This window comes from Flavobacterium sp. B330r, assembly GCF_056824325.1.
The window spans coordinates 2,364,531-2,422,201 of sequence record NZ_CP124860.1 but is presented as its reverse complement, the minus strand read 5'-3'; the positions used below and the strand labels follow the sequence as shown (position 1 = coordinate 2,422,201).

43 protein-coding genes and 2 riboswitches (2 of these 45 cut by a window edge) are annotated in these 57,671 nt (G+C 34.0%); of the genes, 7 read left to right on the top strand and 36 right to left on the bottom strand.

The genetic code is table 11. The features are described 5' to 3' along the window. From QLQ95_RS10955 to QLQ95_RS10875, 17 genes are all read right to left on the bottom strand, one after another. Positions 1 to 2,183, bottom strand: partial view of a TonB-dependent receptor gene (locus QLQ95_RS10955; protein WP_482503794.1) — the 5' portion only. 181 nt of this gene lie to the left of the window's left edge; 2,183 of the gene's 2,364 nt are visible here — the first part of the coding sequence; the start codon lies at positions 2,181 to 2,183; its stop codon lies off the left edge, out of view. 286 nt (positions 2,184 to 2,469) lie between these two features. Next, complete coding sequence (locus QLQ95_RS10950) at positions 2,470 to 3,870, bottom strand: pyridoxal phosphate-dependent decarboxylase family protein (RefSeq protein WP_482503793.1); 1,401 nt, start codon at positions 3,868 to 3,870, stop codon at positions 2,470 to 2,472. A 112-nt stretch (positions 3,871 to 3,982) separates the two neighbouring features. Beyond that, positions 3,983 to 5,206, bottom strand: a complete 1,224-nt coding sequence (locus QLQ95_RS10945; RefSeq protein ID WP_428237140.1) for a dicarboxylate/amino acid:cation symporter — start codon at positions 5,204 to 5,206, stop codon at positions 3,983 to 3,985. Between the two features lie 149 nt (positions 5,207 to 5,355). Then, positions 5,356 to 6,009 (bottom strand): class I SAM-dependent methyltransferase, encoded by a 654-nt coding sequence (locus QLQ95_RS10940; protein ID WP_428237139.1) that lies wholly within the window; start codon positions 6,007 to 6,009, stop codon positions 5,356 to 5,358. A gap of 199 nt (positions 6,010 to 6,208) precedes the next feature. Further along, a complete protein-coding gene (gene metF, locus QLQ95_RS10935) occupies positions 6,209 to 7,165 on the bottom strand; it encodes a methylenetetrahydrofolate reductase [NAD(P)H] (RefSeq protein ID WP_320493398.1) in 957 nt (318 codons plus the stop codon). A gap of 91 nt (positions 7,166 to 7,256) precedes the next feature. Beyond that, positions 7,257 to 9,932 carry a methionine synthase gene (metH, locus tag QLQ95_RS10930; protein WP_482503790.1) on the bottom strand — a complete coding sequence of 892 codons (2,676 nt, stop codon included), beginning with the start codon at positions 9,930 to 9,932 and terminating at the stop codon, positions 7,257 to 7,259. Between the two features lie 227 nt (positions 9,933 to 10,159). After that, the gene (locus QLQ95_RS10925) at positions 10,160 to 10,648 is read right to left on the bottom strand and encodes a hypothetical protein (protein WP_320493400.1); all 489 of its coding nucleotides are present in this window, start codon (positions 10,646 to 10,648) and stop codon (positions 10,160 to 10,162) included. Positions 10,649 to 10,685: 37 nt separating this feature from the next. Further along, the gene (locus QLQ95_RS10920) at positions 10,686 to 11,213 is read right to left on the bottom strand and encodes a hypothetical protein (protein ID WP_320493401.1); all 528 of its coding nucleotides are present in this window, start codon (positions 11,211 to 11,213) and stop codon (positions 10,686 to 10,688) included. 22 nt (positions 11,214 to 11,235) lie between these two features. Beyond that, complete coding sequence (locus tag QLQ95_RS10915; RefSeq protein ID WP_482503788.1) at positions 11,236 to 12,240, bottom strand: homocysteine S-methyltransferase family protein; 1,005 nt, start codon at positions 12,238 to 12,240, stop codon at positions 11,236 to 11,238. Between the two features lie 340 nt (positions 12,241 to 12,580). After that, positions 12,581 to 12,697, bottom strand: a riboswitch (SAM riboswitch). A gap of 355 nt (positions 12,698 to 13,052) precedes the next feature. After that, the gene (locus QLQ95_RS10910; protein WP_095928061.1) at positions 13,053 to 14,105 is read right to left on the bottom strand and encodes an NAD(P)/FAD-dependent oxidoreductase; all 1,053 of its coding nucleotides are present in this window, start codon (positions 14,103 to 14,105) and stop codon (positions 13,053 to 13,055) included. A gap of 97 nt (positions 14,106 to 14,202) precedes the next feature. Continuing rightward, entirely contained in the window at positions 14,203 to 14,784 is a 582-nt protein-coding gene (locus QLQ95_RS10905; protein ID WP_095928062.1) for a precorrin-2 dehydrogenase/sirohydrochlorin ferrochelatase family protein, read from the bottom strand. A gap of 73 nt (positions 14,785 to 14,857) precedes the next feature. Then, positions 14,858 to 15,631, bottom strand: coding sequence for a uroporphyrinogen-III C-methyltransferase (cobA, locus tag QLQ95_RS10900; RefSeq protein ID WP_482503786.1), 774 nt, complete (start codon positions 15,629 to 15,631; stop codon positions 14,858 to 14,860). Then, positions 15,624 to 17,714, bottom strand: a complete 2,091-nt coding sequence (locus QLQ95_RS10895; protein WP_482503785.1) for a HEPN domain-containing protein — start codon at positions 17,712 to 17,714, stop codon at positions 15,624 to 15,626. Before QLQ95_RS10895 ends, cobA begins: the two co-directional genes overlap by 8 nt. An 84-nt stretch (positions 17,715 to 17,798) precedes the next feature. After that, positions 17,799 to 19,043 carry a sulfate adenylyltransferase subunit 1 gene (locus tag QLQ95_RS10890; RefSeq protein ID WP_095928065.1) on the bottom strand — a complete coding sequence of 415 codons (1,245 nt, stop codon included), beginning with the start codon at positions 19,041 to 19,043 and terminating at the stop codon, positions 17,799 to 17,801. Positions 19,044 to 19,193: 150 nt separating this feature from the next. Next, entirely contained in the window at positions 19,194 to 20,093 is a 900-nt protein-coding gene (cysD, locus tag QLQ95_RS10885) for a sulfate adenylyltransferase subunit CysD (protein WP_017497285.1), read from the bottom strand. A 140-nt stretch (positions 20,094 to 20,233) separates the two neighbouring features. Beyond that, complete coding sequence (locus QLQ95_RS10880) at positions 20,234 to 20,944, bottom strand: phosphoadenylyl-sulfate reductase (RefSeq protein ID WP_095928066.1); 711 nt, start codon at positions 20,942 to 20,944, stop codon at positions 20,234 to 20,236. 25 nt (positions 20,945 to 20,969) lie between these two features. Further along, on the bottom strand, positions 20,970 to 21,872 hold the full coding sequence (locus QLQ95_RS10875) for a sulfite exporter TauE/SafE family protein (RefSeq protein ID WP_095928067.1): 903 nt from the start codon (positions 21,870 to 21,872) through the stop codon (positions 20,970 to 20,972). Positions 21,873 to 22,182: 310 nt separating this feature from the next. On the opposite strand from QLQ95_RS10875, the gene QLQ95_RS10870 reads away from it, so the two are divergent. Then, a complete protein-coding gene (locus QLQ95_RS10870; RefSeq protein WP_095928068.1) occupies positions 22,183 to 22,965 on the top strand; it encodes a sulfite exporter TauE/SafE family protein in 783 nt (260 codons plus the stop codon). Positions 22,966 to 23,036: 71 nt separating this feature from the next. On the opposite strand, the gene QLQ95_RS10865 is transcribed toward QLQ95_RS10870, so the two are convergent. The 11 genes from QLQ95_RS10865 to QLQ95_RS10815 all read right to left on the bottom strand — a co-directional run bounded on the left by QLQ95_RS10865 (position 23,037) and on the right by QLQ95_RS10815 (position 36,862). After that, positions 23,037 to 23,447: an RrF2 family transcriptional regulator gene (locus QLQ95_RS10865; RefSeq protein WP_008466594.1), complete on the bottom strand. Its 411-nt coding sequence runs from the start codon at positions 23,445 to 23,447 to the stop codon at positions 23,037 to 23,039. Between the two features lie 270 nt (positions 23,448 to 23,717). Beyond that, on the bottom strand, positions 23,718 to 24,890 hold the full coding sequence (locus QLQ95_RS10860) for a trans-sulfuration enzyme family protein (RefSeq protein ID WP_095928205.1): 1,173 nt from the start codon (positions 24,888 to 24,890) through the stop codon (positions 23,718 to 23,720). Positions 24,891 to 25,025: 135 nt separating this feature from the next. Continuing rightward, positions 25,026 to 25,451 carry an OsmC family protein gene (locus QLQ95_RS10855; RefSeq protein ID WP_095928071.1) on the bottom strand — a complete coding sequence of 142 codons (426 nt, stop codon included), beginning with the start codon at positions 25,449 to 25,451 and terminating at the stop codon, positions 25,026 to 25,028. 24 nt (positions 25,452 to 25,475) lie between these two features. After that, positions 25,476 to 26,126: a DUF3592 domain-containing protein gene (locus QLQ95_RS10850; protein ID WP_095928072.1), complete on the bottom strand. Its 651-nt coding sequence runs from the start codon at positions 26,124 to 26,126 to the stop codon at positions 25,476 to 25,478. A 25-nt stretch (positions 26,127 to 26,151) separates the two neighbouring features. Beyond that, a complete protein-coding gene (gene thrA, locus QLQ95_RS10845; protein WP_320493407.1) occupies positions 26,152 to 28,566 on the bottom strand; it encodes a bifunctional aspartate kinase/homoserine dehydrogenase I in 2,415 nt (804 codons plus the stop codon). Position 28,567: 1 nt separating this feature from the next. After that, complete coding sequence (locus tag QLQ95_RS10840; protein WP_482503780.1) at positions 28,568 to 29,551, bottom strand: alpha/beta fold hydrolase; 984 nt, start codon at positions 29,549 to 29,551, stop codon at positions 28,568 to 28,570. A gap of 77 nt (positions 29,552 to 29,628) precedes the next feature. Then, a riboswitch (SAM riboswitch) is annotated at positions 29,629 to 29,736 on the bottom strand. 190 nt (positions 29,737 to 29,926) lie between these two features. Further along, the gene (locus QLQ95_RS10835; protein ID WP_095928075.1) at positions 29,927 to 30,127 is read right to left on the bottom strand and encodes a hypothetical protein; all 201 of its coding nucleotides are present in this window, start codon (positions 30,125 to 30,127) and stop codon (positions 29,927 to 29,929) included. 647 nt (positions 30,128 to 30,774) lie between these two features. Beyond that, entirely contained in the window at positions 30,775 to 31,863 is a 1,089-nt protein-coding gene (locus tag QLQ95_RS10830; protein WP_428237989.1) for a homoserine dehydrogenase family protein, read from the bottom strand. A 213-nt stretch (positions 31,864 to 32,076) separates the two neighbouring features. Beyond that, positions 32,077 to 33,381, bottom strand: coding sequence for an O-acetylhomoserine aminocarboxypropyltransferase/cysteine synthase family protein (locus QLQ95_RS10825; RefSeq protein WP_482503778.1), 1,305 nt, complete (start codon positions 33,379 to 33,381; stop codon positions 32,077 to 32,079). A gap of 118 nt (positions 33,382 to 33,499) precedes the next feature. Beyond that, positions 33,500 to 33,676 carry a hypothetical protein gene (locus QLQ95_RS10820; protein ID WP_482503777.1) on the bottom strand — a complete coding sequence of 59 codons (177 nt, stop codon included), beginning with the start codon at positions 33,674 to 33,676 and terminating at the stop codon, positions 33,500 to 33,502. A gap of 339 nt (positions 33,677 to 34,015) precedes the next feature. Next, positions 34,016 to 36,862, bottom strand: coding sequence for a TonB-dependent receptor plug domain-containing protein (locus tag QLQ95_RS10815; protein WP_482503775.1), 2,847 nt, complete (start codon positions 36,860 to 36,862; stop codon positions 34,016 to 34,018). Positions 36,863 to 37,413: 551 nt separating this feature from the next. Between QLQ95_RS10815 and metK the strand changes: the two genes are divergently transcribed. Next, on the top strand, positions 37,414 to 38,664 hold the full coding sequence (gene metK, locus QLQ95_RS10810) for a methionine adenosyltransferase (RefSeq protein ID WP_035645622.1): 1,251 nt from the start codon (positions 37,414 to 37,416) through the stop codon (positions 38,662 to 38,664). Between the two features lie 82 nt (positions 38,665 to 38,746). On the opposite strand, the gene QLQ95_RS10805 is transcribed toward metK, so the two are convergent. The 3 genes from QLQ95_RS10805 to QLQ95_RS10795 form a co-directional block, all read right to left on the bottom strand. Next, the gene (locus tag QLQ95_RS10805; RefSeq protein WP_482503774.1) at positions 38,747 to 41,011 is read right to left on the bottom strand and encodes a hypothetical protein; all 2,265 of its coding nucleotides are present in this window, start codon (positions 41,009 to 41,011) and stop codon (positions 38,747 to 38,749) included. Between the two features lie 92 nt (positions 41,012 to 41,103). Beyond that, positions 41,104 to 43,791 carry a carboxypeptidase-like regulatory domain-containing protein gene (locus QLQ95_RS10800; protein WP_482503772.1) on the bottom strand — a complete coding sequence of 896 codons (2,688 nt, stop codon included), beginning with the start codon at positions 43,789 to 43,791 and terminating at the stop codon, positions 41,104 to 41,106. A 77-nt stretch (positions 43,792 to 43,868) separates the two neighbouring features. Continuing rightward, positions 43,869 to 44,756 carry a GLPGLI family protein gene (locus tag QLQ95_RS10795; protein ID WP_428237994.1) on the bottom strand — a complete coding sequence of 296 codons (888 nt, stop codon included), beginning with the start codon at positions 44,754 to 44,756 and terminating at the stop codon, positions 43,869 to 43,871. Positions 44,757 to 44,969: 213 nt separating this feature from the next. Here QLQ95_RS10795 and QLQ95_RS10790 point away from each other — a divergent pair, with 213 nt between their 5' ends. Then, entirely contained in the window at positions 44,970 to 45,785 is an 816-nt protein-coding gene (locus tag QLQ95_RS10790; RefSeq protein WP_482503770.1) for a hypothetical protein, read from the top strand. Continuing rightward, a complete protein-coding gene (locus tag QLQ95_RS10785) occupies positions 45,785 to 46,399 on the top strand; it encodes a deoxynucleoside kinase (protein ID WP_095928085.1) in 615 nt (204 codons plus the stop codon). The genes QLQ95_RS10790 and QLQ95_RS10785 overlap by 1 nt, the downstream gene beginning before the upstream one ends. 706 nt (positions 46,400 to 47,105) lie before the next feature. Here the strand turns inward: QLQ95_RS10785 and QLQ95_RS10780 are convergent. The 5 genes from QLQ95_RS10780 to QLQ95_RS10760 all read right to left on the bottom strand — a co-directional run bounded on the left by QLQ95_RS10780 (position 47,106) and on the right by QLQ95_RS10760 (position 54,793). Further along, positions 47,106 to 49,625, bottom strand: a complete 2,520-nt coding sequence (locus tag QLQ95_RS10780; RefSeq protein WP_320493415.1) for a sodium-translocating pyrophosphatase — start codon at positions 49,623 to 49,625, stop codon at positions 47,106 to 47,108. 113 nt (positions 49,626 to 49,738) lie between these two features. After that, the gene (locus tag QLQ95_RS10775; protein WP_095928087.1) at positions 49,739 to 50,269 is read right to left on the bottom strand and encodes an inorganic diphosphatase; all 531 of its coding nucleotides are present in this window, start codon (positions 50,267 to 50,269) and stop codon (positions 49,739 to 49,741) included. Positions 50,270 to 50,380: 111 nt separating this feature from the next. Beyond that, positions 50,381 to 50,980: a DNA-3-methyladenine glycosylase family protein gene (locus QLQ95_RS10770; protein WP_095928088.1), complete on the bottom strand. Its 600-nt coding sequence runs from the start codon at positions 50,978 to 50,980 to the stop codon at positions 50,381 to 50,383. Between the two features lie 263 nt (positions 50,981 to 51,243). After that, the gene (locus tag QLQ95_RS10765; RefSeq protein WP_482503768.1) at positions 51,244 to 53,745 is read right to left on the bottom strand and encodes a DUF5686 and carboxypeptidase-like regulatory domain-containing protein; all 2,502 of its coding nucleotides are present in this window, start codon (positions 53,743 to 53,745) and stop codon (positions 51,244 to 51,246) included. Between the two features lie 70 nt (positions 53,746 to 53,815). Further along, complete coding sequence (locus tag QLQ95_RS10760) at positions 53,816 to 54,793, bottom strand: pyruvate dehydrogenase complex E1 component subunit beta (protein ID WP_008466560.1); 978 nt, start codon at positions 54,791 to 54,793, stop codon at positions 53,816 to 53,818. A gap of 500 nt (positions 54,794 to 55,293) precedes the next feature. Here QLQ95_RS10760 and QLQ95_RS10755 point away from each other — a divergent pair, with 500 nt between their 5' ends. The 3 genes from QLQ95_RS10755 to QLQ95_RS10745 all read left to right on the top strand — a co-directional run. Continuing rightward, positions 55,294 to 56,040 carry an electron transfer flavoprotein subunit beta/FixA family protein gene (locus QLQ95_RS10755; protein ID WP_095928090.1) on the top strand — a complete coding sequence of 249 codons (747 nt, stop codon included), beginning with the start codon at positions 55,294 to 55,296 and terminating at the stop codon, positions 56,038 to 56,040. 145 nt (positions 56,041 to 56,185) lie between these two features. Then, complete coding sequence (locus QLQ95_RS10750) at positions 56,186 to 57,154, top strand: electron transfer flavoprotein subunit alpha/FixB family protein (protein WP_428237996.1); 969 nt, start codon at positions 56,186 to 56,188, stop codon at positions 57,152 to 57,154. A 166-nt stretch (positions 57,155 to 57,320) separates the two neighbouring features. Next, a protein-coding gene (locus tag QLQ95_RS10745; RefSeq protein WP_008466556.1) for a bifunctional nuclease family protein crosses the window boundary here: on the top strand, positions 57,321 to 57,671 show its 5' portion. The gene runs 273 nt beyond the window's last position; 351 of the gene's 624 nt are visible here — the first part of the coding sequence; its start codon is at positions 57,321 to 57,323; the stop codon falls past the right edge of the window.

Genomic DNA, 57,671 nt, shown 5'->3' with positions numbered 1-57,671 from the left:
CTGTCAGGAGTTCCATTTTTTGTTGATACTAAGTAATATTCATCAATGTAATTTGTAAATAAATTAATTGATAAATTGTCATCTGAAGTTCTTAGTTTTCTAAAGTTTAAACCAACACTTGCATTAGCATAAAAAATAGGAACATTTGCCAGCTGAGAACCATTATTGTAATTGATAATATTAGATCCAGGAGGGTCAAATTTATTGGTGTCAATAGTTTTCTGATGAGTAGCATTTACTTCAACTGTCAGCCAATTTTTATATCCATAATGCAAAGAAGCATCAAAACCAGTAACTCTTACACTGTATTCATTTTGATAAATAGACTGAAATCCTTGAGTCTGGATTCGGATAAAATCTTTTGCATCTCTATAAATGAAATTTCCTTGCACTCCAAAAGAATGATCTTCTAAAGCTTTCTTGTATGCAAGTCCTGCATTAAAGTTATCACTTGCCTCTGGTTTCAAAGTCGGTGCTGGTCTAAGATTTAAACCATCTCCCAACATTTCATCGCCTGTTGGCAAACGATATGCATGCTCGTAAGACGTTTTCAATTGCAGTTCACTTGTTACAAAATACGCTAATGCTGCTCCATATCCTATATCATCAAAAGAGCTTTTAAGTGGCGTATAGACATTTTTACCATTAATGTATTCTAAAACATTCATACTGGTATTCAAGAAATATTTCTTTCCAAATGCGATTACAGATAGTTTTCTGTCAAATGCAGCAAGATTATAAGAAAGTCCTAAAATGTTTTTGTTTACTACTGGAGAACCTGGTTTAGTAATTTCACGAACTTCATCATCTTCTTTTCTTTTTAAAGTATTAACAGAATAATTAAAAGCAAAATACTGCCTGTCATTCAAATCATACTTGAAGTTAGTATTAGCTTGAAAAGAATTATCATCGTAAACATAAATCGTTTTTTCATCATTTAACTCTCCTCCGCTATTGCTTACTACACTTGGCGTACTACTCCCATCCCATTGATATCTATAAGATGAAGTATCTACAGAACGGCTTTGAACGACATTGTACGAAGCAATGAAGTTTACCGATAAATTTTTAGTGAATAAACTGTCTTTTTTGAATTTTAGGGAAGGCACAAAAGCTTTACTATCATTAAAAGCCTGTCCAACTACTCTTTGCATAGTAGATCCCGTTTGTATTTCTTTCTTATTTGCTGAAGCCATCATGCCAATCAACAAATAATCTGCATATTTCTTTCCTTTTACTCCAACCTCAGCCATAATAGCTCCAGATTTGTAACCGTCATGAAAATGTTTGTATTCTTGTTCTGGGTTAAATGTACCATCGGGATTAGAGGTAGTCGCAGTAATTTTATAGCTGTTATCGGTATAATTACCAAATGCATTGACATTGGCCACTAAACCATTTTTACCTGTAAATCTGGTGTTTACAGCAACTCTGTGTGTATTAAAAGAACCAAAACTGTAAGACGCATCAATATATCTTTTTACAGATTGGTTGGTAATAATGTTTACCGCTCCTCCTAAGGCATCGCTACCTAATTCAACAGGCACCACTCCTTTGTAAACTTCGATACGCTCTGCCATGTTTACTGGAATGTTATTCAGGGTAAATGAAGATCCGTAACTGTCGATTGGAATTCCGTCCATAAAGAATTTTACCTGATTCCCTGAAAATCCATTCAATGAAAATTTAAAATCAGAGCCCATTCCTCCTGTTTCTCTAATACGAACTCCAGTAGTTGTACCTAATACTTGATTTAAATCTGCTGACGAATTATATGTTTTCTTTAAATCAATTGCTGCAATATTAAAAGGCTGTTCTTTAACTCGCTCAATTTTAGACTTTCCAGTTACCTGAACTTCATCTAAAGCCGCCATATCTTCTTCGATAGTAATTTTTGGCGCAGTTTGATTGGATAGTAAATTGATTTTGGTCTGTTTGGATTTATAACCAACATAATTAACTACTAAAGTGTAATTACCAGGTTCTGCAGTAATTTCATATTCACCATTTGCATTTGTAAGGGCTGCATAATTGGTTCCTTTTAGAGCTACAGAAACTCCTTCTGCCGGCTGACCATTGTCTACCATAATCACTCCACTTAAAACTACTTTGCCGTTTTGCGAGAAACCCTGAACCGAAGAAAGTGTCAGTAATAACAGGATTACAATTCTTTTAATCTGCATTATTTAAAATTAGTTTAAATTAAATTTGGCACAAAATTAACATCAACAATCAGGTTTAACAAATTATTTTTAATTATTCTAAATAAAAGTTTTTATTAACGTAAAAAATGATTTTCTTCTAAAAAAAAGATGCTTTCTTAAGATTTAATTAATTTTAGATTAAAATCACATTAAAAAAAATCAAAATAAAATCAGAAATTTAAAATCGCTTTTATAAAAAAACTTACAAAAAATAAAAAAACCTGCTTAGCAAGCAGGTTTCTAAAAGGAGTAATTATGTTTCAGATTAAATGATTTCTAATAGATCTTTCATCTCTTTAATTACTATTCTAACATCTTCTTCATTCGTCCTCCAATTCACAAATGAAGCTCTAATTCCTTTTTTGTTCTGATAAACTGTTGGCGTCATAAATACTTTTCCAGTATCATTCAAAGCAGATAAAAAGGGAGTTACTTTTTCCTGATTGTGTTCTCCTTTTAATGTAAAGCAAACATTATTTAAACGAATTGGCGCTAAAAGCTCAAAATCATTTTCTATTAAAGCATTTGCAAAATGTAAAGCCAATGCCACACTATCTTCAATAAGATCTCTAAAACCTTCTTTTCCATAGGCTTTAAGCGAAAACCATACCGGCAGCGCACGCAAACGGCGTGAATTTTCAGGAAGCACATTCAGATAATTAAAATTCTCTAAAGGATTCCCTAAATAAGGCGCATTAGAATTTTGGAATGTTTCAATTTGCAGATTAACATGCTCTTTTTTAACCAAATAAAAAGCACTTTCGTATGGAACATTCAACCATTTATGGCAATCAATCGTAATACTGTCTGCTGCTTCCCAGCCTTTTACATAATGTTTGTATTTTTCTGAAACTGCCGCAAAACCGCCAAAAGCACCATCAATATGCCACCAGAAATTGTATTTTTCTCTTAGTTTGGCAATTGCCTCAAAATCATCAAAATCGGCGGTGTTTACCGTTCCAGCACTTGAAATTAGAATAAAAGGTTCTCCGTTTAGAGCTTTGATCTTTTCTTCTAAATCGGCAGTATCCAAAGCTTCACGATTGCCTTCAATTGTTTTTATAACTGTATAATTCTGGCTTCCAATTCCTAACATCGATAATGATTTTATGGAGGAAGAATGTGGAGTCGCTGTTAAAATATTAATGGTTTCAGAGATCCCGTTTTTAGCAAAATCTTTTCCATACTGTTTTCCAAACCATTGTCTCGCAACTGCTAAACTGGTGAAATTGGACATTGTTGCGCCAGTTACAAATCCTCCTAAAAATGCATCCGGAAGTTCTAATAATTGCAACAATAGATTGATGGTTTCGAATTCTATTAATGCAGATGCTCCGCCCTGTGCTTTAACCGCCTGAGTATTTTGATCGTAAACTGATGCCAGCCAATCTCCAACAATAGAAGCGGGAGTTGATCCCCCTGTTACAAATCCCCAATATCGTGGACCAGGCGAGGAAACCATCAATGGAGCCAATCTTTCATTAAATTCCTTTAAAGCTTCAATAGATCCTAATCCTAGCTCATTTAGCTCCGTTTTAGGATCTATTGAATAAGTATTAGAGGTTGGAATGTTATCGATATTACTCAAAAAATCAATTCCTTGCTGTTTTGTTTTTTCTAAGATATTCTCAAAATTGTCGAGATCGTGCTGTAATTTTGAATTCATATTATATAGTTATTTATATCACGCATTGTCAAGCTGAGCGAAGTCGAAGCCATTTCACGCGAGATAAGTTGTTTTTAGTATTTATTTTAAGAATTGGAAATTTGTAGTGAAGCTACCACTTTGTCTTTTCGGAGAATCGTGAAACCATCATAGAACAGATTACATCTCCATTGGCATTTAATAAAGTAGCAATTGGGTCAACCAGAGTTCCTAAAATCATGGCAACCGGCAAAGCTTGTTCCATCGGAAAACCATAAACAGTAATGGCTAAAATTTCTCCAATATAACCTCCGTTTGGAATTCCGCCTTCGACAATTGAAACTATAACTGTAATTCCGAGTGCTAAAAGAATCGTCATCGGATCTGTAAAATCTTTCCCAAACATGGCAAACAAAAAGGTTATTTTTAAGATGGATGACATACTCGAACCGTCTTTGTGTAGAGGTGCGCCAAGCGGAATTACCAGATTTCGTACATGTGCCGGAATTCCCATTTTTTCTGCTGCCGCTAAATTGGCAGGAATGGTCGCTATACTACTACAGGTTCCTATAGCGGTTAAAGAAGGCATTATGTTATTGCTCCAAAAAACTTTAAAAGCTCTTTTTCCGCCAGCGACAAGGGCATATAAACTAAAGAACACAAAGAAATAGAAAATGCAAGCAGCGTAATAAACTGCCATTGGTTTTGCATAAACTCCTAGCAATTGTGGCCCGAAGACTCCAACTTGATAAGCAAAATACGCTCCTAAACCAATTGGCGCAAATTTCATGATGATGTTCAAAAGCTGTTTCATTACCTCGTTTCCAGAATCCAGAAAACTCTTGAAAGCATTTCCTTTTTCTCCTGATTGTAATGTGGCAAAACCCACTAAAAAAGAAAAAATAATCAACGCCAACATACTTTTTCGAGACAATAATTCGAAGAAATCATTTGCTGTAAGCAGTTTGGCAATTTGATCTCCCGCTGATCCTGACGCTACTTCTTCAAACGGAACTTTCGCAATTGCTATATCTTCATGAATTGGAAAAAGATAAACAGCAAAAATCATTACAATGGCAGAAATCAGAATTGTTGCGAGAAAAACCAATACCATTATAACAAACAGTTTTCCTAGCTTTTCTGTTCGTTCCAGATTCGCAACCGAAGAACCGATTGTGAAAAATATAAGCGGAATAATGGCTGTAAAAAGTAAATTCAGGAATATATCCCCAAGTGGTTTTATAATCAAAACATCTTCTCCAAACACCAATCCGAAAATACTTCCGATTATAATACCGCCAAGAAGCCATAAAATACTGCTGTAACTCTGCAAAAAATTGATTTTCTTAACTTCCATAAGCTGTAGAGAATTATAGTTCGGAAAAGATTAATAATAAAGAATGAAAGTACTTAAAAAAGGATTGCAAAAATTGATTGGTTATTTTTTTGCCACAGATTATAGGGATTAAAATGATTTTCTAATCTTTATAATCTGTGAAAAAAAAATTATTTCTCCAGAACAATGGTAGTAAAAGCTCTATCGACTAATTCTCCTGTTTTGCTTTTTACTTTTTCGGTTTGTGTTTCTGTATACACAATTTTAAAATCCGATTTTTTGATTAATTCCTGCGCTTTTTCTGTACTGTACAATTCGAATTCGAATTGTGTAAAAGGCAGTTTTTTCATGAAATCTTCTTCGGCAAATGTCAAGCAGAAATTTCCATTTGGTTTTAAAACCCTGTAGGTTTCTGATATTAATTCCTCAGGTTTCTGCCAAAAATAAATGGTGTTTACTGTAAATATTTTATCAAATAATTCAGCTTCAAACGGAATAGTATTTCCGTCATAAAGTGAAAAGAAAGCCTGTTTTTGAGAAACGAAATTTCGGTTGATTTGTCTTGCTTCCTGAAACATCAGTTCCGACATTTCCAGTCCGTAGTATTTTAGCTTTTCGGCTTGTTCAAACAAAAATTCAACGTGACCTGCATTTCCGTGGCCTAGCTCTAGAATTCTGTTTTCGTTTGCTATATTTAAATTCTGAATCGAATGTTGGGTCATGTTGATGTTCGTTTCGTTCATCATATTGCCCATTTCGATTCCTTTTTCTCCCGATGGATGTTTTAATTGAGAGGCGATTTCTTGTAATTCTTCATTTTTCATGGCGTGAAAATTTAAGTATCTAAATTAAACAAAAATCCAAATTCGAAGAGTATTTTTTTGTCATTCTGAGGAACGAAGACACGAGCGATAGCGAACTGGCAAAGCAATCACACTCGCATGTCTACAAAGATTGGACGACATACTTTGCGGAATTTCTAGTGTGATTCTTCGTTCCTCAGAATGACAAACTGCATACAGATTAAAAAACCTGACTTGCAATCTGGCGAATATTCTCAGATTTCCCCATTGAGTAATAATGCAAAAATGGAACTCCAGCGGCTTTTAATTCTAATGACTGCTGAATCGCCCATTCGATTCCGACTTGTTTGATTTCAGCGTTGTTTTTGCATTTATCTACAGCATCGATTAAATCTTCTGGCAAATCGATTCTGAAAATCTGTGGTAAAACCTGTAAATGCCTCTGAACCGCAATTGGTTTAATTCCAGGAATAATCGGAATTGTAATACCCATTTCTCTTGCTTTTTCTACAAAGGCAAAATATTTTGAGTTGTCAAAAAACATTTGTGTTACGACATAATCTGCTCCTGCATCTACTTTTTCTTTTAATCTTTTCAAATCTGATTGTAAAGATGGCGATTCCAAATGTTTTTCAGGATAACCCGCAACACCAATACAAAAATCAGCTTTGTTATCGATATCCATCACTTCATGCAGATATTTTCCACAATTTAAATCTTTGATTTGACGAACCAAATCAACTGCGTAATGATTTCCTCCTGCTTTCGGTACAAAAGATTGTTCGTCTTTCATTGCATCGCCTCGAAGTGCCATTACGTTGTTGATTCCTAAATACTGACAATCAACCAGCATGTATTCGGTTTCCTCTTGTGTAAATCCACCGCAAAGCAAATGCGGCACCGTATCTACATTGTATTTATGTTTTATAGAAGCGCAAATTCCAAGCGTTCCCGGACGCATACGAGTTAATTTCTTATCCAAAAGTCCGTTACCTTTATCAATATAAATATATTCTTCACGAGAAGTCGTTACATCAATAAACGGCGGATTAAACTCCATTAACGGATCAATATTATCGTATAATTCCTGAATACTTTTACCCTTTTGAGGCGGAATAATTTCAAATGAGAATAATGTTTTTCCTTTGGCGTTTTCTATATGCTCTGTTACTTTCATTTTTTGTTTTTTGTTTCAAGTTTCAGGTTCCATGTTTCAAGTTCTCTACTGTAACTTGAAACCTGAAACCTGAAACAAAAATAACTTTTCGTTAATCTGCTATATTAGGGTTTAACCATTTCATTGCGTAATCTGTTGAGACATTACGTCGTTTGGCGTAATCTACAACCTGATCTTCTTTTATTTTTCCTAATCCGAAATATCGGCTTTTTGGATTTCCAAAATAATATCCTGAAACCGAAGAAGCCGGCCACATCGCCATACTTTCTGTTAAGGTTACTCCAATTTCTTCGGTTACATTTAAAAGCTTCCAAATCGTTGGTTTTTCCAAGTGATCAGGACAAGCCGGATAACCTGGCGCTGGACGAATTCCTTTATAATTTTCCTTAATCAATTCTTCGTTGGTTAAAGATTCTTCGCTGTCATAACCCCAAAAATCTTTACGAACTCTCTCGTGAAGATATTCGGCGAAAGCCTCAGCAAAACGATCAGCAAGTGCTTTCACCATAATCGAATTATAATCGTCTAAATTCTTTTCATATTCCGCAGCCCATTCATCTACACCAAAACCTGTGGTTACGCAAAACGCTCCCATATAATCTTCAATTCCGCTTTCTTTTGGCAGAATAAAATCGGCTAAAGCAATGTTTGGAGCACCTTTTGTTTTTTGCGACTGCTGACGTAGTGTTAAGAATTTCTCTAAAACTTTTCCGTTTTCATCACGCAATTCAATATCGTCATCACCAACTTGATTCGCAGGGAAAATTCCGTAAATACCTTTCGCTTTTAGTTTTTTCTCTTCTAAAATTACTTTAAGCATCGCCTGAGCATCTTTAAAAACAGATGTTGCTTGTTCGCCCACAACCTCATCGGTTAAAATTGCTGGATACTTTCCGTACAATTCCCAAGTCTGGAAAAACGGTGTCCAGTCAATATACGGAACCAAAACATCCAGTTCAATTTCGATGGTTTGTTTTCCAATTACTTTTGGTTTAGTCGGTGTGTACTCCGACCAATCCAATGGTAATTTATTTTTACGGGCATCTTCAATCGTCAAGAAATTTTTATCTCTCGAACGATTTAAGAACGTTTCTCTAAACGAATCGTATTCTGCACGAATATCTGCCGCATATATTTTTCGGTTATGATCTAGCAGATTTCCTGCAACGGTAACGGCTCTTGAAGCATCGTTTACGTGAATTACAGTTTCTCTATATTGAGGCGCAATTTTCACCGCGGTGTGCGCGCGAGAAGTAGTTGCCCCGCCAATCATAATCGGGATTTTAATATTTTGTTTGTCTAATTCTTTGGCTAAATATACCATTTCGTCAAGCGAAGGTGTGATCAATCCGCTTAATCCAATAATATCTACTTCGTGTTCAATCGCCGCTGCAATGATTTTTTCTGGAGGAACCATAACGCCAAGATCTACAATCTCATAATTGTTACAAGCCAATACAACCGAAACTATGTTTTTTCCAATATCGTGAACGTCACCTTTTACAGTCGCCATTAGGATTTTTCCGTTTCCTTGTTTATCTCCCGCTTGTTTGCTTGCTTCGATAAAAGGCAATAAATAAGCCACAGCTTTTTTCATTACACGAGCCGATTTAACTACCTGAGGCAGGAACATTTTTCCGCTTCCGAATAAATCTCCTACCACATTCATTCCCGTCATCAAATTGATTTCGATAACTTCAATTGGTTTTGTTGCGGCCAAACGAGCTTCTTCTACATCTTCTTCAATAAAAGCATCGATTCCTTTTACCAACGAATGCGTAATACGATCCTGAACAGATCCTAAACGCCATTCCTGAATGGCTTTTTCATCGCTTTTTACTTCACCTTTTACATTTTCTGCAAAATCCAGAAGTCTTTCAGTAGCATCGTCACGTCTATCTAAAATTACGTCTTCAACGTGTTCTAATAAGTCTTTCGGAATATCATCATAAATCGTAAGCATCTCTGGATTCACGATTCCCATCGTCATTCCTTCTTTAATTGCGTGATACAAAAACACCGAGTGCATCGCTTCACGAACAACATCATTCCCTCTAAACGAGAACGAAACGTTACTCACTCCACCACTGATATGTGCATGAGGCAAATTCTCACGAACCCATTTTGTTCCTCTAAAAAAGTCAAGAGCATTCAGGCGGTGTTCTTCCATTCCTGTTGCAACGGGGAAAATGTTCAAATCGAAAATAATATCCTGCGGAGGGAATCCTACTTTGTTCACTAAAATATCATACGAACGTTGGCAAATCTCCACTCTACGATCGTAATTATCCGCCTGACCAACTTCGTCAAAAGCCATAACAATAGCAGCTGCTCCGTAACGTTTGATTAATTTGGCGTGGTGAATAAAGGCTTCTTCTCCTTCTTTTAATGAAATCGAGTTTACAACGCTTTTTCCTTGTACTACTTTAAGACCTGCTTCAATGATTTCCCATTTCGAACTGTCAATCATAATTGGCACTCTCGAAATATCTGGTTCTGCAGCAATTAAATTCAAAAATTTAGTCATTGCATTAACCCCATCAAGCATTCCTTCATCCATATTAATATCGATGATTTGTGCTCCTCCTTCTACCTGCTGTCTTGCAATATCAAGCGCCTCGTCATATTTCTCTTCCTTGATTAATCTTAGGAATTTTCTTGAACCTGTTACGTTTGTACGCTCGCCAACATTCACGAAAACACTTTCGGGCGTAATAATCAACGGTTCTAATCCTGATAATACAAGGTCTCTTCTTTTTTCTGTCATTTCTTTTTAAGTTACTAAGATCCTGAGATTCTAAGATTCTAAGGTTCTAAGTTTTTTATTCTATATTTTTAGGTTTCTAAACCTATAATCTTTTTAATATTTTGGGCGTGCCCCTCCGGGTCGGGCTATCCGTTACAAGTCCTCGCACTTCCTTCGTCAGGCTGTGGGCTTTTCACTTCTATCCCTCACGCAGATTCGGTTTCAAAATGAACTCTATTTTTCTTCAATTATTTAAAATGAATATCCGATTTATCTATTCCTCTTACTTCTTGTTTTTTATACAAGACATTCCAAATCTCAGTATATAAATCTAAAAAAGGTTTCGCTTTTTTTTCATTTAAAGTATTTGTCCATCCATTATTATAACTCACCCATTTTTTTTCTCCATTTACATTAGCAACTATTACTCTTGTAAAGCTTGGATCCTTAATTACTATTTCGCCTCTTGGTTCAAATTTCATTGGCATTTTCAAAAAATTACTTCTCTGAATCAATGAATATATTTTTTCTTTTTCCTTTTCTGTTAATTCAATTTTTGTAACTCTTTCTCCTTCTGAATATTTTCGAGAAAAAGTACTGTTTTGAGAATTATAAGCATCACATCTACCATCGTTAATTACAAAATAAAAATCAGATGGCTTCTCTCTTTTCTTACTTCCGAAACCAAACAAACCAAAAAGTACAAATACTGATACTATTATTCGTAAATACTTCATTCAATAATTTCTTTATTTAATTATTTAAAATTATTATCTATAAAGAAATTTCGTTTAGTGATCGAAGTAACTCTTTTATATTATTTTTTGCCGAAACTTCATTAGCTAATCGTAATCGTTTTACCCCTATAAGAGCATCTGACATTTTAGCACTACCTGATTGTTGTATATTCTTACTAAACTTTAATTCATTTTTGTAATACAATTTATATTCTATTGCAGTCTTGACTGTAAAAGTCGCACCAAAAAAAGGCTGATCAACAGAAACTAAATTAATTTCAAGAACCCAATCCTCATCATTTGTAATCGAATCTATTTTCGAAAATACTTCCGATTCAATAACAGATTTTTTAAATGCTTCTCCAAAATTTTCATTAGAAATCTTAGATGTCCATAAAGGATTTGTTTTTTTTCCGCCTGTAACAGACTTAATGAAAATTTTATCTCCAATTTTCTTTTCGGCTTTATAATCTTTAACTGTCATTCCTTCGATGCTTGCTGACGAAGCACATTGCGTAAGTAAAGTTGAAAGAAAAACTAATAAAACCAGATATTTAAATTTCATATTTAATATTTCAAAAATTAGACTATACAGTTACTGGCGCCACTCTCGGCTTATAATCCTTCGCAACCTCAGCCATTAATCGGATATGATCTGGAGTTGTTCCGCAACAACCACCAATAATATTAATCAAATTATCATCTAAATATTCTTTAATGAAAGCCTGAGTTTGTTCTGGCTTTTCATCGTATTGTCCGAATGCGTTTGGCAATCCTGCGTTTGGATGTGCCGAAACATTAAAGCTTGTATTATGTGCTAATGTTTTTAAGTATGGTTTCAACAAATCGGCTCCAAGAGCGCAATTGAATCCTACACTTAATAACGGAATATGCGAAACTGAAATCAAAAACGCTTCTACAGTTTGTCCAGAAAGTGTTCTTCCAGACGCATCTGTAATTGTTCCCGAAACCATGATTGGAATATCGATGTTGCGTTCTTCTTTTACTTCTTCAATTGCAAAAAGTGCTGCTTTTGCATTTAGTGTATCGAAAATCGTTTCTACTAAAAGTAAATCGCATCCACCATCCATTAAAGCTTCTGCTTGTTGTTTGTAAGCAATTCGTAAATCGTCAAAAGTGACGGCTCTGTATCCTGGATCGTTTACATCTGGCGACATACTTGCTGTACGGTTTGTCGGCCCAATTGAACCCGCTACGAAACGTGGTTTTTCCGGATTTTTTGCGGTAAACTCATCGGCTACTTGTCTTGCGATTTTTGCCGATTCATAGTTTAACTCGTAAACCAAATCTTCCATGTGATAATCGGCCATACCGATTGTCGTTCCCGAGAAAGTATTGGTTTCTACAATGTCAGCACCAGCTTCATAATAAGCGGCATGAACATCGCGGATCGCTTGTGGTTGTGTTAGGGATAGTAAATCGTTGTTTCCTTTTAACGGATGTGGAAAATCTTTGAAACGCTCTCCTCTAAAATCTTCTTCTGAGAAATTATAGCGCTGCAACATTGTTCCCATTGCTCCATCTAGGATTAGGATATTTTTTTTTATTGCTTCTTGAATTGTTATTGCCATGGCTTCTTTTTTTAGCTTCTGAGATACTAAGGTTCTAAGATGCTAAGTTTTTTTATTATGATTGTGAAGTTTAAACCTAACAGGTTTTAAAACCTGTTAGGTTTGCTTCGGATATTTTTTTGTTCACATTAATTCCAAAAGTGCACTATTGCTGGCTCATTAGCCCCGATTGAAGTGGAAATCCTTTTGATTTTTTTCTTTAAAAAAGCAAAAGATTGCAACGAAAAGCGGGAACTGTTGACTGCAAAAATGCGCCAATGATTCGCTCCTGATATAGAATCTGTTTCAGTAAATATTATATGTTATCGAGAAAAGTTTTGAGAAATACGAGTATGTATTTGTGTTATCTATCTTTAATACTGGAAAATGTCGTATAAAGTAGAATTTAGCACCTTCTTTATGATAAAGGGTTGCTAAGGTTTCATCGGGTCTATCCCTCCGCCTTTCGTGATAACTGACAATAATTTTAAGAACAGTGCAAAGGTATGAAATAGGCTTTCTATTTGCAAATGTTTTTTTTCTAAGGTTCTGAGGGACTTAGATGCTAAGGTTCTAAGATTTTATCTTTTACGTGGTTTAGCTTCGGAGGAGCATAATATTTATAAAAAAACAACGTGTACAACACAAAAGCTCCAGCGGAGCGACATAATATTTCGCTCCGCTGGAGCTCTTACATAAACGTAATTATTTCTTTTCTATAAATATGTCATCCCTCTGGGATTAATTAAAAAAGCCCAAACTTTAAAAGTTTGGGCTTTAAGATATTTAAAAAACCTTAGCGCCTTAGTCCCTTAGAACCTTAGCTCCTTCGATTAAACAATCGCCTTAACAACCGCTTTTGGAGCTTCTTTACGAGTTCCGTCGAAACCGTCTACACCAGAAACCGTTGTATATTTCAATACGTATTTTTTACCTGGATTGATGATTCCGTATGCAGCTTGGCACATTAAAGTTGCTTCGTGGAAACCACAAAGGATCAACTTTAATTTTCCTGGGTATGTATTTACGTCTCCAATAGCAAAGATTCCCGGAATGTTTGTTTGGTAATCTAATGCATTGTTTACTTTAATTGCATTTTTTTCGATTTCTAATCCCCAGTCTCCAATTGGACCTAATTTTGGTGTTAATCCAAAAAGTGGGATGAAATAGTCACATTCGATTTTACGGTGTGCTCCGTTTTCTTCAATATCTAGTGACTCAACGTGTTCAGCACCATTGATTCCGATAACTTCTGCTGGAGTTACTAATTTGATTTTTCCAGCTGATTTTAATTCCTGTACTTTTTCTACAGAATCTAAAGCTCCTCTGAATTCGTTTCTTCTGTGAATCAAAGTTACTTCTGAAGCTACATTTGCTAAGAAGATACTCCAGTCTAATGCTGAATCTCCTCCTCCTGCAATTACAACTCTTTTATCTCTGAATTTCTCAGGATTTTTGATGAAGTATTTTACTCCTTTATCTTCATAAAACTCGATATCTTCGATAAGTGGTTTACGAGGCTCGAAACTTCCTAAACCTCCAGCGATTGCGATAACTGGTGCGTGGAATTTAGTTCCTTTGTTTGATGTTACAATGAAAGTTCCGTCTTCTTGCTTTTCAACTGTTTCAGCACGCTCTCCTAAAGTAAATCCTGGCTCAAATTGTTTGATTTGCTCCATTAATCCGTCAACTAAATCTCCGGCTAATACTTCTGGGAATCCAGGAATATCATAAATTGGTTTTTTTGGATATAACTCTGATAGCTGTCCTCCTGGTTGTGGAAGAGCATCTAAAATGTGGCATTTTAATTTTAACAATCCTGCCTCGAATACGGCAAATAAACCTGTTGGGCCTGCTCCAATTATAAGTATATCTGTTTTAATCATTATGTTGTTGTTTATAATCATTCTTAATAACGCAAAGAAACGAATAAATCCTTGTACTTTCAATGATTTTTATCATTAATTTCTTTCCGAAACTTTTTTACTCTTTATTTTTCAATGAATCGGTTATCTCATTCATTCGTTTAACCTTTTCTTCAAAATTGCCTTTTAAGGTTTTTCGATATTCGTTCAGATTCTCAACCATTTGGTTGATATCCTGAGGAATTACTTCTTCAAAAAACTCCCGAAGCCTTTTGGCTGTTGTTGGTGATTTTCCGTTGGTTGAAATGGCAATTTTTACATTTCCTTTTGTTACGATTCCGCCCAAATAATAATCACATAAATCTGGCGTATCGGCTATATTGCAAATCAAATAACGTTTTCTCGCTAAATCGTAAACCTTTTTATTTACTTTCAAATCGTCTGTACAGGCAATTACCATGTGACGCTTTTTGAGCATTTTCTTTTTAAACTTCGATTCCGTCAATTTAATCGAAGGATGTTTTTCAGCCAAAACTTTTATTTCTAAATGAAATTCTTTTGCCACTACCTCAACATTTGCGTTCGGACTTGATTTTAGCAAGAAAGAAAGCTTTTCCAGACCTACATTTCCTCCACCTACAATTAGTACATTTAAATTGTGAAGCTTTAGAAATATTGGATATAATTCGTTTTGTTCCATTTTAATTTAATTTCATCTAAACAAAATTAGATGATTTACCAACGAATTGTTCCTAACGGAACATATAATTATTTTAATGAATGGTTTCTTTTGATAGAAATTCTTCGTAAAATCCTTTTAGTTTATTGCTTTCGCGGACAACCTCGCCCAAAACAATAATGGCTGGTGAACCTAATTCTTTTTCTTTTACAACTTCTAAAATCGAATCTACAGTTCCAACGCCTATTTTTTCTTCCGCTGTTGTTCCGTTTTGGATGATCGCAACTGGTAAATTTCCTTTATCTTCTTTTTGAAACAAATCGATGATTTGAGGCAATTTGTGCATTCCCATCAAAATCACAACTGTTGCTGATGATTGCGCCGCTAAAGCCACGTCTGAAGATAATTTTCTATCAGATGTTGTTCCTGTAATAGCCCAAAAGCTTTCTGAAACGCCTCTTTTTGTTATTGAAATTCCCTGACTTGCAGGAACGGCAACTACAGATGAAATTCCTGGAACAACAATGGTTTCAATTCCGAAACTTTCTGCAAATTCCACTTCTTCACCACCTCTTCCAAAAATAAATGGATCCCCGCCTTTTAATCGAACTACGTTTCCGTAAGTCAAAGCATTATCTACAATCAATTGATTGATTTGATCCTGCGTATAAGCATGATTTCCGATTCTTTTTCCAACAAAAATTCGAATCGCATTTTTAGGCGCGTAGTCCAGAATTTCTTCGTTGGCCAAAGCGTCGTATAAAACCACATTTGCTTCAGCCAATACTTTTACAGCTTTTAGCGTAAGTAAATCGGGATCGCCCGGACCTGCACCGACTAAAGTTATTTTGGGTTTTATATTATGCATTTGCTAATTCCTGTGCTCTGAAAGTTTCGATTTTGTCAAAGAAAACTGTTGCTTGTGCAATGTACTCTTTAGCGAAAGCTTCAGATGGTTCATTTTTATTGATTTGGTAAACCAAGTCTTTAAAAGTTGAATTCAATTCTATTTTACTAGTTTCGATAAAAACAGTATCAAACAAGTCTACAATTCCTGCATGATGATTTGTTTTTTGGTTTTCTGACAATAACAAAGCTTTTGCTCCATTTACAAATCCTGCATAAGCATGATAGATTGCATCTGACCATTTTTTCTCGTCGAAAGATTCTTGAGCCAAAATCAATTTCTCTTTCGCTTCAAACAATAATGTCGCTACTAAATCAATCACTACCCCAGCACATTCTCCAACTCCAACTGCTTTTACGTAATTGTCTGCATTACCCCAATCCACAAAATCAGCTTCTGTTAAATTGGTTACGTCTGCGAAAGGTTTTAAGATTTCGTAGAAATATTTTTCTCCTTTCAGATCGTAATAGTTTAGGAATTTTTCTCCGTTTGCATTGGCATCAAAATCATTTAAGATGGTACGCAAAGCATCTGGTCCTCTACGGCTTGGAATTTTGATTACTTTATCGGCAAAACGTCCTGCTCCGTTTCCTAATCTTCCTCCGCCTAATAAAACCTGTAACGCTGGAGCAACCAGTTTTCCTGAGTTAATAGACATTCCTTGGAATCCGATTGCAGACATATTGTGCTGTCCGCAAGCATTCATACAACCAGAAATTTTAATTTCGATTTCGCGATTGTTTAAATACTGAGGATATTCAGCCGTTAAAACTCTTTCTAATTCTTCTGCAATACCGGTACTACTTGCAATCCCCAAGTTGCAAGTATCAGTACCCGGACATGCCGTAATATCTCCAACTGAATTATATCCTAACTGAACAAAATCCAATTTGGCTAATTCTTGGTAAAAGAATGGTAAATTCTCTTCTTTTACGTGACGTATTACAATATTTTGACGCAATGAAAAACGTAATTCATTTGCTGCGTAATTTTTAATTAAAGCGGCTAATAATCTGGCTTTATCAGTATAAAAATCACCTAATAAGACTTTGATTCCGATAGCATAATAACCGTCTTGTTTCTGCTTAATTACATTCGATTTTTTCCATGCTTCATATGCTTCTGTATCTTCGATTGTAACTTGCGGAACTTCTAAAACTGGTTCTGGAATTGGACCGTCAAAAGCGGTTGTATCAATTTCGTATGTTTCAAAAGCGATGGCTTTTTTCTCTTTTTCAACCAAATCAAGAAAAGCATCTTTCCCCATTTCTTTGATTAAGAATTTCATACGCGCTTTCATTCTTTTTGCACGTTCTCCGTATCTGTCGAAAATACGGATGATTCCTTCTGCTGTTGGGATGATTTCGTTTACCGGAACAAACTCCGAAAGTAATTCAGCATGTGCTGGCTGAGATCCTAAACCTCCTCCAAACATGATTTTAAATCCACGTTGTCCGTCCTTAATTTTCGGAATAAATCCTAAATCGTGCAAGTAACTCAAAGCAGTATCTTCGTCTGAAGAAGAGAACGAAATTTTAAATTTACGTCCCATTTCCTGACAAATTGGATTTCTTAACAGATATTGAAAAAGTCCGTGTGCATAAGGCGAAACATCAAATGGTTCGTTTACGTCAACTCCAGCCAATTCGCTTCCTGTAATATTTCTCACTGTGTTTCCACAAGCTTCACGAAGTGTGATATCGTCTTTAGCCAAATCTGCCCAAAGTTCTGGTGTTCTGTCTAAACTCACGTAGTGAATCTGAATATCCTGACGTGTTGTAATATGCAAACGTCCTGTAGAATATTCATCAGAAACCTGCGTGATACGCACTAATTGCTCGCTGGTCACTTTACCATAAGGCAATTTGATACGAATCATCTGAACGCCTTCCTGACGCTGACCATAAATTCCACGCGCTAAACGAAGACTACGAAAACGCTCATCATCAATTTTTCCTCCACGGAATAAGTGAATCTTTTTTTCTAATTCGATAATCTCCTTCTGAACTACCGGATTTTCTATTTCTGTTCTAAAACTTTCCATTTCTCTTTTGAGTTTTTGGTTGTCGGTTGCTGGTTGTTGGTTGTTGGCTCTAAAAACCATCAACTATCAACTAAAAACCATCAACTATCTAATGAATCCTACTCCTGCTGTTGTGTTAGTTGCTGTATCAATTAAGATGAAAGCTCCGTTTGATTTGTTTTCGTTGTACGAATCAAAATATAACGGTTTGCTTAATTTGATCGTTACTTCTCCAATTTCGTTAATAGCTAATTGAGAAGCTTCTGTTGTTCCTGAGTAATCTGTTGCAATCGTATTTTTGATGCTTTCTACTTTTGCTAACACTCTGTTTGTATTGTGTTGTACCAAATATTTAGTTCCTGGAACCAGTTTTTTACTGTCCATCCAGCAAACTGTCGTAGTAATATCTTTTTCAATTTTTGGAAGCTCGCTTGATTTTACAATCATGTCACCTCTTGTTACATTGATATCATTTTCTAATTCGATTGTAATTGAAGAACCTGCAACGGCTTCATCAAATGTTTTATCGAAAAAGTGAATTTTAGATACTTTTGATTCTGTTAAAGAAGGAAGAACCGTTACGGCATCTCCAACTTTAATTGAGTTTCCGTATAATTTTCCTGCGTAACCTCTAAAATCGTGGTATTCTTCAGTTTTTGGACGAATCACTGTTTGAACCGGAAAACGTGCTTTACCTGCTTCAAAAACATCAGAAGCATGTAATCCTTCTAAATGTTCCAATACTGTTTGTCCGTCATACCAAGGCATATTTTCTGATTTATCAACCACGTTTCCACCGTTGATTGCACTTAAAGGAATGTAACTTACATTTTGTTCCTTGAAAGTACTTTTTGCATTTAATGCCTGAAAATCAGCTTTGATTTTATTGAAAACTTCTTCTGAGTAATCTACTAAGTCCATTTTGTTGATGGCAACGATTACTTCTTTTACTCTCAATAAATTATTGATAAAAAAGTGACGGTAAGTCTGCTCAATTACCCCTTTTCTAGCATCAATCAAAATGATAGAAACCTGAGAAGTTGAAGCTCCTGTAACCATGTTTCTAGTATATTCTACGTGCCCTGGAGTATCGGCAATAATGTAACTTTTCTTTGCAGTCGAAAAATAAATGTGCGCAACATCAATCGTGATTCCTTGTTCTCTTTCTGCTACTAAACCATCAGTTGCCAAAGAAAAATCAAGGTAATCGTATCCTTTTTGTTTACTGCTTTTTTCGATTGCTTCTATCTTATCAGTCGTCAATGATTTTGTATCGTACAATAATCTCCCGATCAAAGTACTTTTTCCGTCATCTACACTTCCTGCTGTTGCTATTTTTAAAACGTCCATCTTATTTTGTTTCAAGTTTTAAAAGTTTCAGGTTTCAAGTTTTCAACCTTACTTTTAAATATTTTGTTTTTTTGAATCTTTGAATTTTACTCCGTTGTTAACCTCTTACAATCAACTCCTTACATCTAACTTTTAACTTCTTACCAAAAATTAAAAGTATCCTTGTTGTTTTCTCTTTTCCATTGCAGCTTCAGAACGTTTATCATCGATTCTGGCACCTCTTTCAGAAATAGTTGATGATCTGATTTCTCCAACTACTTCTTCGATTGTTGCTGCGTAAGATTCAACTGCCGCTGTACAACTCATATCTCCAACGGTTCTGAAGCGAACAATTCTTTCTTCGATTTGTTCGTCTTCTTCCTGATACACAAAAGGAGAATGCGACCAGATTAAACCGTCTCTCAAAAAAACTTTTCTTTTATGTGAGAAATAGATTGATGGAATTTCGATGTGTTCTTTTTCGATATAACTCCAAACATCTAATTCTGTCCAGTTTGAAATTGGGAAAACACGAACGTTTTGTCCATTTTCAATTTTTCCATTCAAAATATCAAACAATTCAGGTCTTTGATTTTTTTCGTCCCATTGTCCGAAATCATCACGAACCGAGAAAATACGTTCTTTCGCTCTTGCTTTTTCCTCGTCACGACGTGCGCCTCCAATACAAGCATCAAACTTAAATTCTTCAATTGCATCTAAAAGTGTTGTTGTTTGTAAGCTGTTACGGCTTGAATATTTTCCAGTTTCTTCAACCACTTTTCCTTCATCAATAGCATCCTGAACATTACGAACGATTAGCTCTAAACCTAATTCTTCTACCAATTTATCTCTGAAAGCAATTGTTTCAGGGAAATTGTGTCCCGTATCAACGTGTAATAGAGGAAACGGAATCTTAGCAGGGAAAAATGCTTTTTGCGCTAAACGCACTAATGTGATAGAATCTTTTCCTCCTGAGAAAAGTAAAACCGGTTTGTCAAACTGTGAAATTACTTCTCTGAAAATGTATATCGCTTCACTCTCTAAAGCGTTTGTTTTTAATACTGAACTCATTGTTTTTTTGTTTGATATTTTTTAGTTTCAAGTTTTAAGTTTCAGGTTTCAAGTTGCCTGATCTAAAAATCTCCACTCTTTATTCTATAATCTATATTCTATTCTCTGCAGAAGTCTTGCCTCTTGCTTCTTCCTTCTATTTACTCTTTTTTCGCACTGTGAAGTCCACATTCTTTATGGCTTGATTCCCACCACCATCTTCCGGCTCTGATATCTTCACCTGGGAAAATAGCTCTCGTACAAGGTGCACATCCAATACTTACGAAACCTTGTTTGTGCAATGCATTTTGAGGAACATTGTTTTCGGATAAATACGTTTCAACTTCTTCTAAAGTCCATTTTAGCAACGGATTGAATTTGATGATTTCGAAGTTTCCGTCATATTCAAACAAACTTAAATCGTGTCTGTTTTCTGATTGTTCTGCTCTTAAACCTGTAATCCAAACTGAGTTTCCTGCCAAAGCTTTTCTTAACGGAACCACTTTTCGAATAAAACAGCACTCTTTTCTGTTTTCAACCGAATCGTAAAAGCTATTGGGCCCTTTTGTTTTCAGAAGATTTTCTACTGAAGCAGCTTCTGGGAAAAAAACTTCGATTGGTCTTTTGTATTTTTTTAATGTTTTATGAAAAACATCGTAAGTTTCCTGAAATAATCTTCCAGTGTCTAAAGTAAATACCGTAATATCTGTATTACTTTTTGCAATAAAATCAGTAATTACCTGATCTTCCTGACCGAAAGATGTCGAAAAAATTACTTTTCCTGGAAACTCTTTTGATAAAAAAACTAAGGTTTCGTCAAGCGAAAGAGCTGCAGTTTTCTCTAATAATTCTTGTACAATAATCGCACTCATAATCTCTCCTTTCTAAAATTATCTTTTACAATAATTTAGATAATGTTTTTAAACTCAATATTATAATTAGAACTCCAACTGCAACCATCATTGGTTTTCTTTTGATTCTATTTACCAAATAAGCTGCTATTGGCGCTGAAATAACTCCTCCTAAAATCAATCCGATAATGATCTGCCAACCGTGAATTCCGCCAAAAAGCATGAAAGTAATTCCGCTTGCAAATGAAATGGCAAACTCGGCCGCATTCACAGAACCTATGGTATATTTCGGATTTCTTCCTCTTCCTAACAATGTTGAAGTCACAATTGGCCCCCAGCCTCCTCCTCCAACAGAATCCATGAAACCTCCAAACACTGCCAAAACTCCTAGTTTCTTAGTTTTCTTTTTAACAACACTTTTTCTCAAAGCTTTTCTGATAATTACAACTGCCAGAATAATCATGTAAACCGCAATAAAAGGCTTAATAATATCTCCGTCAATAACATCTGATAATAAATAAGCTCCTGTAATTGATCCTAAAACTCCTGGAATCAATAAATGTTTAACCAATTTTTTATTGATGTTTCCAAAACGGTGGTGCGAAAGCGCCGATGCTCCAGTTGTAAACATTTCTGAAACGTGAACTGCCGTACTGCTCAAAACTGGCGAAACTCCATAAGCCAATAAAAATGACGTAGAAGTTGCTCCATATCCCATCCCTAAAGCACCATCTACCAATTGAGCAAAAGCACCAATTAAAAAAAACGCTAAAAGATTTTCATCAAGCCCCTGAACAAAACCATCCCACGAAAATTCAGCGTGATGATTATAAATTAATGTAACTGCCAAACCTAACAATAAAACAACAGGTATTACAACCCACAATTTTTCCTTTAATAAAGAATCAGACTTTACTATCGTGTTGTTTAACTTAAGTTCATTTTCCATATTTTAAGAATTGTTTTTGTTCTTAAAAATCCATTACCCTATCGGCTTAGTAGATTACTTTACAAAAGTACTATATATTTCGAAATATCAAAACAATATATTTACTTTTTTACATAAGCTATCCTCTTATAAACCAAGTTAAAAGAGATTTAAAAAAGAATTAGTGATTATTTTAACAAATTAAATGCTGCCTCTTACTATTTTAACAACATGTTCCAATTTTGTGATCCACAAAAATACACATTTAATCTCTACAAAATCTATAGGATAATTATAAAATTGTTATTATTTTAGCGGCAAATAATTTTTCATGGATTTTCAGATCGGTCTTGTAATAGCAGGTTTAGCAGTTGGTTTTATTGTTGGGTTAACAGGTGTTGGAGGAGGCTCTTTAATGACTCCTATTTTATTATATTTCGGCATTTCTCCAACAACCGCAGTAGGAACCGATTTACTATACGCTGCTTTTACCAAAGCTGGAGGAATATTTGTACACAATAAAAAAGGGAACATCAACTGGAAAATCACGGGCTGGCTGACTTTAGGTAGCGTTCCCGCCGCTTTAGTAACTTTATGGATTTTACATAGCATTAAAACCGACATAGAAACTATAAATAGGGTTATTAAGTATAGTTTAGGATGGGCTTTACTGTTTACTTCTATAGCGATTATATTCAAAAAGAAACTTTTAGTTTTTTCTCAAAAACATGCTGGAGATAAATTTCATAGTGAAAGCACTACACAAAACATGCTTACCATTGGAATTGGAGTTTTATTAGGAGCAACCGTAACTTTAACCTCTATTGGCGCTGGAGCATTAGGCACTGTAACTTTATTTTTCCTTTATCCATTATTACCAACTCCTCGTTTAGTTGGAACCGAAATTGCACATGCTGTTCCTTTAACTTTAGTAGCTGGAATTGGCCATGCTTCTATGGGGAATTTAGATTTAGGATTATTGGGTCAATTATTAATGGGATCACTTCCTGGAATATACATGGGAAGTATGCTAAGCGGAAAAGTGCCAGATCAATTTCTAAGAAATGCAATCGCAGTAATGCTTTTCTTAGCTGGATACAAATTGATATTTTAATCGTCATAAACAAAACAAAAGACCATTTCAAATTTAGAAATGGTCTTTTGTTTTATAAATTAAAGTATTTTCTAAAATGCAATGTCTGCCAAAGAATTACTTTCTAATATTTTAAGTGTATTATCACGAACTTCTGTCATTAAACGTCTAGCAGCACAAGTTGATTCATCATCGCAATCGTCACATCTTTCGTAAAAATTATGACTTGCACAAGGCAGTAACGCAATTGGACCTTCAAGAATTCGGTACACTTTGGCCATGCTGATATCTTTCGGATCTTTTATCAGATAATAACCTCCGCCTTTTCCTTTTTTAGCACCAAGGAAACCTGAGTTTCTTAACAGCAGTAAAATACTTTCTAAAAATTTTATCGAAATATGTTCGCTTTTCGCAATTTCAGCTATTTGTACCGGTTCATTATTCTCACGTCTGGCTAAATAAGTTAAAGCTTTAATTCCGTATTTTGTTTTCTTTGAAAGCACTAATGTAAAATTTTGATTGCAGAATTTAATTTCAAATCAAACTCTTGCAAATTATTGAATAACAAAAGTATGCTTTTTGTTTGAACTATCACAAAGAATAAAGTTAAATTCTACTAAATCTATCAGATTACTTCGTTAAGTTCATTTCAGACACACAAAAATAGGCTTTTTATATAAACCAGAAAAAAGACGATTTTCAATAGTAAAACTTACTATCAAAAATCGTCTTTATATATAGAAATCTAAAATCTTAAGTCTAAAATTTAAAATTTAAGAAAGTGCTTGTTTTAAATCTGCAATTACATCTTCAACAGTCTCCAAACCAACAGAAACACGAACCAAACCTTGCGTGATTCCCACTGCTAATTGATCTTCTTCAGATAATTTGCTGTGTGTTGTTGAAGCCGGATGCGTAACAATTGTTCTTGTATCTCCAATATTAGCAGATAATGAGCAAAGTTGAATTGAGTTCAAGAATTTTCTTCCTGCTTCGATTCCGCCTTTAATTTCGAATGCGATGATGTTTCCACCAGCTTTCATTTGCTTTTTAGCAATTTCATATTGTGGATGCGATTTCAAGAACGGGTATTTTACACTGTTTACATTTGGATGGCTTTCTAAAAATTCAGCTACTTTTAGAGCATTTTCACAGTGTCTATCAACACGAACTGCTAATGTTTCTAAACTTTTTGAAAGAACCCAAGCATTAAATGGTGATAAAGCTGGTCCTGTATTTCTAGAGAACAAATAAATCTGTCTGATTAACTCTGCATCTCCAACTGTTACTCCACCTAAAACGCGTCCTTGTCCATCAATTAATTTTGTTGCTGAATGGATAACCAAATGCGCTCCAAATTTAATTGGCTGTTGTAAATATGGTGTTGCAAAACAGTTGTCGATTATTAAAATCAAATTGTGTTTTTTAGCAATATTTCCTAACAATTCTAAGTCAATTACATCAACTCCTGGATTTGTTGGAGATTCGGCGTATAATATTTTGGTATTGGGCTTAATAAAGCTTTCGATTGTTTCTGGCTTATTAATTTCGAAATAAGAAGTTTCGATATTCCATTTTGGAAAATAAGTCATAAACAAAGCGTGAGTAGAACCAAAAACACTGCTTGCAGAAACAATATGATCTCCAGAATTTAACAAAGCTGCAAAAGTAGAATATACTGCCGCCATTCCTGTTGCAAAAGCATAACCAGACTCAGCCCCTTCCATTTTACAGATCTTATCTACAAACTCCGAAGTGTTTGGATTACTGAAACGGCTATAAATATTTCTTTCTTTTTCTTCTGTAAAAGAAGCCCTCATATCTTCAGCATCTTCAAAAACGAAGCTTGATGAAAGGTACAAAGGCACCGAATGTTCTAAATATTGTGATCTCTCTAATTGTGTTCTAATGGCTTGTGTTTCAAAACCAAATTCTTCTGTATTCATTGTGTGTTGTTTTTTGTTTTTTTGTTTAAAGTTTAAAGTTTCAGGTTTTAAAAACTGAAACCTAAACTAAAACAAGTCAATTATTTATGCGCAATCTGAGCATTTTGTAATTATCTAATTGACTAATTATCTAATTTATAAAGCTTCGTTATTCAAGACAACTTTGTACTTAATAGTTGCCGTTGGCTCAACCGTTTTAGCTACCGAACAGTATTTCTCGAAAGAAAGCTGTGCTGCTTTTTTTGCTTTTTCTGGGTTGATTTCTCCTTCTAAATAAAAAACCACATCGATTTCTTTAAAAGGTTTTGCTTCTTCGATTTGAACTCGTGTTCCTTCAACTTCAGCATTAAAAGAAGTAATTTCCTGACGCTGTTTTTTTAAGATCGAAATCATATCAATAGCGCTGCATCCAGCAACTCCCATTAATACCAATTCCATTGGGCTTGCACCTAAATCGCTTCCGCCAAATTCGGCTCTGCTGTCAACGTCAACTACGTGTCCGCGTTCATTTTTTACTTTAAAATGAAATGCGTCATTTACTCTGTTTAAACTTACTTTCATTGTGTTGTTATTTTTTTGTTTTTTTTATTCTGTATTTGAATCAATATTTTTTGTTCTTTCAATAACATTGATTTTGTTTTCTATATTAATATGAAAATAGTCATTTAATAAAATAAGTAGACCTATTACCCATATAATTATTAATGCATGAATACGATATTTCAATATAAAACTATTCTCAATATTTCTATTTCTACTTTTCGCTATTAAAGGCAAAAAAATCAAAAAGAGAAGCAATGAATTCCACAATATTGAAAAAATCAACGTAAACATAATACTATCGTTCACACCAGGAATTACTATCGATTCTTTGTTGTCATCGGGATCAACATAAACCATAATTCTTTTGCTTTCTTTTAAAACAAGAAACAAAGTATCATGGTCTTCTACATTACTCAAACCGTAACCAAACCCGATTCTATTTCCCCAATATTTTTGCGCTCCTATTACATAAGAATATTTAATCGCAACTTCGTACGAAGTACTCCCTTTTCTAGAATATGAATTCATATCGACTTTTTCGATATTCGCTGGAACTTGGATCCAATTTTCAGCTTGCACTCCCTTTATGATAGTGTAGAAACTAAAAAACAAAGTTCCCAAGCCAACTATTACAAAAGGACCGAGAAATAATATTCCACAGCCCCAACCTTGCAAAAAAGTCTTAATTTTCAATTTCTATGTAAATCTAAAATTTCAATTATCCTTTATCAGACAATCTCAAAATATCTCCGAAAACCCCTCTTGCTGTTACTGCAGAACCTGCACCGGCTCCCTGAATAACGATTGGACGATCTCCGTATGATTCTGTATAAATTTCGAAGAAAGAATCAGAACCTTTTAATCCGCCCAATGCAGTATCTTTTGGTACTGAAACCAATTTTACTTCTAGATTTCCTTTGTCATTCTGCAAATCTCCAGACAACTCACCTATATATCTCAAGACATGGTTTGGCTGTTGCTCTGCTTTTATTTTAGCATAAATTGGATCGAATTCTTTTAATTTCGTCAAGAAATCGGCAGCACTTCCTTCACGTAAGTGTTCTGGAATTAAATTCTGAATTGAGATTTCTTCAAACTCATTTTGCAAATCTAATTCTCTAGCTAAAATTAATAATTTTCTACCAACATCATTTCCGCATAAATCCTCACGCGGATCTGGTTCTGTATATCCGTTATCAATTGCTTCTTGCAAGATTTCGCTAAAAGGCGCATCTTTCGCAGAAAAATTATTGAATAAATAACTTAATGTTCCCGAGAAAACTCCTTTAATTTTTGTGATATTTTCTCCCGAAAGGTGCAATAATTTAATGGTATCAATTAACGGCAATCCTGCACCAACATTCGTTTCATACAAATAATTCTTTTGGTTTTCTGCTAAAGCTTTTCTTAGTTCTTTATAAAAACCATACGTCAAAGTATTCGCTACTTTATTCGAAGAAATCAAATCGAAACTGCTTTCTACAAGCGGAATATAATTCTCAACGAAAGTCGCACTTGCTGTATTATCAATTGCAATTAAGTTTTCTAAATGATGTTCGTTTGCGTAAGTAATAATATCTTTAATCGTGTAAGCTTCGCCTTTTGTTTGAATATCATTTTTCCAGTTATCTGTAACACCATATTTGTTTAAAAGCAGCTTTTTAGAATTTGCGATAGCAAAAACATTCAGCTTAATATCTTTACGTTTTTCGATTGCTGCAGCCGATTCTAAAATTTGATTAATCAAAGTTCCTCCTACTAGTCCATGACCGAAAATAGCAATGTTGATCTTTTTCGAAACTCCAAAAATCTCTCCGTGAATTACATTTAAAGCTTTATTTAATTCTTCTTTTTTAACAACCAAACTCACGTTTTTTCCCGTTACGGTGTTGTTAAACAAAATCGGAACAATTTTATTTTTAATTAAAGCGGTGTATGGTTTATGGAAAGTACTCAAATCTTGTCCGATTATCGAAATTACCGATACATTATCTGTTACCGTAATCTGATTTACGTCTTTAGAATAGAAGTCATTTTCGAATTCTTTTTCTAATTCTACCATTGCAAGAGTAGCTTTTTCTGTTGCCACAACCAATCCGATTCCTCTTTCTGAAGAACCTTGCGAAATGATACTTACACTGATATTGTGATCTCCCATTACTTTAAAAATTCGAGCATCAACTCCTGCTTTTCCAAGTAATCCACGTCCTTCAAGATTTACAAGAGAGACATTTTCTAAAACAGAAAGCGTTTTAATTCCTTCTTTAGAAGAATCAGATGTAATTAAAGTTCCACGGTTTTCGTGGTTGAAAGTATTTAAAATACGAAGCGGAATATTCTTTTCTAACAAAGGAATAATTGTCTTCGCATGAAGAATCGTTGCACCAAAATTTGCCAGCTCATTTGCTTCATTGAAAGATAAATATTCAATCTTCTTAGCATCGGCAACCAAATCTGGGTTTGCTGTATAGATTCCGTCTACGTGCGTGAAGTTTTGTAATTCTTCTGCATTTAAATAATTTGCGATTAACGAAGCGGTATAGTTACTGCCATTTCTACCTAAAGTAGTTGTGTCGTTGTTGTTGTTTGAGCCAATGAAGCCTGTAACTATATTAACCGTTTCGCCGTTATGTTCTTTAAAATAATTTACTACGTTTTTCTTTGAAAGCTGTTCTAAAGGCTGAGCATCGCCAAATTTAGAATCTGTTTTCAACAAATCTCTTGTATCTACAAAATTGGCAGGAATTCCTTTTTCCAATAAAATTGCTGTCAATAATTTAGCCGAAAGCAATTCTCCTTTTGACAAAATCTGATCTTTGATTTTTTTGCTGTAATCTCCAATTAAACTTACGCCTTCAAAAAGTTTGTCTAATACATTAAATTCTTCCGATAAATCAACATTCGGATAATCTGATATTTGATATTTTTTAAAATTCTCTAACAATTCTTTGTAACTGCCATTTTTAGCAGCAATACTCAAAATAAACTCTAATTCGTCTGTAGCATTTCCGCGTGCAGAAACCACAACGGCAATTTTTTCACCTTGACTTACTTTATCAGAAATGATTGAAACAACTTTGTTAAGTCCTTCTCCGTTTGCTAACGATTTACCTCCAAATTTTAATACTTTCATTTTATTTCTTTATTGTTTCTGCCTTAAAAATATCGGCAAGTAAATGATCTAATTGTTTGTACTCGATTAAAAAAGCGTCATGTCCGTGAACCGAATCAATTTCGCTATAGAAAACATTATCTTTAAATTTCTTCAATTCCTCGTAGGTTTCTACATTCTCCTTAGCTGTAAAAAACAAATCCGAATTGATTCCGACAATATGAATTGACGCTTTTGTTTTAGACAATAAGTTTTCAAAACTTTCACTATTTCTAGTAATATCAATTGTTTTAAGCAACTGATTCATTAATTTATAAGAAGACAATTGAAATCTTTTCTGCAATTTTTTCCCGTGATGTGCCAGCCAGCTTTCGATATTAAAAATCAAAAGATCTTGGTTGATCGTACGCTGAAATTTTTCTTTGAAAGATTCTGGCGAACGGTAACAAAGCATTGCATGTATTCTGGCATCTTCAATTGGTTTCGAAGAATTATTGAGAATTTGCTCTTGTAAAAAGCAATTTGCAATAAGCCAATCAGTAGATTTCCAATCACTCGCAATCGGAATAAGGTTTTCTGTAATATTTGGCGATAAAACTAAAATTTCCCAAGCAATTCCACCTCCAACAGAACCTCCAATAACCGCAAAAAGCTTTTCTATATTTAGAGTTTTTAAACCTTCGATAAAGATTTTGGCAATGTCTCTAGCCGTAAAATCTAAATAGTTGTCAATTAAAAAAGAATTGCTTCCGTTTCCTGGAATATCAAAAGCGAGAATGGTATAAACATCAGTATCAATGGTTTTACCTTTACCAATCAAGTCATTCCACCAGCCATTTTCGCCAGTAACTTGGGAATTTCCAGTTAAAGCATGATTAACCAAAACAATAGGCGCGCTGTGCAAAGGTTGTCCTGCCAGCGTAAAACTTAATGGTATAGAATGATAAGTTGCACCACTTTCTGTGATGAAATCTTGAATTATAATGGGATTTGGTATATTTTCCAATTTCAAATCTGTTGTATTATTGATTTGTATATGGAAATATTAGAAAGAAAAACTAGGTTTAACTAGAAAAAATCTTGTTGTTATCTTTCCACGTTTGGCGTGGTAGAATGTAGCACCTTCTTCGTTTTACCGAAGGGTTGCTAAGGCTTCATCGGGTCTAATCCCTCGTCCTTTCTTTATAACATTTCAATACGTGTTTGAACTTAACGAGTGCAAATTAACTACTAATTTCGCTAACAAACAAATTTTATCTAAAAGTGTTTGTTAAATTTCTGTGACATACTTTAGCAAAAACTATTATACGCAAAAATTTACCGAACAAAAATGCCCAGTAAAATTAAGCAGGTTTTCACCTAGTTTATGATGCTTTTCCGTTTAGATAAAAAGCGTTTCATTTTCTTTTGAATACATCAAAAACAATAAAGAGTTTGGTGCTTTTTTTGCAGCGCTTTTATCTTCCTCTGTGATTCCGAATCTTGGGTGAGCCAATTCGTTTGTTGGCGGCGGATTACTATTTTTTGTTCTTCTATTTTTAAATTTAGAAATTTTTTCTGCGAAGTAGTTCAATTTGCTCATGATATTAAGTTTTAGTTAAGTTGTGTTTTATAATCTTTATTTCTCGTTTATCTTTTTGTTAATTCGTTTTACCGAATAAAAAAACCCTTTTGGATTTTTAGATACCAAAAGGGTTTAAGTTTTTACACTCATGTATGCTTTTAGTATCAACAGACGTATGCGCAAATAAGCGCGACAGTAAACATCTTGTTCATCTGTAAGGATTTATTCATCTGTGATTTATATTGTATTTTTAAATTTTGCATTTCTGTTAAATTAAAAAGCCTCCTAATATTTCTATCGGAGGCTCTTACTATATTGTTATTGTATTCTTACAATTTTTTTAAGCAATAGACACCCCAGCCTCGGTCTTAACCGAAATGGCACAAAACATTTTGTTGACTTTTAAGTTCATTTGATTTCTAGTAGTTTTTGGGTATAACAAATATGCAAATATTTTTTTTATTACACAAATAAAATTCAAGAATTTAATTACAAAATTCGTTGAAAATGTGTTTTTTAACGACAAAAAACATCTTACAAAAACGAAAACGAAATAACAAAGGTAAAAAACTTACAAAAAAGCTAATTTTTTCTTCATGACTCCATTTGACAAATCAATTTATCAAAGAACTTTTTTCTCTTTTTTCTTTTTTTTAACTAAAAAATTAAAGCCAAACAGCTTCTTTACTCCTAATTCGCTCCGCAATTTTCAGAATATCGGTTATAATTCCTCTAGAAATCGCTTGTTTGCAAGGTGGAGCACTTTGAATTACGATCGGAATGTCTGCATAAGATTTAGTGAAAATTTCAAAAATGGCGTCAGAACCTTTCAATTGTCCGATTGGAGAATCTACTGGTTCCGAAATCAACTTAACTTCCAAAATGCCTTTTTCCACATCAAACTCACCCACATATCTCAATACATGATTTTCTGCTTGAGTAATTTTGGTGATTTTAAAAGATTTATCGAGAGCGTCTTTGTTTAGCACTCCGTTTTTCTCCAAATGCTCTTCGGTTATAAATGGCTTGATTTTAATGTCTGAAAGCTCAAAATCTTTTCCTATTTCTCTGGCCAAGATCAAAAGTTTTCTTGCAGTATCGTTTCCCGACAGATCTTCTTTAAAGTTTGACTTCATTAATCCTAAAAGACTCGCATCTTTTAAAACAGATGAAAACGAAACTTCTTCTGATGAAAATCGATTAAAAACATAACTTAGATTATCAGAGAAAACACCTCGAATTTTTGTGATTTTTTCGCCCGAATAGTACAAATCTCTTAAGGTTTGCAAAACGGGAATCCCAGTTTCAACAGAGGTTTCATACAAAAACTCTTTGCCATGCTTTTTAAGATCTGCTCGTAGTTCTTTATATAAGTCAATCGGGAGCGTATTGGCTTTTTTGTTTACCGCTACAATATTGAATCCGTTTTTGATTAGCGTGTTATAATGCTTTACCAATTCATCACTGGCAGTTGCATCTACGGCAATCAAGTTTTCAAATTCGTTTTCTTGTGCAAATCCGACAATATCTTCTACTTTAAAAGGAACTGCCAATTGTCTAAAATTGGTTTCCCAAGCATAACCAACACCTTCTTTCTCAAAAAAAGCAACCGTCGAATTGGTTATTATGGGAAAATGAAAATCGACATTTTTGCTTTCAAGAAAAAACTCCTGACTTTCGACAATCTGATTAATCAAAGTACTTCCGATATTTCCAATTCCAAAAAGGATAATGTTTATTTTAAGCTTTGACATAATTTCTATTTTTTAATTTTTGAAACCATATAAGAGATATGAGTTCATTTAATATTCCAACGTTTATCAGGTTAGAAGCACTACGGTTCGTCTCTACAAAATGCACTTATATTCCTTATAGGGTTTAAATTTTATAAAGATGCTTTTCATAAAAAATTACCTTTAGCAAAACCACTCGCTAAAGGCAATTTTTCAAACAAAAAACAAAAAAACCTAATTTTTATTGATGCTGAATTGAGAAAGCGAAACGCTCTCAAAAACAGTTTGCAAATCAGCAATCAAATCTTCAATATCTTCAATTCCCACAGACAGACGAATCAAATCTTTAGAAACTCCTGTTTCTATTTGTTCTTCATCTGTTAATTGCTGGTGCGTAGTACTTGCCGGGTGAATAATCAGCGATTTTGTATCGCCAATATTGGCTAGCAGAGAGAATAATTTAGTATCATCAACCACTTTTTTAGCAGCATCAAAACCTCCTTTTAATCCGAAAGTGATAATACCGCTTTGTCCTTCTGGCAGATATTCTTTGGCCAGATCATTATATTTACTCGATTTTAAACCTGGATAATTTACCCAAACCACCTCATCTTGTTTTTCTAACCATTCGGCTAGAGCCAAAGCATTTTCACTATGTTTCTTAATTCGAATGGGAAGTGTTTCTAATCCCTGAATAATCTGAAAAGCATTAAATGGACTTAAAGCAGCACCAAAATCACGCAAACCTTCAATTCGAGCTTTTGCAATAAAAGCTGCATTTCCTAAAGCTTCATGATATACTAATCCGTGGTATCCTGCAGATGGTTCGGTAAATTCAGGAAATTTTCCGTTTGCCCAATCAAAGTTTCCAGAATCAATGATAACGCCTCCTAATGAAGTTCCGTTTCCTGCGATATATTTAGTTAAGGAATGAATTACAATATCGGCACCATATTTAATTGGATTCAACAAATAAGGTGTCGCAACTGTATTATCTACTATAAATGGCACTTTGAATGCTTTGGCTTCTGCCGAAATTGCTTTTAAGTCTAATACATCTAATTTTGGATTTCCAAGAGACTCCACAAAGAAAGCTCTTGTATTTTCTTTTGCTGCTTTGGTAAAATTTTCAGGTTTTGAAGGATCTACAAATGTGGTAGTAATTCCTAATCTTGGCAAGGTAACTTTTAATAGATTGTAAGTTCCTCCGTATAAACTATTTGAAGCAACAATATGATCTCCCGCTTTTAAGAGTGTCAATAAAGTTGTTGAAATTGCAGATGCTCCAGAAGCAGTTACTACAGCTCCAATTCCGCCTTCAAGAGATGCCAGACGTTGTTCTAAAATATCGTTTGTCGGATTATTTAATCTAGTGTAGATAAATCCAGCTTCGGCAAGACCAAATAAATTGGCAGCATGATCTGCGTTATTAAACACATATGATGATGTCTGGTAAATAGGCACGGCTCTTGTTCCTGAATTTTTAGTAACGTCGTGACCTGCATGTAATGCGTTTGTTGCGAATTTTTGTGTACTCATGATTTCTTAGTTTTTAGGTATTTTTAATACGTTTATATATTGTTATATGTAATTGATATTAATATTGATATTGCAATTGAAATCGCTTTTAGAAGTTGCCATTGAATCTGAAATTGATTTAAGCCAAAATATCTTCAGCTTCTTCTTCAAGATCATATAGATGAAACAGTAATGATTTCTGCATTTTTATCTGCTGTGCAGGATCATATTTTGGAGTTTCAGTTGATACTTCTTCCGAATTATTATTTCTTAATAAGTATTGAAATGCGATTGTATTTATATCTAGTGTATTCATGATTTAAAATTTAAAATTTTGGAAATAAAAAAGCCCTTTCGGATGGCGACCAAAAGGGCTTATAGTTTAACTATAACAAAGATTGTCTCTTTCACTTTTGGCAACAGCAAATTGGGATGCACATTTGCATCATCTCACAACACATCATATTTCTTTTTGCTATTGTTTTCATTTTGATTTAAAATTTGAATTTGACTATTTTTTAAATTCGACTAATTCGATAGAGTAAATGTAATAAGTATTTTTTTAACGACCAAATTAAAATTGAAATTTTATACTTTTTTTTTAAAAAATCTCTTTCAAGCCTTTTAAATAAAGGCCTGAAAGAGCCTATTTTAATTAAAATTTAAAGCTTAAGCGGGCAAAACCAAATCTTCCGTTTAATCCGAATTGAGAAACTGCTCTTGAATAAGCAAACTGATTCGCATTTGTCAAATCTGTACTTGGCGCTGGCGACAAAGTTGGAGTTGTATTTGTAAAGGCAGGAGTTGCAGGATTATTTCTGTCCGGATAAACATCTCCTATATTATTCACTCCAATTGTAGCTCTTAAATGCTCGTTGATCTGATATCCTAAAGACAAATCGGTCACCAATTTTGCGCTGTATTCTGGATGTTCGTACACAGAAGAAAATCCGTCTAAATTAACATCTGTTGCTCCTGGATCTGTAACTTTTCCGAAATAGCTATTTCTTAAATAAATATCTAGTTTTTTAATGCTGAATGTTGTCATTAAGTTGGCTTTTACTTTCGGAATTGCTTCTTCCAAATACACTCGGCTTGATTCTGGGAAGAAAGAATAAATGTAAGGTTCTCCTCCTGCATTCACTATTGATTGCGGAATATGCAGATCTCCTACTCTTTTGGTTTCGTTGAAACTAAATGCAAAATCATTTTTAATGACAAAATCTTGAATTACATCGTATTTCTGAGAAATTACCAAATCAATTCCTTTTGTTTCAGAATCGATTCCGTTTGTCCAGAAAGAAGCTCTTTCTACACCCTTCAAATCAAATGCTTGCTGAAACAAAGTCAACGCCTCTGCCTGTTCTGGCGAAGTTGCAGCACCGATTTGTGCATCTGTAGGTCTAGAATATTGTCCAGACAGTACAATTCTGTCGTTGATTCTTGTAAAATAAGCATCAGTTGCAATGGTTATGTTAGCTTCAGGAATTTTGAATGTAAATCCTGTACTGATGCTTTTTGATTTTTCTGGTTTTAAACTTTCAATTCCAATACTTTTTGCTGCTTGTGAATCGTTGGTAAAATAACCCACTTGGTATGGAGAGCCGTTGATAAACTGAGTAGAGCTTGACTCAAAATATCTTTGCTGCAAAGAAGGCGCTCTAAAACCCGTTTGTCCAGAAATTCTCCAATTGATATTATCATTTAATTTTAAAAGAGAAGCTAGTTTGAATGTAACTGTATTTCCAAAATCTGAATAGTTTTCATAACGCGCAGCTCCATTTATAAGCCATTTTTCAGTGGCATTCAATTCTAAATCAATATAAGCGGCACCACTTTTTCTGTCTTTTTCTTTAGCATCAGAAGGCTGAAATCCTGAAAATCCTTGCGCTCCTGCTCCACGTTTGTTTCCGAAGAAGTCAGTTACAATCAATGGCGAATTGCTTGGCAAGATTCCTGAAACTAAATTTCCGTTTACATCATACAATCCGTAAGAAGCTTCTTCTCCTGCTTTAATTTGGTAATTTTCATATCTGAATTCACCTCCAAAAGCAACGTTCAACCCCGAAAGAACATCTAGTTTTTTACTAAAATCCAAATTGGTCGTACTTTGTAAAAACGAAACTTTTCCGGCATCAAAACTAAAAGGAGAATTGGTTCCTAAAGTTGCGTTGATGGAATTATTCACATCATAATTAAAAGAGTTTGTTCCTAAGTTGGTGCTTAAATCGGTATCAAACCCAAATAATTGTGTATTTACACCAACTGCTGCTGAAGCATCTAAAATTTTTGATTCAATTTCTGGCAAGAATCCGTTTTGATACACTTGCGTGAAAGTACCAGAACCATTTGGCAATCTATTGAACGCATACGATTTACCTCCTCTATAAGAAACCCCTCCAAAAGAATATAAAGAAGTGGTTTCGCTCAAAGGATATTTAGCATTAAAATACAATTGTCCTGCAGCCAATTCTGACTGCCCAACACTCATATTATAATCACTTCTCTGCTGGCCTCTGTAAGCCAATTCATTATTAGTTACGTCAAAATTTAAAGCCGTCTGCATTTGCGCAATTGTTGTTGCAGATGCAATAGCATTTTGTTGTGCTGTTGTAAAATAACCTACTTGCGGCGCATATTGTTTTAAAGAAGACAAAATCTGAGCCGAGTTTGCAGTCGTATTAATATTGCTAAACAAAGAGTTGATTTCTACTCCATTTTGCGCCGCTCTATTTTCAACGGCATTGTAAGCATTAAAAATTCCATTACTTCTTATTCCTGCTCTACTAGTTGCTTGTCTCGTCACCGCAGTTCCTGTAACATTTAAGAAACTTCCTGGTTTACCCAATGAAGTTCCGTAGTTTAAATCGATTTGGGCAGTTTGACCGTCTGCTCCTCCTTCAAAATTATTTGATCCCGAAGACAAATTGGCTCCATACTGAATTCCTCCTGTCAAATAATTAGCGTTTTTCTTTAGAACAATATTAATAACTCCCGCAATCGCATCAGAACCATATTGTGCGGCAGCTCCATCTCGTAAAACTTCTATTCTTTCTATGGCAAAAGACGGAATTGCATTTAAGTCTGTTCCTACAGATCCTCTTCCTGGCGATCCGTTTATGTTTACTAAAGCACTTGTATGCCTTCTTTTTCCGTTTACTAAAATTAAAACCTGATCGGGTCCTAATCCTCTTAATTGCGCAGGGTCAACGTGGTCTGTTGCATCTGCTGTAGATGTGGGGTTACTCGTAAACGACGGCGCAACATAATTTAAAATTTGAGTTACGCTCGTTTGCGGTGCTCCTTTTGTTATTTCTGATACGTTAAAAACATCAACCGGAACCGGCACATCTGTTTTAACTCTGTTTTTACTTCTTGATCCAATAATAGTAACTTCAGACAGTTCGTTGTTTTTTAAACTATCCTGCTCTTTTTTATTGTCCTGAGCATAAAGTCCTGAAAAAGTCACAAGACCTAAAACGATTAGTACATTTTTCTTCATTTCTTCTTTTACTGATTAATTATTGTTTTTGGCTTAAAAAAAATCTTACAGGTTTATTTTTGGCATAAAAAAAACCTCTGCGTTTCGGCAGAGGTTCTATTTATATTTTATTGAAAAATAATTACAATAGTGTCTCTGCGGATAACTCCGGCATCTTACAAGACATCATATTGCAAACTGTAAATTTCATTTGTTTCTTTTGTTTTAACGGGGCAAAGTTGCAAACTATTTTTTAATCGACCAAACAAAAAACAAATTATTTTCTATTACCCTATCAAAATAGTATGTTATTGTTAAATTTCTGCTAGAAAAAATAAAAAAAGTTGAACTTTAATTTGCAAATCAAAATGGTTTCATACCTTTGCACCCGAAACAGAGGAAAAATTTGAACTGATTGCAACCTCTTCATAATGAAATGATTTCATTATGAATGCTGAAAGATTCATTTCAGTAGTAAAAAATGCTAAAGCAGAAACTCTCCTTTAGCCCTTTTTAGCAATTACTTTCCCTGCTTAAATTTTTAAAAACTAATATTTTATTATTACATTATTATGGCTTATTTATTTACGTCAGAATCTGTTAGTGAAGGGCATCCAGACAAAGTTGCAGATCAAATTTCGGATGCATTAATCGATAACTTTTTGGCATTTGATGCTGATTCTAAAGTAGCATGTGAAACTTTAGTTACTACAGGTCAGGTTATTTTAGCAGGTGAAGTAAAGTCGAATACTTATCTTGATGTTCAGCAAATCGCTCGCGAAGTAATCCGTAAAATTGGATATACTAAAAGTGAGTATATGTTTGAAGCGAATTCTTGTGGAATTCTTTCAGCTATTCATGAGCAATCTGCAGATATTAACCAAGGTGTTGACAGAGCTAAGCCAGAAGAGCAAGGTGCAGGTGACCAAGGAATGATGTTTGGTTACGCAACAAACGAAACTGAAAACTTCATGCCATTGGCATTAGATTTATCTCATAAATTATTACAAGAGTTAGCTATTTTAAGACGTGAAAACAAAGAAATCACGTATTTACGTCCAGATGCTAAATCTCAAGTAACTTTAGAATATAGCGACGATAACAAACCAACTCGTATTGATGCGATTGTAATTTCAACTCAACACGATGATTTTGATGAAGAAGCTACAATGTTGGCTAAAATCAAAAAAGACATTATCGAAATCTTGATTCCAAGAATTATCGCTAAAAACCCAGAGCACGCTCACTTATTTAACGATAAAATCAACTACCATATTAACCCAACAGGAAAATTCGTTATTGGAGGACCTCACGGAGATACTGGTTTAACAGGAAGAAAGATCATTGTTGATACTTACGGTGGAAAAGGTGCTCACGGTGGTGGTGCGTTCTCTGGAAAAGATCCAAGTAAAGTTGATAGAAGTGCTGCTTATGCAACTCGTCATATCGCTAAAAACTTAGTTGCTGCTGGTGTTGCTGACGAAATCTTAGTTCAGGTTTCTTACGCAATTGGAGTTGCTGAACCAATGGGAATTTTCATTGAAACTTACGGAACTTCTAAAGTAAACTTAACTAACGGTGAAATCGCTAAAAAAGTAGAAGCTATCTTCGATATGCGTCCTTACTTTATCGAGCAACGTTTAAAATTAAGAAACCCTATTTATAGCGAAACTGCTGCTTACGGACACATGGGACGTAAACCAGAAACTGTAACTAAAACTTTCTCTGCTCCAGGTGGAAATGAAAAAACGGTTACTGTTGAGTTGTTTACATGGGAAAAACTTGATTTTGTTGACCAAGTAAAAGCTGCATTTGGATTGTAATTCAATCTAAATATTACATACAAAAAAAGGCTGTCTAAAATTTTAGACAGCCTTTTTCTTTTTAATTCTATTATTCCTAAAACTAGTAAGTTCCGTTGCTCATTTTAGTTAAAACTTCTTTCATTTGATTTGCAGTCTCTCCATCAATATCACTAGTGATAAACTTTACTGCTAAAACTTGCGTTTCGATAGCTTTATCTTTCTGTCCATCTTTATAATACAACTGCGCCAAAGTATCTAAATAATACGGATTGTTTTTAGAGATCACCAAACTATATTCAGACCATTTAATAGCATCTTTAATAAAGTTTGAATTTTGTGGCTTTAATACAACTGTCCATGCCGCATTGTTACAGATGTCTGAATGGTAAAGTTTGAATGAATTCCATCCATCATAAGAATAGCTTGAACTAGAATCTAATCCCGAAAAGATTGCATCTAATTTTTCAATCGGACTTGCTCCTGCCAAAGTATTATCAAAATAAGTGTTGAACTCTTTTAAATAAGTTGTGTTTGAACCGTCTTGATCTTCAAGCTGGCCTAAATAATAAAAATAGTTTCTGTACGAATCGAAATTCCCTTTTCCAGATGCGATAATCTTTTTATAAATAGAATTGATCTTTTCTTTATTCATCTCTCCAGAAACTCCATCTTGAGCAAGATATAGGTTTTGCTGCAATGCATCTGAAACTTCAGAAACCACATTTCCAATCGTATGAAGTTCTCCTTGTTTGCTATTAAAATCTGCGCGATTACGTTCAATATCTTCTGAGTGATTTAGCAAATAATCGATTGCTAAGAAATCGGTAACATTTAGAATTCTATCTGTACTAAAAAGCTGTTTTGTAAATCCTTGGTTTTTGATTTCTTTAATAATCGTTTCTACCAAATACATATTGGCAACTTTATCTTTTTGATGCGCTTCAATCAACTTTTTCCAAGTTTGAGCCACCTCTTTTTGGTTTAAAGCCGTTTTTGCAATTACAAATTCAGTCGAATTAGGATCGTTTACCGTATAATCTGAATCATAATCATAAGATGTTTCTAATAAGGCTGCCTTATTAAAAGCTGCAATTAAATCTGAGTCTGAAGCTTTTTTGTTCTTTAAAACTTTATCGACAGAAAGAAATGCATTTGCTCTCTGAAGTTTTCTATAGAAATCTCCATAATAACTAAATTGATATTGTTGCGTAGTTAAATCTGATTTTGCAGCAGCAAGCAGATCACCATTTCCATTTAAAATAATTACACTTTGGTCGCTTGCAATTTTATTGTTTTTAAGCCATTTTTTATCATCGGCTCCAGCCAAATAATAATTGTAGATATCATATAGGGCATTATAAGAATCGTACATATTATATCCGGTCTGAGTTTCCTGCTCTTTTACAAAAGCATCAAAATTTTCTTTTGCAGTCTTATCTTTATGGTCAACTACAACAACCAAAAACTTATTATTTGCCGTTTTTGTAGATTCTATTGCCTTTTTTAGATTGTTTTCAACTTTTAACTTAAAATCATATTTCGTATAGGCTGGTGGAGGAATTGTAGCATCAACCGCAGCGTCATCAACTATTACAGCTGCACTATCCACAGCTACTCCAGAGCCAAAATCATCGTTTATTAAAGTATTTTCTTTTCCTGGATACGTCCAATTTTTTATGGTTTGATTTTCTATCGGAACAACTGTTGGAGCTTTAGCAGGTTTCTCTTCTTTTTCATTTATAAAAACCAAAGGATCTTTTCCGTATTGATCAGAAATTTTCAATTCTTTTGTTCTTTTATCAAAAGATCCAATAAGATTTAAATCGCTTAAAACTGCCATATCATAATTGATCGTCACTTCCGAAACATCTTTTGGCAATGCATATTTACTCACATCGCTTTTTCCGTCGTAATCTTCGTAAACCAAATAAAGGAAGTCGGTTTTCTCAATTTCAAAATCTAAATCTGTTTTGATATAATCAGGATCTACTTTCGTTTTTATATCAGAAAGTCTCACATATTGCACCGATTCTATACCTTTTTGGGTTCCAATATAAAAAGAATAATACGATGGATTCAAGAATTTAATCTTAACTTTTTTTGCCTTTTTATCTTTAGCAAAAGCAAGATCAAATCTATTTGTTTTATTTTCAGTGCTTTTTAAAAAAACTAGCGAATCGCCTTTAATCTCGTAACCTCCCGAATAAAAAACCAATTCGTATTTATTATCCTCTAATAAATTTAACTTAATCTTTCCTCCTTTATTTGTAGATAAATAAGTTCCTTTTTCGATGCCATTTGTTTGAGAGAAAGAGATAGAAATTCCAGCAAACAGGAGCGATACACTCCAAATAAAATTGCGCATGATTACGTTTTTTGTCGTTAATACTATATCGCAAAGATATTTGATTCTTCATTAAACAAATCACAAAAACCACAATATTAGCACCAAAAATACTACAAATTGTATTTCATCGAAAATATGATGTAACGCGGCTGAACTGTGTATTGAGAAACTCGTGTAGAGAACTGAGAGAAGCTGTCGTCGTTAAGATAAGTAGTGTTTAACAGGTTGGTTGCTGAAACTTTATATTCCCATTTGCTATTCTTTTTTTGATAAACCAAACTCGCGCTTAAGAAATCATATTCATTATCGACCGTTTTATCTCCATTATAATAATGATAGAATTCGTATTCCGAAACAAAAGAAAAACTATCCAAGAAATAATAATCTAATCTTGCAAATGGCTTGTCGGTGTAAAAAGTTGAACCACTGTATTTGTTAACCAAAAGATTATAACCAAATTCTATATTTGGAAGATTTTTATAATTTGTTGAAGCTTTGACGGTATAACTTTGACTGAAACTTTCTGTGGTTGACAATTGGTCATTTTGAATATTATTGAATTTCGACCAATTAAAACTAGCATTCACAGAAGCTTTATAATTTTTTAAAAACGAACGCCCGTAATTTCCCATTCCTGTAAGAGTTTCATCGGCCAAATTGGAATTGTAAGGAACAGAAGACTGATTAATTCCGTCAAAATTGGCTTTTGTTTTAATGGCGTCCACTTTTCTGGTATAGGTTGCATTGGCAAAAATATTCTCAAAATTGAACATATTATATTTAAAATATCGAAGCGAATGCACTTGTGAAGTCGCATTTTCTAAGAAACGATTTCCGCGAAACAAACTGCTGTAATCTGACAGAACATAACCCGAAGCCAATTGATTAATATCGGTAAAATCGTTTGTCAAAGAGAAATTATAGGTAAGCGTTTCCGATTTTTTGATTTGATATAAGGCAAAGAAATCAGGAAGGAGCTTTACGAAATTCTGAGAATAATCGGTTCCCAATTGCCCATTTGTCATTTGATACGTATGCAAACTCACTCCAGGCGTTAATGTAAATTTTCCTGTTAGAATTTTATAATGAAAACCTAAAAAAGCATCATTAAAACTGTAATCAACATCATTGTTATTTTCGGCATCATTCAAATCATTTTTATCCCCATTATCTAAAATTTGAAAAATATGAGAATTGAAATTCTGATACGAATATGTATTTCCTACCGTAATATTGATGTTACTTTTTGGCGTTACCATATAATAGTAATCCAATTTGGTATCCAATTTATTGGTTTTTACAAAACGATCTTGATTTAAGTCGTTTCGATTTTGTCCCGTAATATATCCTGATAAATCAAAAGGCTGTGTTCTTAAATTGGCATTGTAAAACGGATTTTCGTCTTGATATAAATGTTGCATTTCAAAAGCAAAAATATTTTTACTGCTTTGCGTATAATACAAACTCAGATTTTGATTGATAGAAGTTGGATCTTGTTTCTTTTGAGTTAAAATAGTTTCAACTGCCGAAACATTATCAACAACCGATTCACGAAGCAAGTCTGTATCTTCATTCTGTTTTGATAATTTGGTCAGGATATCATAATCAAACTGAAATTTATCATTTGGTTTGTAAGTCGAACTCAGTTTAAAAAGTCCCAAATTATTCTTTTGATGCGTCAATTCATCCCGTTTCTGCTGATCTCCAGAATCTAAAATCGTAGTTTGAGATTTGGTTTCTAAATCTGTTTTTGAAGAAGAAAGAATTCCAAAACCGCTTATATTCCAAGCTTTATTTACAGAATAAGCGAAGTTTGTTGCTCCAAATTTGGTTTCGATTTCTTTAGCGCGATTATTTCGAAGCAATGAAATTCCTAAATCATTTGAAGAAACATTAAAATTGCTTCCCCCCTTTTTCATCATATTTTTAAATCCGCCCGTAAACTTAAAATAATCTTGTGCAGTAAGTGGTAATTCTCCAATATTATTAAAATTGGTGATTAAATTAATACTGTATTTTGGACTGTAATAGAATAATTTCGGATTAATAATATAGCGACTATCCAATTCTGCAACTCCAATTCCAGCAGTCACATCTCCAAACCAAAAGTTCTTTTTTCCTTCTTTTAATTTGATATTCATTGCCACATTATCTTGATCGTTTTCTAGACCTTTAAGTGCGCTTACTTCATTGTAATTTCTTAAAACCTGAACCTTATCAATAGCGTCGGCCGGAATATTTTTAACGCCTAATTTGGTATCTCCGTCAAAAAAATCTTTTCCTTCCACCATCAATTTACTGACTTTTTTTCCTTCAACTTCGATTTCACCATCGGCATTTACCTCAACTCCGGGCAATTTCTTCAGAACATCTTCGAGCTTTTTTTCTGTTCCCGATTTAAAAGAATCTGCATTGTAAACAATTGTATCGCCTTTTATAGAAACAGGCATTTCTCGAACAATTTCTACACCTTCCAATTCGATTCCAGCACCATCCATTACAATATTTTGAGTCATGTTCTCAGCCTTTGTAACTACAGCAATTTCCTTAGATTTCATTCCCAAATAACTTAATTTAATGGTGTAAGCTGTATTCGGTTTTAAAGTAAGCTGGAACTTTCCTTTATCATTGGTTATTCCGTATGAATCCATTGCTTTGGTGCCATTGTTAATCGCCATGATATTGGCCATTTCCAACGGATTTTTCTGCTCGTCTTGAATCAAACCATCAAAACGGATACTTTGAGCAAAAGAAAAAGAAGTAAAAAGTAAGGCAAATAAAAAAAGTGTCTTATTCATGATAAGAATATTGGAAGTTTGGACCCCGAGCGATAGCGAACAGGCGAAGCAATTTGAGATTTTGAGTTTTATAAATTTTATCTTCCCATTGGAGGAGGTCCGCCCGCACGACCGCGGTTCATCTCCCTAAATTCTTCCATTTTTTTAATTACCGTTTCATCGTATTCTTTCTGAGAAATTACTTTTCCTTTTTTAGAAGGTTTTATTTCCACTTTCTCTTTAGCATTCAAAACGATCTTCGAACACAAAATTGTAGTGGTTCCGTCGTTAATTTCTAAAATTAAACCTGGAAGTCCCCAGTAATTTTCTGGCCCTTGATTTATAGGGATTTCAGCTGTATACCAAGCTGTTACTACAATTTCTTTTGGAATTTCGAAGTTATCAGCAAAATTCGTTTTGGTATCTCCCGAAGTCTTTTTAGCCTCCTCTTTTTTATCTTCATCCTTTTTAGGTCTGAAGTTTCTAAAATCGGTTTTACTGGCTTGCTTTACTGCTGTTGCTTTATAACAATTGTAGCCTCCAATTTGCTTGGTTTCTTGTTCCAGTTTCCAGTCTAATTTTGGCAGCGAATCAATCACAAGAAATTCTTTACCCATAAATTCTTTATCAACCGTATACGTTTTTGTTTTTACATCTTTGTAAAAAGTACCGCCTCCACCTGTAAGCGAACCAAACATCATGCGAAAACCGCCTTGCTGCTGACCTGGCGCTTCTAGTTTTTCTTCTTCTTTGTAAATCGATGCTGCTTTATCGAAATTTAAAACGAATGTTTTTTCGAGCATCTTTTTCATACGCTCTTCCATGTTTTTCTGCATTTCTGGGGTAATATCTCTATTCCCGCGCATGCCTTCAAATTTTGGAGCCTGTGTTTTTGACTCATAAACAGCCATTCCCTGAAAATCTTTTTGCGCTTGAATTTGTGCAGAAACAAGCAGTAAAGTCATATAAAAAAATATCTTTTTCATTTCATTTTCTTTAAGTGAGTAAATCCGATAAAGCTTACATTCAAATGTATTACTTATTTTAAAATTCAAAAAACTAAATATATAAACGGCATTAAGGCATAGATAGAACCGCTTATTTTTTAGACTATTAGATTAAAAAAAGGTTTAAGACTCCAAATTGAAATTTTAAGGAGAGTTTTTTGTAATTTGGTGCTCTTGTAAATTAATTTTCTAATGTATAGAAACGTGCAAAAAATTTTATTTTCCGTATTTCTTTTCTGCACTTTTCATGCGCTTTCAGCTCAGGATCTGAGCATAAATCCAACTTTAATTTCGCAGTATAAAAACACTGCTGATGAATTTTTAGGATACGATTCGTTTGGATATTCCTATCAGATTACGAACAACGTTTTTAGCAAAATTAAAGGAAAAGAAATCTTCGAATATAAAAATGTTTCTTTGGGAAAAATAACAAAAGTCGATCTTCAAAATCCGTTAAAAATTGTTTTGTTTTATGAAGATTTCAACAGTGTCGTTTTATTAGACAATCAATTGAATAAAATGACCGAAATTAACTTTTCGCAAAATGCAACGCCAATTGTAGTAAGTGCCATCGGAATGTCAACGCAAAACCAGTTATGGATTTATAATACTTTAAATCAGCAAATTGGACTTTTTGATTATTTAAAAAATGAATACAAAACGATTTCAATTCCGTTGACTGAACCAATTCAATATTATCAAACCGATTTTAATACCTTCTATTGGATTGATAAAAAAAACAACGGTTATTCTTGTGATATTTTTGGAAAAATCACTTCATTAGGCCCAATAGGGGATTTTGATAAAATTGTTATAATTAGTCCTTCACAATATCTTTTCAGTAAGAATCGTTTACTGTACTTTAAAGGTATTAATAAGTCGAATCCAGAGGTAATTTCTGAGATTAAAATTTTAGAAAAAACCTTTGACAATTTTTATTACAAAGACCAAATTTTATCTATTTTTACAGCTACAGATATATCAAATTATAAAATCGTAACACCGTAATGCACATAGCAATAGCAGGAAACATAGGCGCAGGAAAAACCACTCTGACCAAATTATTGGCGAAACACTTCAAATGGGAACCTCATTATGAAGATGTAGTTGATAATCCGTACTTGGATGATTTCTACCATCAAATGGAGCGCTGGTCATTTAATCTTCAGATTTATTTCCTAAATAGCCGTTTCCGTCAAGTGCAGCAAATTCGCGAAAGCGGAAAAAGAATCATTCAGGATAGAACGATTTATGAAGATGCTCACATCTTTGCTCCCAACTTATATGCAATGGGATTAATGACGAGTCGTGATTTTGAAAATTATACGTCGTTGTTTGAATTAATGGAATCTCTGGTTAAAGCTCCAGATTTATTGATTTATTTAAGAAGTTCTATTCCGAATCTAGTGGGACAAATTCATAAACGCGGACGCGAATATGAAAACTCTATTTCGATAGATTATTTAAGTCGTTTGAACGAAAGATATGAAGCTTGGATCCAGACTTACACTAAAGGAAAACTCTTGATTATTGATGTTGATAATATCAATTTTGTTGATAATCCTGAAGATTTGGGTGATATCATTAATAGAATTGATGCTGAATTGAACGGATTGTTTTAGAACACGAATTACACAGATTAACACGAAATAAAAAAATGCCTCTAAATAATATTTAGAGGCATTTTTTATTTTTCAACTTTCAGAATTACCATATAAGTTATTGGTTTATAATATAAAATCTTGCATTAGAAAGAATATAAGTTTTTTTTAAATTTAACAAACAAAATACTACTTTAAGCAATTAAAATTGCGATCTTTATATTTTAAAAAGATTATGCTTATAATAAAAATCATCTCGAGGGGTCTCTTTCTAAATATTATAATATTCATTATCGGCGCTTTAATGATTGACAGAAAACTCGATAATCTGTACCCTATTTTACCGTTGCTTTTATTTACAAATTTTTGCTATCAATGGTACATTTTTTCCAGCAATCCAAAATCTACAGATAAGTCAAATTGGACAGTTGCAACCATAAATTTTGTTCTGACTATAGTTCTCTCAATAGCTTCATTAGCAATCTGGATTATACTTCTAACTGTTTCTGGAATTCCAAAAAACAGGGCTGTTACTAATCACAATGTGCTTTATAAAAAAGAGTTTTCTAAAGATTTCAAAAAAAAACTTTTTAACGGAGACCTATATTTTTAACACATAGAATAAAACCTGATTGCAAAACTTTGTTAAAAGGAAAAGTCTCTCGAATAATTCAAGAGACTTTTAATTTGATTATCCTGGCAGGTTTAAAACCTCTCAGGTAGATTATTATTTCGCAGCTTCAACTTTTGCCAGAACTTCTTCTTCAGTTCCTTCAAAAACTTCGGTTGTTGTTTTACCATTTTCTGTTTTAGTAACAGTTCCAGTAGTTTTTCCGTTAATATTTTTAACCTCAACACGAACTGATTGGCTTTCGGTATGAGAGTATTTTCCTTTCGCATCAAAATGAGCTAAACATTTAGCTGTTTCTTCTTCAGAACAACCTTTTTCTTTACACATTTTAATACATTCTTCTTTTGTCATTCCAGACATATCTCCACATTTAGAAATTCCTGCATGCATTTCTGTTTTGGCACAGCAAGAAGCTTTTGTAGCAATATCTGATGGCGCGTGACCTTCTCCTAAAATTGGAGCAATTACCAATCCAATCAAACAAGTTAATTTAATTAAGATATTCATTGAAGGTCCAGAAGTGTCTTTAAACGGATCTCCAACTGTATCTCCTGTTACGGCAGCTTTATGCGCATCAGAACCTTTATAAGTCATTTCTCCGTTGATCATTACTCCTGCTTCAAAAGATTTTTTAGCATTATCCCAGGCGCCTCCCGCATTGTTTTGAAAAACTGCCCAAAGTACTCCAGAAACCGTAACTCCAGCCATATATCCTCCTAACATTTCAGCAATTAACTGATTGTTGTCTGAGTAAACTAATTTTCCTAAAAGAACAATTAAAATTGGGAAACCAATCGTTAAAATCCCTGGAAGCATCATTTCTCGTAAAGCAGCTTTTGTAGAAATCTCAACACATTTTCCATATTCTGGTTTTCCCGTTCCTTCCATAATTCCAGGAATTTCTTTGAACTGGCGACGAACTTCGTACACCATATCCATTGCCGCTTTTCCAACAGAATTCATTGCTAAAGCAGAGAAAACTACTGGTATCATTCCGCCGACAAATAACATCGCCAAAACTGGAGCTTTAAAAATATTGATTCCGTCAATTCCTGTAAAAGTTACATAGGCTGCAAATAATGCTAATGAAGTTAAGGCTGCAGAAGCAATAGCAAATCCTTTTCCTGTCGCTGCTGTTGTATTTCCAACTGAGTCTAAAATATCGGTTCTGGTACGAACTTCTTTTGGCAATTCGCTCATTTCAGCAATTCCTCCAGCATTATCAGAGATAGGTCCGAAAGCATCAATTGCTAATTGCATAGCAGTTGTCGCCATCATGGCTGAAGCCGCCAAAGCTACTCCATAAAATCCTGCTAAAGCATAGGAGATCCAAATTGCAACAGCAAACAATAATACCGTTGGGAAAGTCGAAATCATACCTGTTGCCAAACCAGCAATTACGTTTGTTCCTGCTCCCGTAGATGATTTTTGAACAATTGCCAAAACTGGTTTTGTTCCTAATCCTGTATAATATTCTGTTACTGATGAAATAGCTCCACCAACAACTAATCCGACCAATGTAGCGTAGAAAACACGCATTGACGAAATCGCTTTTGATCCTTCTCCAAAGAAACTCATCTGCATCGTTTCCGGAAGCATGTGCTGTACTAAAAAGAAACAAGCTACAGCTGTTAAAACAATCGAAACCCAGTTTCCTACATTTAAAGCTTTTTGAACTTGTGCTTCTTTGGCATTATCATCTGAAATTTTCACTAAAAGTGTTCCTATAATGGAAAATATAATCCCAAAACCGGCAATTGCCATTGGAAGCAAAATTGGGCCGATTCCGCCGAAAGCATCATTAATACTTCCGCCCATATCTTTTATAACATAATTTCCTAGTACCATTGCTGCAAGAACTGTTGCTACATAAGACCCAAACAAATCAGCTCCCATACCTGCAACGTCTCCTACGTTATCTCCTACGTTATCTGCAATTGTAGCAGGATTACGAGGATCATCTTCTGGAATTCCCGCTTCTACTTTACCAACTAAATCTGCTCCAACATCGGCTGCTTTAGTATAGATTCCACCTCCAACACGAGCAAACAAAGCAATTGATTCTGCTCCTAATGAAAATCCTGCTAAAGTTTCCAAGACAACTGTCATGGTATCTGTATCTTTCCAAACACCATCAGAGAATAAATGAAAGAAAATAATAAAAAAGGATGTTAAACCTAAAACGGCTAAACCAGCAACGCCAAGCCCCATGACAGTTCCACCGCCAAAAGAAACTTTTAAAGCCTGTGGCAAACTTGTACGAGCCGCTTGAGTAGTTCTAACGTTTGTTTTAGTTGCTATTTTCATTCCGATATTTCCAGCATAAGCCGAAAATAAAGCACCAAAAATAAATGCTATTACGATTAATAAATGTGTTTTTACTCCTGGAATAAAAGTAATTCCTGCCAAAGCTAAACTGGCGATAATTACAAAGATTGTTAATAATTTATATTCGGCTTTTAGAAAGGCTAAGGCTCCTTCGTAGATGTAATCTGAAATCTCTTTCATCTTACCGTCTCCAGCGTCTTGTTTTAAAACCCAAGTCCTTTTTATTCCCATGAAAAGTAATCCTAAAACTGCCATTATAATGGGCAGGTAAATCATAAATGCATTCATAATATTTTAATGGTTTTGGTTAATAGTCAACAATCTAACTAAAACGAATTTAAACAAAAAAGCAATACTCCTGACGGTAGTATTGCTTTTTTTATATTAGAATGCGGTTAAAATTATTTAATACTAAATAATCCAGCCGGTTTATTTTCAATGTCATCAAAACGTTTTGTACACTCAGCGATAATCTCGTAAGCTTCTTTTACGTCTCCCCATCCTTCTACATCTACTTTTTTGTTTTCAAGATCTTTGTAAACTTGGAAAAAGTGCTCGATTTCTTTTACTAAGTGAGGATTAATATCTGATAAATCTGTTAATGAATTCCAAATTGGATCTGAAACTGGTACACAAATAATTTTTTCGTCTGGTCCTTTATCATCTGCCATGTGGAATACACCGATTGGCTTAACTTCCATAACACATCCAGGGAAAGTTGGTTCGTTTACCAAAACTAATACGTCAAGAGGATCACCATCTAAAGCTAAAGTTTCTGGAATAAATCCGTAATCTGCTGGGTACATCATTGAAGAGAATAACATTCTGTCAAAACGCATTCTTTTGATTTCAAAATCGTACTCATATTTATTTCTGCTTCCTCTTGGTATTTCGATTAATACATCGAAAGTCGTTAATTTGTCTGCGGTCATTTTCGTTTTTTATTATTTCTATAATTTCGGTTGCAAAAATAACTAAAGAATCTAGTTCTACAATAAAAAACAAGGTTAAATTATCTGCATTAGAGTTTAAAATACAAGCATTTAATAACTAATCGTTCGATTTCTTTTTTTTAGGTAATAATGCCAAAGTAAATAAGTCGCATAAGATCGATATGGACTCCATTGTTCTGCATGAATTTCCATTTCTTGTTTATCATGAATATTAAGTAATTCTTTGATGGTATTGATTACTGCAATATCGCCAAGCGGAATCAAATCGGGCTCTTCCAGACAAAACATTAAATAAATATCGATAGTCCAGTTTCCAATTCCTTTTAATTTAATGAGTTCTTCGCGAACTTGTTTTGCAGATTTCAAAGCCAAACTTTCAATATCTAATTCTTTGTTTAAAACTGCTTCCGCTAAGATTTTGATATATTTTGTTTTCTGACGGCTTACTCCTAGATTTCTAAATTCTTCATCAGACAAAACGGCCATGTTTTCAGGGTCGCAAGTTTTGTAAGCTTTTATTTTTAAAAAAGTGGCTTTCGCCGAATCAATAGAAACCTGCTGTTCGAGTATAAGCAAAACCAAAGTTTCAAAACCTGGAGGACGTTTTGGAATTGGAGGCAATCCGTATTTTTCTATGATTTCAAGAAATATTGGATTTTTAGATGAAAGAAAATCAATTGCTTCTTGCATGGTTTTGGGTTTTGAAAGTAAATCAAAAATAAGAAAAATGAAACTAGTTCTCGCAAAGACGCAAAGGCGCTAAGTTTTTTTTTCACGCAGATTCTGCAGATTTAAGCAAATTCTATTTTTCCAATCTTAAATATATTTAATCTGTGTTTATCTGCTCAAATCCGCAGAATCTGCGTGAGAAAAAGTATTAAAAACACAAAAAAAGTCGCAAAGATTTAAACCTTTGCGACTCTGTAACTTTGAACCTTTGCCCCTAAATACAATTAGAAATAGAATCCAAAAGATCCTTTTACTGCAAATTTGTGAGCATCTGGCATATCTAGATAATTTCCTCTCCAAGAAAAATCAATTCGAAAAACTTTAAATATATTTCCAATTCCTGCATGATACTCCCAATACACTTTTTCTGGAGCATTATAAGGTAATCCAGAGGCATTAATCGCGCGGTTGGCATCAGAAATTGTTCCGTGAACCGCTCTTACTCCAACAAACTCTCTCCAATTAAGTTTTCTCATAAAAGGAACTCTTGCGAATAATCTTCCTCCAAAATCATGGTTCCACTGCAGGGTCGTATATTGATCCGTAACAAATTCGTAGAAATTCAAGTTACTGAATGTATTCTCGATTGTAAAATACGTCTGGTTACCTGGAATTACACTCATCAAACCTAACGGAATTATACCAAATGTTTTTCCTGTTTCAACTGTAATATTTGATCTTCCTAAAGGTCCAATAATGATTGGCTGCCTGTAAAAAACTTGAATTTTTTCGTAAGCAAAATCACTGTCAAAAACTCCTTTTAAACCATAACTAAAATTCACAAAGAAATGACTAAAAGGGCTATCAACTAAATCTCTTTCGACACCATAACCAATAGTTTTGCGGTTAGGCATATATTCAAATTGAATATTTGCTTCAGATTGTTTTACTGCACTTTCAATAACTCCAGCTGGATTTTCAGGAGTTGGTAAAGTCGAATAATAATCTAAACTAAATGTTTTTGATGCCGATTCTAATGTACGATACGAGAAACCAGCCTGAACTATAAAGTTCTTTTTAGCTTCCATTTCAACAGAAACATTACTCAGATTAATGTTAGTCAGCTTACCATTACTTCCCGTTGTAAACAAAGCAGAAGAAGCAAAACTTCGCCCTAAAACATCATTTGTTGTAGTTAAGCTTGCACCAATTTGTTCAATATCACGCCTATTTCCTCCAGAAATAATAACACGGTTTTTCTTGTCAACCATCCATTTTCCAGAAACTCCGTATTTGAATTTATTATCATCAAATCCATAAGCTGTATAGGCTTGAATACGCCAAGGATCATTTGGTCCAAAATAGGTCCTTCCTCCCACTCTCAACCTTAAACCTTCGACTTCATTATATCCAAAAGTTGAAAAAATTGGTCCGTAATCGAAGTTTTTAAACTCAACATAACCACTTCCTAAAATGGAGACGAGATTATACAACTGCTTAAATCGCTTTACTGTTTGCAGTGTATCGAGCATTTTATAAATTCCCTGTTCGTCTTTATTTAATTTTTCAAAACGATTTTCGTCCCAGAATTCAGGCGGTCGATCATAGACTGCATTATCAATAAAATTGACTTCTTCTTTGTAAAACTTCTCGGGTTTCTGAATATTGAATTTATGATTGCGATATAAAGTTGTTCTTTTACCATAAACTCCTTTTGATTTTTCTTTTTTATTTAAAGCAAAATCGGACATCATGTAATCACGCGTCAAAAGGAAAATTGAATCGTTTTGCACATCAAACTCCTGTTCGATATAAATATCTTTTACCCAGTTAATATTGGCACTTTTGGTTACGCCCATATTAATTTTTTTGATCGCAAAAGTGGTATCGTTAACCCAAAAATCTCCTTTAAAAGTTAATTCGTTTTTACGTCTAGGATAAAAGACAATATTATAACACCATTTTTTATCTACAAATGCACTGTCTTTTAAGACATAATTGTAAACATCAATTCCTGTTCTTGAAAGTGGGCTTGTAAAACTTTTATCAAAAAACTTAAGGTGATTATCGTAAATATTATACTCAGAATAAAGGTCTTTTACAAAGGATAAAATCTGCTGATTTCCATTAAAACCAGACATTTTATTTCCTGTTATATTTTCTTTTACTTTCTTTAATTTATTATCGCCATAAACATCATAAACAGATTCGTTAATAAAAATTGGCAGATACGTTTTTCCTGTAACATCTGAAGTATCAACATGATTAAAGATAAACTCCATTCCTTTAAAAAGCTTGTTTTTCATGAATGCACTATCAATAGTGTTCATGTCAAACTCTACTTTTTCATACTTCTGCATTTGATATTGATTAAACTGATAAAGTCCGTTTTTACGTTTTCTTTCCCAGATTTTTCTTAAAATATCCAATGCGGGATTGTTCTTTTTAGAAGTTTTACCCGTATAAATTACAACTTCATTTAGCGCTTCGGCTTCGCCTAAAACAATTTTAAAATTATAATTAACTGCTTTCTCTAAAGGAACTTCTTTGTCTGAAAATCCTGCCGAAGTAACAATAAGTGCCGTATACGTATTTGGAGATTCTAAATAAAAACGTCCATCTTCGTTAGAAACGATTCCTATATTAGAACCTTTAAATACAACATTTGCAAAAGGTATTGGCTGATTGGTTTTGTCCAAAACAACTCCACTCACCTTAGTTTGTGCAGTAGCAACATTCGCAAATGCAAATAAAAAATATAAGAGAAGTAGAGTTAATTTGTTCATTATAAAGTAAAAAAAAACTTCACCAATCCATGTTTGTCTGATGAAGTTTTATGAGTATTATGTATTTGTATTATTTATATAATACTTTTTTTACTGCTTTTACTACATCACCTGCATTTGGCAACCAGTCTTTAAGCAGTACTGGAGAATACGGTGCAGGAGTATCTGCAGTTGTAATACGTTGAATTGGCGCATCAAGGAAGTCAAACGCTTGCTCTTGTACGATATAAGAAATTTCAGAAGAAAGGCTGGCAACTGGCCAAGCTTCCTCAAGAATTACTAAACGGTTTGTTTTTTTAACCGATTTTAAGATTGCGTCTTTGTCCATTGGACGAACTGTTCTTAAGTCGATAATCTCACAAGAAATTCCTTCTTTAGCTAACTCATCAGCAGCGATAAAAGCTTCTTTGATGATTTTTCCGAAAGAAACAATCGTTACATCTGTTCCTTCACGTTTAACATCAGCAACACCTAGAGGAATTGTATATTCTCCGTCTGGCACTTCGCCTTTGTCTCCGTACATTTGCTCAGATTCCATGAAAATAACTGGGTCGTTATCACGGATAGCAGATTTTAAAAGTCCTTTTGCATCGTAAGGAGTTGAAGGAACAACAACTTTAAGACCTGGAGTGTTTGCAAACCAGTTTTCTAAAGCTTGTGAGTGAGTAGCTCCTAATTGACCAGCAGAAGCTGTTGGTCCGCGGAAAACGATAGGCACATTAAACTGTCCTCCTGTCATTTGACGCATTTTAGCAGCGTTATTAATAATTTGATCAATACCAACTAAACAGAAGTTGAATGTCATATATTCTACAATAGGACGGTTTCCATTCATTGCAGAACCTACTGCAATTCCTGAAAATCCAAGCTCAGCGATTGGAGTATCAATTACTCTCTTTTCACCAAACTCAGCAAGCATTCCTTTAGAAGCTTTGTAAGCTCCATTGTATTCTGCAACCTCTTCTCCCATTAAATATATGGATTCATCGCGACGCATTTCTTCACTCATCGCTTCGCAAATGGCCTCTCTAAATTGTATTGTTCTCATATTTTATATTGTATGTTGAATTTTCTGAAGAGCAAAAATAAATATTTTAAATAACTTAAAAGCATAAATTGAATTTAAAATCGCATGAACTTCTATCTGTTCTCCCGTTTTAACTTTTTAATCTTTATTGTGATAATTACGAAATCGATATAATAACGTATAAACCACACTTAATCGCTCTAAAATATTTTTCAGACAAACTTTTATCTATTTGTTTAATTCTTGTCTCTCCAAAATTCATTCATCAAAACGCAAAAAATCAAAAAATAGTATTTATCAGACAAAAATAATTTACATTCCAATTATCGGTTATTGCAAAATTCCTAACAATCAGACAAAATGAATATTATTTTATTTTTAGATTACGATGAAAATCATCCAAAACTGAACAATCTGCGAAATCGTAATAGTTTTAAAAAATATTATGCATGCATAGTATAATTATTCCAAATTAAATTCTAAATTTGTAAAAGCATATTATAAATTCAAAATATATACTTATGAAAATACTAGTTTGCATCAGCCATGTGCCTGATACTACTTCAAAAATTAACTTTACCAACGGTGATTCAGAATTTGACACTAATGGAGTACAATATGTAATTAACCCTAACGACGAATTCGGTCTTACACGCGCAATCTGGTTTCAAGAACAACAAGGAGCAAATGTAACGGTTGTAAACGTTGGAGGTCCTGATACTGAACCAACTTTGCGTAAAGCATTGGCAATTGGAGCAAACGAAGCAATTCGTGTTAATGCAAACCCTACTGATGGTTTTTTTGTTGCAAAACAATTGGCAGAAGTTATTAAAAACGGTGGTTACGACTTAGTAATTGCTGGTAAAGAATCTTTAGATTATAATGGAGGGATGGTTCCTGGAATGATCGCTGGTATTTTAGGCTCTAATTTCTTAAACTCTTGCACTTCTTTAACTGTTGACGGAAATAATGTAAAAGCTGTTCGTGAAATCGACGGTGGAAAAGAAACAGTAAGCACAACTCTTCCTTTAATCATTGGAGGTCAAAAAGGTCTTGTTGAAGAAAAAGATTTACGTATCCCGAACATGAGAGGAATTATGACAGCCAGAACTAAGGCTCTTACTATTCTTGAGCCAGTTGATGCTGCTGTAAATACAAAAGCCGTGAAATTTGAAAAACCAGCTCCAAAATCGGCAGTAAAATTAGTTTCTGCAGATAATTTAGATGAGTTAATCAATTTATTACACAACGAGGCAAAGGTGATTTAAGATTGTAGAATTTAGATTTTAGATTGCAGATTGCAATACTAAATCTAAAACTCAACATTTGATTCACTTCAAAATCTAAAATCAATAATCATTTTAGATTTCAATTTTTAAATCTGAAATCTAAAATCTAAAATCTAAAATTGTTATGTCAATATTAATATATGCAGAATCTGCAGAAGGAAAATTTAAAAAAGTTGCTTTCGAATTAGCTTCTTACGCTAAGAAAGTAGCTGAATCATTAGGAACAACTGTTACGGCTTTGACTGTAAACATTAGCGATGTAAGCGAATTAGGCAAATACGGAGTTGATAAAGTTCTAAAAGTAAGCAATGATAAATTAGCTGGTTTTAATGCAAAAGCTTATGCTGATGTTATTAAACAAGCTGCTGAAAAAGAAGGAACAAAAGTAGTTTTACTTTCTTCTACAACAGATAGCATCTACCTTTCTCCACTAGTAGCGGTAGGCTTAGAAGCTGGTTTTGCTTCAAATGTAGTTGGATTGCCTGTTAGCACTTCTCCATTTCAAGTAAAAAGAAATGCTTTCTCAAACAAGGCTTTCAATATTACTCAAATCGATACAGATGTAAAAGTTCTTGGTTTAGCCAAAAACTCTTACGGTCTTTTTGAAAGCGCAGGAGCTGCTGCAGCTGAAGACTTTAACCCAACGGTTGGAGAAAATGACTTTGGAGTAAAAGTAGAATCTGTAGAAAAAGTATCTGGAAAAGTCTCTATCGCTGACGCTGATATCGTAGTCTCTGGCGGACGTGGATTAAAAGGTCCAGAAAACTGGGGATTAGTTGAAAATCTTGCCGCTGTACTTGGCGCTGCAACTGCTTGCTCTAAACCAGTTTCAGATCTAGGATGGAGACCTCACAGCGAACACGTTGGACAAACAGGAAAACCTGTAGCAACAAACTTATATATTGCAATTGGTATTTCTGGAGCTATCCAACACATTGCAGGTATTAACTCTTCTAAAGTAAAAGTAGTAATCAACAATGATCCAGAAGCACCTTTCTTTAAAGTTGCAGATTATGGTATCGTTGGAGATGCTTTTGAAATTGTACCGCAATTGACAGAGAAATTAAAAGCTTTTAAAGCGCAGCATTCTTAATACAAAGAATTCTCTTTAAAAAATATTGTCGCCTAAAAACAAGATGTTGTATCTTTGTTTATAGGCGGCTTTTTTGTTCCATATTTTTTGATTAAAATTGCAGCTTTATTTTTCAAACCAAAAAAGTATTAAAATAAGGTGTTAAGTGCCTTTTTTACAAACATATATGAGTCTAGTAAAATTATCCATAAAAGGAATTTCATACAGTCAAACTCAAAATGGCGCTTATGCCTTAATTTTGAATGAAGTCGATGGCGAAAGAAAATTACCCATTGTTATTGGCGCTTTTGAAGCCCAGTCAATCGCTATTGCTTTAGAAAAAGAAATAAAACCGCCACGTCCTTTAACTCACGATTTATTTAAAAATTTTGCCGAAAGATTTGATATTGTAGTAAAACAAGTTATCATTCACAAATTAGTCGATGGTGTTTTCTACTCTAGTTTAATTTGTGAAAGAGATAAAATCGAAGAAATTATCGACGCAAGAACTTCTGATGCTATTGCTTTGGCACTGCGT

Bases quoted from the DNA above. Each gene is read 5' to 3' on its own strand.
- QLQ95_RS10950 (WP_482503793.1), bottom strand. From the start codon at position 3,870: ATGAATTCAAAATTACAGCACGATCTCGACAATTTTGAGAATATCTTA.
- QLQ95_RS10945 (WP_428237140.1), bottom strand. From the start codon at position 5,206: ATGGAAGTTAAGAAAATCAATTTTTTGCAGAGTTACAGCAGTATTTTA.
- QLQ95_RS10940 (WP_428237139.1), bottom strand. From the start codon at position 6,009: ATGAAAAATGAAGAATTACAAGAAATCGCCTCTCAATTAAAACATCCA.
- metF (WP_320493398.1), bottom strand. From the start codon at position 7,165: ATGAAAGTAACAGAGCATATAGAAAACGCCAAAGGAAAAACATTATTC.
- metH (WP_482503790.1), bottom strand. From the start codon at position 9,932: ATGACAGAAAAAAGAAGAGACCTTGTATTATCAGGATTAGAACCGTTG.
- QLQ95_RS10925 (WP_320493400.1), bottom strand. From the start codon at position 10,648: ATGAAGTATTTACGAATAATAGTATCAGTATTTGTACTTTTTGGTTTG.
- QLQ95_RS10920 (WP_320493401.1), bottom strand. From the start codon at position 11,213: ATGAAATTTAAATATCTGGTTTTATTAGTTTTTCTTTCAACTTTACTT.
- QLQ95_RS10915 (WP_482503788.1), bottom strand. From the start codon at position 12,240: ATGGCAATAACAATTCAAGAAGCAATAAAAAAAAATATCCTAATCCTA.
- QLQ95_RS10910 (WP_095928061.1), bottom strand. From the start codon at position 14,105: ATGATTAAAACAGATATACTTATAATTGGAGCAGGCCCAACAGGTTTA.
- QLQ95_RS10905 (WP_095928062.1), bottom strand. From the start codon at position 14,784: ATGGAACAAAACGAATTATATCCAATATTTCTAAAGCTTCACAATTTA.
- cobA (WP_482503786.1), bottom strand. From the start codon at position 15,631: ATGCATAATATAAAACCCAAAATAACTTTAGTCGGTGCAGGTCCGGGC.
- QLQ95_RS10895 (WP_482503785.1), bottom strand. From the start codon at position 17,714: ATGGAAAGTTTTAGAACAGAAATAGAAAATCCGGTAGTTCAGAAGGAG.
- QLQ95_RS10890 (WP_095928065.1), bottom strand. From the start codon at position 19,043: ATGGACGTTTTAAAAATAGCAACAGCAGGAAGTGTAGATGACGGAAAA.
- cysD (WP_017497285.1), bottom strand. From the start codon at position 20,093: ATGAGTTCAGTATTAAAAACAAACGCTTTAGAGAGTGAAGCGATATAC.
- QLQ95_RS10880 (WP_095928066.1), bottom strand. From the start codon at position 20,944: ATGAGTGCGATTATTGTACAAGAATTATTAGAGAAAACTGCAGCTCTT.
- QLQ95_RS10875 (WP_095928067.1), bottom strand. From the start codon at position 21,872: ATGGAAAATGAACTTAAGTTAAACAACACGATAGTAAAGTCTGATTCT.
- QLQ95_RS10870 (WP_095928068.1), top strand. From the start codon at position 22,183: ATGGATTTTCAGATCGGTCTTGTAATAGCAGGTTTAGCAGTTGGTTTT.
- QLQ95_RS10860 (WP_095928205.1), bottom strand. From the start codon at position 24,890: ATGAATACAGAAGAATTTGGTTTTGAAACACAAGCCATTAGAACACAA.
- QLQ95_RS10855 (WP_095928071.1), bottom strand. From the start codon at position 25,451: ATGAAAGTAAGTTTAAACAGAGTAAATGACGCATTTCATTTTAAAGTA.
- thrA (WP_320493407.1), bottom strand. From the start codon at position 28,566: ATGAAAGTATTAAAATTTGGAGGTAAATCGTTAGCAAACGGAGAAGGA.
- QLQ95_RS10835 (WP_095928075.1), bottom strand. From the start codon at position 30,127: ATGAGCAAATTGAACTACTTCGCAGAAAAAATTTCTAAATTTAAAAAT.
- QLQ95_RS10830 (WP_428237989.1), bottom strand. From the start codon at position 31,863: ATGTCAAAGCTTAAAATAAACATTATCCTTTTTGGAATTGGAAATATC.
- QLQ95_RS10825 (WP_482503778.1), bottom strand. From the start codon at position 33,381: ATGAGTACACAAAAATTCGCAACAAACGCATTACATGCAGGTCACGAC.
- QLQ95_RS10820 (WP_482503777.1), bottom strand. From the start codon at position 33,676: ATGAATACACTAGATATAAATACAATCGCATTTCAATACTTATTAAGA.
- QLQ95_RS10815 (WP_482503775.1), bottom strand. From the start codon at position 36,862: ATGAAGAAAAATGTACTAATCGTTTTAGGTCTTGTGACTTTTTCAGGA.
- metK (WP_035645622.1), top strand. From the start codon at position 37,414: ATGGCTTATTTATTTACGTCAGAATCTGTTAGTGAAGGGCATCCAGAC.
- QLQ95_RS10805 (WP_482503774.1), bottom strand. From the start codon at position 41,011: ATGCGCAATTTTATTTGGAGTGTATCGCTCCTGTTTGCTGGAATTTCT.
- QLQ95_RS10800 (WP_482503772.1), bottom strand. From the start codon at position 43,791: ATGAATAAGACACTTTTTTTATTTGCCTTACTTTTTACTTCTTTTTCT.
- QLQ95_RS10795 (WP_428237994.1), bottom strand. From the start codon at position 44,756: ATGAAAAAGATATTTTTTTATATGACTTTACTGCTTGTTTCTGCACAA.
- QLQ95_RS10790 (WP_482503770.1), top strand. From the start codon at position 44,970: ATGTATAGAAACGTGCAAAAAATTTTATTTTCCGTATTTCTTTTCTGC.
- QLQ95_RS10785 (WP_095928085.1), top strand. From the start codon at position 45,785: ATGCACATAGCAATAGCAGGAAACATAGGCGCAGGAAAAACCACTCTG.
- QLQ95_RS10780 (WP_320493415.1), bottom strand. From the start codon at position 49,625: ATGAATGCATTTATGATTTACCTGCCCATTATAATGGCAGTTTTAGGA.
- QLQ95_RS10775 (WP_095928087.1), bottom strand. From the start codon at position 50,269: ATGACCGCAGACAAATTAACGACTTTCGATGTATTAATCGAAATACCA.
- QLQ95_RS10770 (WP_095928088.1), bottom strand. From the start codon at position 50,980: ATGCAAGAAGCAATTGATTTTCTTTCATCTAAAAATCCAATATTTCTT.
- QLQ95_RS10765 (WP_482503768.1), bottom strand. From the start codon at position 53,745: ATGAACAAATTAACTCTACTTCTCTTATATTTTTTATTTGCATTTGCG.
- QLQ95_RS10760 (WP_008466560.1), bottom strand. From the start codon at position 54,793: ATGAGAACAATACAATTTAGAGAGGCCATTTGCGAAGCGATGAGTGAA.
- QLQ95_RS10755 (WP_095928090.1), top strand. From the start codon at position 55,294: ATGAAAATACTAGTTTGCATCAGCCATGTGCCTGATACTACTTCAAAA.
- QLQ95_RS10750 (WP_428237996.1), top strand. From the start codon at position 56,186: ATGTCAATATTAATATATGCAGAATCTGCAGAAGGAAAATTTAAAAAA.